The 57,671-nt window shown below is 39.2% G+C and carries 62 protein-coding genes, 2 tRNA genes and 1 rRNA gene (2 of these 65 only partly in view); 18 read left to right on the forward strand and 47 right to left on the reverse strand.

The annotated features are described in order from the left end of the window. From CSP5_RS07065 to CSP5_RS07085, 5 genes are all read right to left on the reverse strand, one after another. Nucleotides 1-358, reverse strand: partial view of a ubiquinone/menaquinone biosynthesis methyltransferase gene (locus tag CSP5_RS07065; RefSeq protein ID WP_021790089.1) — the 5' portion only. It extends 296 nt beyond the left edge of the window; 358 of the gene's 654 nt are visible here — the first part of the coding sequence; the start codon lies at nt 356-358; its stop codon lies beyond the left edge, outside the window. Between the two features lie 19 nt (nt 359-377). Next, nucleotides 378-683 (reverse strand): DUF424 domain-containing protein, encoded by a 306-nt coding sequence (locus CSP5_RS07070; protein WP_021790090.1) that lies wholly within the window; start codon nt 681-683, stop codon nt 378-380. 4 nt (nt 684-687) lie between these two features. Continuing rightward, entirely contained in the window at nt 688-2,844 is a 2,157-nt protein-coding gene (locus CSP5_RS07075) for a minichromosome maintenance protein MCM (protein ID WP_021790091.1), read from the reverse strand. Between the two features lie 121 nt (nt 2,845-2,965). Further along, complete coding sequence (locus tag CSP5_RS07080; protein WP_021790092.1) at nt 2,966-3,253, reverse strand: MTH1187 family thiamine-binding protein; 288 nt, start codon at nt 3,251-3,253, stop codon at nt 2,966-2,968. Between the two features lie 39 nt (nt 3,254-3,292). Continuing rightward, complete coding sequence (locus CSP5_RS07085; protein WP_077076514.1) at nt 3,293-4,249, reverse strand: 2-hydroxyacid dehydrogenase; 957 nt, start codon at nt 4,247-4,249, stop codon at nt 3,293-3,295. Nucleotides 4,250-4,654: 405 nt separating this feature from the next. Between CSP5_RS07085 and CSP5_RS07090 the strand changes: the two genes are divergently transcribed. The 4 genes from CSP5_RS07090 to CSP5_RS07105 all read left to right on the forward strand — a co-directional run bounded on the left by CSP5_RS07090 (nt 4,655) and on the right by CSP5_RS07105 (nt 9,665). After that, nucleotides 4,655-5,926: a DEAD/DEAH box helicase gene (locus CSP5_RS07090; RefSeq protein ID WP_021790094.1), complete on the forward strand. Its 1,272-nt coding sequence runs from the start codon at nt 4,655-4,657 to the stop codon at nt 5,924-5,926. Between the two features lie 296 nt (nt 5,927-6,222). Further along, the gene (locus CSP5_RS07095; RefSeq protein ID WP_021790095.1) at nt 6,223-7,548 is read left to right on the forward strand and encodes an MmgE/PrpD family protein; all 1,326 of its coding nucleotides are present in this window, start codon (nt 6,223-6,225) and stop codon (nt 7,546-7,548) included. Then, on the forward strand, nt 7,535-8,428 hold the full coding sequence (gene prpB / locus CSP5_RS07100) for a methylisocitrate lyase (protein ID WP_148689987.1): 894 nt from the start codon (nt 7,535-7,537) through the stop codon (nt 8,426-8,428). The genes CSP5_RS07095 and prpB overlap by 14 nt, the downstream gene beginning before the upstream one ends. A gap of 64 nt (nt 8,429-8,492) precedes the next feature. Further along, on the forward strand, nt 8,493-9,665 hold the full coding sequence (locus CSP5_RS07105) for a uroporphyrinogen decarboxylase/cobalamine-independent methonine synthase family protein (protein WP_148689988.1): 1,173 nt from the start codon (nt 8,493-8,495) through the stop codon (nt 9,663-9,665). A gap of 62 nt (nt 9,666-9,727) precedes the next feature. Here the strand turns inward: CSP5_RS07105 and CSP5_RS07110 are convergent, their stop codons facing one another. From CSP5_RS07110 to CSP5_RS07155, 10 genes are all read right to left on the reverse strand, one after another. After that, the gene (locus tag CSP5_RS07110; protein WP_241869805.1) at nt 9,728-10,078 is read right to left on the reverse strand and encodes a Mov34/MPN/PAD-1 family protein; all 351 of its coding nucleotides are present in this window, start codon (nt 10,076-10,078) and stop codon (nt 9,728-9,730) included. A 16-nt stretch (nt 10,079-10,094) separates the two neighbouring features. Continuing rightward, entirely contained in the window at nt 10,095-10,916 is an 822-nt protein-coding gene (locus CSP5_RS07115; protein ID WP_021790099.1) for an NAD(+) kinase, read from the reverse strand. Then, nucleotides 10,913-11,689, reverse strand: a complete 777-nt coding sequence (locus CSP5_RS07120) for an inositol monophosphatase family protein (RefSeq protein WP_148689989.1) — start codon at nt 11,687-11,689, stop codon at nt 10,913-10,915. Before CSP5_RS07120 ends, CSP5_RS07115 begins: the two co-directional genes overlap by 4 nt. A gap of 28 nt (nt 11,690-11,717) precedes the next feature. Then, entirely contained in the window at nt 11,718-12,590 is an 873-nt protein-coding gene (locus CSP5_RS07125; RefSeq protein ID WP_148689990.1) for a DNA-directed RNA polymerase subunit D, read from the reverse strand. Further along, a complete protein-coding gene (locus tag CSP5_RS07130) occupies nt 12,590-12,973 on the reverse strand; it encodes a 30S ribosomal protein S11 (protein ID WP_077076518.1) in 384 nt (127 codons plus the stop codon). Before CSP5_RS07130 ends, CSP5_RS07125 begins: the two co-directional genes overlap by 1 nt. Continuing rightward, entirely contained in the window at nt 12,966-13,568 is a 603-nt protein-coding gene (locus CSP5_RS07135) for a 30S ribosomal protein S4 (RefSeq protein ID WP_021790103.1), read from the reverse strand. Before CSP5_RS07135 ends, CSP5_RS07130 begins: the two co-directional genes overlap by 8 nt. A gap of 6 nt (nt 13,569-13,574) precedes the next feature. Then, complete coding sequence (locus tag CSP5_RS07140) at nt 13,575-14,039, reverse strand: 30S ribosomal protein S13 (RefSeq protein ID WP_021790104.1); 465 nt, start codon at nt 14,037-14,039, stop codon at nt 13,575-13,577. 90 nt (nt 14,040-14,129) lie between these two features. Beyond that, a complete protein-coding gene (locus CSP5_RS07145; protein WP_148689991.1) occupies nt 14,130-14,447 on the reverse strand; it encodes a DUF357 domain-containing protein in 318 nt (105 codons plus the stop codon). Further along, nucleotides 14,425-14,778 carry a hypothetical protein gene (locus CSP5_RS09910; protein ID WP_241810747.1) on the reverse strand — a complete coding sequence of 118 codons (354 nt, stop codon included), beginning with the start codon at nt 14,776-14,778 and terminating at the stop codon, nt 14,425-14,427. The genes CSP5_RS07145 and CSP5_RS09910 overlap by 23 nt, the downstream gene beginning before the upstream one ends. A gap of 115 nt (nt 14,779-14,893) precedes the next feature. Beyond that, nucleotides 14,894-15,877, reverse strand: coding sequence for a class I SAM-dependent methyltransferase (locus CSP5_RS07155; protein ID WP_148689992.1), 984 nt, complete (start codon nt 15,875-15,877; stop codon nt 14,894-14,896). An 81-nt stretch (nt 15,878-15,958) separates the two neighbouring features. Here CSP5_RS07155 and CSP5_RS07160 point away from each other — a divergent pair, with 81 nt between their 5' ends. The 3 genes from CSP5_RS07160 to CSP5_RS07170 are packed head-to-tail and all read left to right on the forward strand — an operon-like array spanning nt 15,959 to nt 18,720. Then, entirely contained in the window at nt 15,959-17,260 is a 1,302-nt protein-coding gene (locus CSP5_RS07160) for an aspartate aminotransferase family protein (protein ID WP_021790108.1), read from the forward strand. Then, complete coding sequence (gene hemC / locus CSP5_RS07165; RefSeq protein WP_021790109.1) at nt 17,214-18,059, forward strand: hydroxymethylbilane synthase; 846 nt, start codon at nt 17,214-17,216, stop codon at nt 18,057-18,059. Before CSP5_RS07160 ends, hemC begins: the two co-directional genes overlap by 47 nt. Continuing rightward, the gene (locus tag CSP5_RS07170) at nt 18,046-18,720 is read left to right on the forward strand and encodes a uroporphyrinogen-III synthase (RefSeq protein ID WP_021790110.1); all 675 of its coding nucleotides are present in this window, start codon (nt 18,046-18,048) and stop codon (nt 18,718-18,720) included. The genes hemC and CSP5_RS07170 overlap by 14 nt, the downstream gene beginning before the upstream one ends. Here CSP5_RS07170 and CSP5_RS07175 read toward each other — a convergent pair. The 10 genes from CSP5_RS07175 to CSP5_RS07220 form a co-directional block, all read right to left on the reverse strand. Continuing rightward, nucleotides 18,718-18,792: transfer RNA gene (locus tag CSP5_RS07175), tRNA-Met, on the reverse strand. The two genes, CSP5_RS07170 and CSP5_RS07175, sit on opposite strands and share 3 nt — an antisense overlap. Before the next feature lie 113 nt (nt 18,793-18,905). Continuing rightward, a complete protein-coding gene (locus CSP5_RS07180; RefSeq protein WP_021790111.1) occupies nt 18,906-19,484 on the reverse strand; it encodes a KH domain-containing protein in 579 nt (192 codons plus the stop codon). Further along, the gene (locus CSP5_RS07185; RefSeq protein WP_148689993.1) at nt 19,477-20,235 is read right to left on the reverse strand and encodes a serine protein kinase RIO; all 759 of its coding nucleotides are present in this window, start codon (nt 20,233-20,235) and stop codon (nt 19,477-19,479) included. The genes CSP5_RS07180 and CSP5_RS07185 overlap by 8 nt, the downstream gene beginning before the upstream one ends. Nucleotides 20,236-20,243: 8 nt before the next feature. After that, nucleotides 20,244-20,573: a translation initiation factor eIF-1A gene (eif1A, locus tag CSP5_RS07190; protein WP_021790113.1), complete on the reverse strand. Its 330-nt coding sequence runs from the start codon at nt 20,571-20,573 to the stop codon at nt 20,244-20,246. A gap of 97 nt (nt 20,574-20,670) precedes the next feature. Then, entirely contained in the window at nt 20,671-21,114 is a 444-nt protein-coding gene (locus CSP5_RS07195; RefSeq protein WP_021790114.1) for a transcription elongation factor NusA-like protein, read from the reverse strand. Nucleotides 21,115-21,116: 2 nt separating this feature from the next. After that, nucleotides 21,117-22,703, reverse strand: coding sequence for a DNA-directed RNA polymerase subunit A'' (gene rpoA2, locus CSP5_RS07200; RefSeq protein WP_021790115.1), 1,587 nt, complete (start codon nt 22,701-22,703; stop codon nt 21,117-21,119). Then, nucleotides 22,703-25,405, reverse strand: a complete 2,703-nt coding sequence (gene rpoA1 / locus CSP5_RS07205) for a DNA-directed RNA polymerase subunit A' (RefSeq protein WP_148689994.1) — start codon at nt 25,403-25,405, stop codon at nt 22,703-22,705. Before rpoA1 ends, rpoA2 begins: the two co-directional genes overlap by 1 nt. Next, the gene (locus tag CSP5_RS07210; protein WP_148689995.1) at nt 25,402-29,004 is read right to left on the reverse strand and encodes a DNA-directed RNA polymerase subunit B; all 3,603 of its coding nucleotides are present in this window, start codon (nt 29,002-29,004) and stop codon (nt 25,402-25,404) included. Before CSP5_RS07210 ends, rpoA1 begins: the two co-directional genes overlap by 4 nt. Continuing rightward, nucleotides 29,001-29,264: a DNA-directed RNA polymerase subunit H gene (locus CSP5_RS07215; protein WP_077076524.1), complete on the reverse strand. Its 264-nt coding sequence runs from the start codon at nt 29,262-29,264 to the stop codon at nt 29,001-29,003. Before CSP5_RS07215 ends, CSP5_RS07210 begins: the two co-directional genes overlap by 4 nt. Before the next feature lie 15 nt (nt 29,265-29,279). Then, nucleotides 29,280-29,353: transfer RNA gene (locus CSP5_RS07220), tRNA-Lys, on the reverse strand. Between the two features lie 325 nt (nt 29,354-29,678). On the opposite strand from CSP5_RS07220, the gene CSP5_RS07225 reads away from it, so the two are divergent. Continuing rightward, a complete protein-coding gene (locus tag CSP5_RS07225) occupies nt 29,679-31,688 on the forward strand; it encodes a M13 family metallopeptidase (RefSeq protein ID WP_021790119.1) in 2,010 nt (669 codons plus the stop codon). A 64-nt stretch (nt 31,689-31,752) separates the two neighbouring features. Next, nucleotides 31,753-32,787: an S-methyl-5-thioribose-1-phosphate isomerase gene (gene mtnA, locus CSP5_RS07230; protein ID WP_021790120.1), complete on the forward strand. Its 1,035-nt coding sequence runs from the start codon at nt 31,753-31,755 to the stop codon at nt 32,785-32,787. 28 nt (nt 32,788-32,815) lie between these two features. Here the strand turns inward: mtnA and CSP5_RS07235 are convergent, their stop codons facing one another. From CSP5_RS07235 to rrf, 3 genes are all read right to left on the reverse strand, one after another. Continuing rightward, the gene (locus tag CSP5_RS07235; protein WP_021790121.1) at nt 32,816-34,351 is read right to left on the reverse strand and encodes a sodium:solute symporter family protein; all 1,536 of its coding nucleotides are present in this window, start codon (nt 34,349-34,351) and stop codon (nt 32,816-32,818) included. Next, nucleotides 34,351-34,536: a DUF3311 domain-containing protein gene (locus CSP5_RS07240; RefSeq protein WP_241869806.1), complete on the reverse strand. Its 186-nt coding sequence runs from the start codon at nt 34,534-34,536 to the stop codon at nt 34,351-34,353. The genes CSP5_RS07235 and CSP5_RS07240 overlap by 1 nt, the downstream gene beginning before the upstream one ends. Nucleotides 34,537-34,659: 123 nt before the next feature. Next, nucleotides 34,660-34,781: ribosomal RNA gene (gene rrf, locus CSP5_RS07245) — 5S ribosomal RNA — on the reverse strand. Nucleotides 34,782-34,942: 161 nt separating this feature from the next. Between rrf and CSP5_RS07250 the strand changes: the two genes are divergently transcribed. Both CSP5_RS07250 and otsB read left to right on the forward strand, forming a co-directional pair. Beyond that, nucleotides 34,943-36,262 carry an alpha,alpha-trehalose-phosphate synthase (UDP-forming) gene (locus tag CSP5_RS07250; RefSeq protein ID WP_148689996.1) on the forward strand — a complete coding sequence of 440 codons (1,320 nt, stop codon included), beginning with the start codon at nt 34,943-34,945 and terminating at the stop codon, nt 36,260-36,262. Then, nucleotides 36,263-36,994, forward strand: coding sequence for a trehalose-phosphatase (otsB, locus tag CSP5_RS07255; protein WP_148689997.1), 732 nt, complete (start codon nt 36,263-36,265; stop codon nt 36,992-36,994). Here the strand turns inward: otsB and CSP5_RS07260 are convergent. From CSP5_RS07260 to CSP5_RS07310, 11 genes are all read right to left on the reverse strand, one after another. Continuing rightward, the gene (locus tag CSP5_RS07260) at nt 36,973-37,800 is read right to left on the reverse strand and encodes a nitrilase-related carbon-nitrogen hydrolase (protein WP_148689998.1); all 828 of its coding nucleotides are present in this window, start codon (nt 37,798-37,800) and stop codon (nt 36,973-36,975) included. The two genes, otsB and CSP5_RS07260, sit on opposite strands and share 22 nt — an antisense overlap. Nucleotides 37,801-37,852: 52 nt before the next feature. After that, nucleotides 37,853-38,935 carry a DNA topoisomerase IV subunit A gene (locus CSP5_RS07265; RefSeq protein ID WP_148689999.1) on the reverse strand — a complete coding sequence of 361 codons (1,083 nt, stop codon included), beginning with the start codon at nt 38,933-38,935 and terminating at the stop codon, nt 37,853-37,855. Next, nucleotides 38,922-40,766, reverse strand: coding sequence for a DNA topoisomerase VI subunit B (locus tag CSP5_RS07270; protein WP_148690000.1), 1,845 nt, complete (start codon nt 40,764-40,766; stop codon nt 38,922-38,924). The genes CSP5_RS07265 and CSP5_RS07270 overlap by 14 nt, the downstream gene beginning before the upstream one ends. 128 nt (nt 40,767-40,894) lie before the next feature. Further along, nucleotides 40,895-41,653, reverse strand: a complete 759-nt coding sequence (locus CSP5_RS07275; protein ID WP_148690001.1) for a proteasome assembly chaperone family protein — start codon at nt 41,651-41,653, stop codon at nt 40,895-40,897. Beyond that, nucleotides 41,640-41,777 (reverse strand): nucleolar RNA-binding Nop10p family protein, encoded by a 138-nt coding sequence (locus tag CSP5_RS07280; RefSeq protein ID WP_241869807.1) that lies wholly within the window; start codon nt 41,775-41,777, stop codon nt 41,640-41,642. Before CSP5_RS07280 ends, CSP5_RS07275 begins: the two co-directional genes overlap by 14 nt. Nucleotides 41,778-41,809: 32 nt before the next feature. Beyond that, nucleotides 41,810-42,589, reverse strand: coding sequence for a translation initiation factor IF-2 subunit alpha (locus CSP5_RS07285; RefSeq protein ID WP_241869808.1), 780 nt, complete (start codon nt 42,587-42,589; stop codon nt 41,810-41,812). A gap of 2 nt (nt 42,590-42,591) precedes the next feature. Beyond that, nucleotides 42,592-42,789, reverse strand: coding sequence for a 30S ribosomal protein S27e (locus CSP5_RS07290; protein ID WP_197685801.1), 198 nt, complete (start codon nt 42,787-42,789; stop codon nt 42,592-42,594). Then, on the reverse strand, nt 42,789-43,073 hold the full coding sequence (locus CSP5_RS07295; RefSeq protein ID WP_021790132.1) for a 50S ribosomal protein L44e: 285 nt from the start codon (nt 43,071-43,073) through the stop codon (nt 42,789-42,791). The genes CSP5_RS07290 and CSP5_RS07295 overlap by 1 nt, the downstream gene beginning before the upstream one ends. Nucleotides 43,074-43,343: 270 nt before the next feature. Beyond that, nucleotides 43,344-44,309, reverse strand: coding sequence for an energy-coupling factor transporter transmembrane component T family protein (locus tag CSP5_RS07300; RefSeq protein ID WP_148690003.1), 966 nt, complete (start codon nt 44,307-44,309; stop codon nt 43,344-43,346). Continuing rightward, nucleotides 44,310-45,914, reverse strand: coding sequence for an ABC transporter ATP-binding protein (locus tag CSP5_RS07305; RefSeq protein ID WP_148690004.1), 1,605 nt, complete (start codon nt 45,912-45,914; stop codon nt 44,310-44,312). It abuts the gene before it with no gap. Next, on the reverse strand, nt 45,911-46,651 hold the full coding sequence (locus CSP5_RS07310) for a hypothetical protein (protein ID WP_148690005.1): 741 nt from the start codon (nt 46,649-46,651) through the stop codon (nt 45,911-45,913). Before CSP5_RS07310 ends, CSP5_RS07305 begins: the two co-directional genes overlap by 4 nt. A gap of 204 nt (nt 46,652-46,855) precedes the next feature. Here CSP5_RS07310 and CSP5_RS07315 point away from each other — a divergent pair, with 204 nt between their 5' ends. Beyond that, the gene (locus CSP5_RS07315; RefSeq protein ID WP_148690006.1) at nt 46,856-47,614 is read left to right on the forward strand and encodes an HAD family hydrolase; all 759 of its coding nucleotides are present in this window, start codon (nt 46,856-46,858) and stop codon (nt 47,612-47,614) included. Between the two features lie 110 nt (nt 47,615-47,724). Here CSP5_RS07315 and CSP5_RS07320 read toward each other — a convergent pair whose 3' ends face one another. Beyond that, nucleotides 47,725-48,219, reverse strand: coding sequence for a hypothetical protein (locus CSP5_RS07320; protein ID WP_148690007.1), 495 nt, complete (start codon nt 48,217-48,219; stop codon nt 47,725-47,727). A 315-nt stretch (nt 48,220-48,534) separates the two neighbouring features. Here CSP5_RS07320 and CSP5_RS07325 point away from each other — a divergent pair, with 315 nt between their 5' ends. The 6 genes from CSP5_RS07325 to purF all read left to right on the forward strand — a co-directional run bounded on the left by CSP5_RS07325 (nt 48,535) and on the right by purF (nt 52,175). Continuing rightward, entirely contained in the window at nt 48,535-49,659 is a 1,125-nt protein-coding gene (locus tag CSP5_RS07325) for an alkaline phosphatase family protein (protein WP_148690008.1), read from the forward strand. A gap of 77 nt (nt 49,660-49,736) precedes the next feature. Continuing rightward, the gene (locus tag CSP5_RS09810) at nt 49,737-49,913 is read left to right on the forward strand and encodes a hypothetical protein (RefSeq protein WP_172399436.1); all 177 of its coding nucleotides are present in this window, start codon (nt 49,737-49,739) and stop codon (nt 49,911-49,913) included. Beyond that, the gene (locus CSP5_RS07330; RefSeq protein WP_021790134.1) at nt 49,894-50,244 is read left to right on the forward strand and encodes a hypothetical protein; all 351 of its coding nucleotides are present in this window, start codon (nt 49,894-49,896) and stop codon (nt 50,242-50,244) included. The genes CSP5_RS09810 and CSP5_RS07330 overlap by 20 nt, the downstream gene beginning before the upstream one ends. Before the next feature lie 128 nt (nt 50,245-50,372). Further along, entirely contained in the window at nt 50,373-50,621 is a 249-nt protein-coding gene (locus CSP5_RS07335; protein ID WP_021790135.1) for an LSM domain-containing protein, read from the forward strand. A gap of 2 nt (nt 50,622-50,623) precedes the next feature. Continuing rightward, nucleotides 50,624-50,788, forward strand: coding sequence for a 50S ribosomal protein L37e (locus CSP5_RS09915; RefSeq protein WP_077076882.1), 165 nt, complete (start codon nt 50,624-50,626; stop codon nt 50,786-50,788). Next, the gene (gene purF / locus CSP5_RS07345; RefSeq protein ID WP_172399359.1) at nt 50,736-52,175 is read left to right on the forward strand and encodes an amidophosphoribosyltransferase; all 1,440 of its coding nucleotides are present in this window, start codon (nt 50,736-50,738) and stop codon (nt 52,173-52,175) included. Before CSP5_RS09915 ends, purF begins: the two co-directional genes overlap by 53 nt. Before the next feature lies 1 nt (nt 52,176). Here the strand turns inward: purF and CSP5_RS07350 are convergent, their stop codons facing one another. The 7 genes in view from CSP5_RS07350 to CSP5_RS07380 are tightly spaced (at most 1 nt apart) and all read right to left on the reverse strand, a layout consistent with a single transcriptional unit that may run on beyond the window. Next, the gene (locus tag CSP5_RS07350; RefSeq protein WP_077076531.1) at nt 52,177-52,968 is read right to left on the reverse strand and encodes an NOP5/NOP56 family protein; all 792 of its coding nucleotides are present in this window, start codon (nt 52,966-52,968) and stop codon (nt 52,177-52,179) included. Next, on the reverse strand, nt 52,952-54,091 hold the full coding sequence (locus CSP5_RS07355) for an RNA-guided pseudouridylation complex pseudouridine synthase subunit Cbf5 (RefSeq protein ID WP_148690011.1): 1,140 nt from the start codon (nt 54,089-54,091) through the stop codon (nt 52,952-52,954). The genes CSP5_RS07350 and CSP5_RS07355 overlap by 17 nt, the downstream gene beginning before the upstream one ends. Continuing rightward, nucleotides 54,045-54,572: a (d)CMP kinase gene (gene cmk, locus CSP5_RS07360; protein ID WP_148690012.1), complete on the reverse strand. Its 528-nt coding sequence runs from the start codon at nt 54,570-54,572 to the stop codon at nt 54,045-54,047. The genes CSP5_RS07355 and cmk overlap by 47 nt, the downstream gene beginning before the upstream one ends. After that, the gene (locus CSP5_RS07365; protein ID WP_021790140.1) at nt 54,569-55,279 is read right to left on the reverse strand and encodes a DUF106 domain-containing protein; all 711 of its coding nucleotides are present in this window, start codon (nt 55,277-55,279) and stop codon (nt 54,569-54,571) included. The genes cmk and CSP5_RS07365 overlap by 4 nt, the downstream gene beginning before the upstream one ends. After that, complete coding sequence (locus CSP5_RS07370; RefSeq protein WP_148690013.1) at nt 55,276-55,824, reverse strand: adenylate kinase; 549 nt, start codon at nt 55,822-55,824, stop codon at nt 55,276-55,278. Before CSP5_RS07370 ends, CSP5_RS07365 begins: the two co-directional genes overlap by 4 nt. 1 nt (nt 55,825) lies before the next feature. Continuing rightward, nucleotides 55,826-57,613, reverse strand: coding sequence for a preprotein translocase subunit SecY (secY, locus tag CSP5_RS07375; protein ID WP_021790142.1), 1,788 nt, complete (start codon nt 57,611-57,613; stop codon nt 55,826-55,828). Next, nucleotides 57,588-57,671 carry the end of an uL15 family ribosomal protein gene (locus CSP5_RS07380; RefSeq protein ID WP_021790143.1) on the reverse strand. The gene runs 360 nt beyond the window's last position, so 84 of the gene's 444 nt are visible here — the last part of the coding sequence; its start codon lies beyond the right edge, outside the window; it ends in the stop codon at nt 57,588-57,590. The genes secY and CSP5_RS07380 overlap by 26 nt, the downstream gene beginning before the upstream one ends.

Genomic DNA, 57,671 nt, shown 5'->3' on the forward strand with positions numbered 1-57,671 from the left:
GATAATTCTGCAGGGTTGGAATATTTCTTGTAAGAAAACATGAAACACACCTATCAAACTTTTCATCCTCAAATGGTAATTTCTCTGCTGATGCAACAGTGAAATTTACATTTCTTTTTGGACCTGGAAACATTTCCTTTGTTAGGTCTACTGCATCTATCATAAGATCAGGTATTCTGCTCAGCATCTCCTCCGTGACCTTCCCCGATCCTGCACCGATATCCTCCACATGCATTCCAGGCCTGATGTCCAGAAGATCTATCACGAATTTTCTCCATCGCCTGTCCATACCAAAACTCATCAAAGAGTCGATAAAATCATATTTCGTACTGATCGATTTGAATATCTCCCTGACCATGACCTCCTTTTCCAGATCATCACCTTATCATTTTAGCGAACTGTGCATGTGGTACTCCTGAAATTGTGATTATGTTTCCCCTTTCAACAATCCTGCATTTTATTGCAAGTTCCACCGTGTTTTTACCCACAAAGTTTCCTATTGTGCACATGTTCATGCTTTCGGCCAGAAATTTTTCTGTTACCTTTGTAGAACCGTAGAATGATTCCTTCACGTCAATGTGAAGAATGCCTTCCCTTAGCTCCTTTCCTATGAGATCCTCATCCGCTGCACTTAAAAGTATTTCATCCCTTATCTGTGTTAGTTTCGCCCTGTAAGCCTTCAATTTATCACACCCTGTCTATATATCCAGGTCCTGGGCTGTAGAGATAGCCTGTTTCTCTTGCCCTCTCCAGTGATTTTGCAAACTTTTCCCTTGGGATACCTCTTTCCATTGCTGATCTCAGAATATCCTGTTCCTTTACAAGGCTTCCATCAGAACCCTTCAAATCAGCTATTATCTCATAAATTATTTCAAGATCTGATCTCTGCCTTGCACTGGTACCAGTCATCAGAAGATCTATGTCTACTCCTTCATCATCGCTTGCCACATCCTTGAGGTATGAATCCACTATTCTCTTCGCAAGCATAGCATCGTCGATTGAAACAAATTCGGATAATCTTGCCTTTGCTGCCGCCTCAGCGAGCCTTATGGTTGACTCCAGCTGTCTTGCAGTTATAGGAACGGACTTGTATTTACCTATCTGGTGACCTGTGTTTCTTGTAAGAACATACTCCTGACTCAGATATTCCATTGCCTCGTCTGTAAGTCTTGGGATTATATGTCCCTTTGCGTAAGCGACATATTTTCTCAGCATCTCCCTTGGAATTGGTGGTTCATATTTTCTTTCGTTATCACCAATGCTACCGTCCTCAACATTATTCATTTCCATACTCTTGAAAATTTCTCCAAGTCTGTGAACCTCCAGAACGTGATCTGCAAGGTTCTTGTCCCTTTCCTGATCAGGATTGTCTATAAGCTTGAAGATAACATCGAACCTTGAAATGAGTGGGAGTGGGAAATCTAACTGCTTCATGAAATCCTCCTCAGCATCAAATCTTCCATTTTTTGGATTTGCTGCTGCCAGAACAGAACACCTTGATTTAAGTGTTGCCATGATTCCTGCTTTTGAGATAGTTACAGTTTGCTGTTCCATTGCTTCATGCATGGCGGAAGTATCTCTTTCATCCATCTTATCAAGTTCATCTATGGACACGAATCCGTTATCAGCCAGAACAAGTGCTCCTGCCTCCAGTGTCCATCTACCTTCGCCAAATTCATCCCTCACTGCGGCGGCAGTCAGTCCGGCTGCACTGGAACCCTTTCCAATTGCCATAACACCTCTTGGTGATATTTCAGACATATACCTTAAAAGCTGTGATTTTGCAGTTCCTGGATCACCGACCATCAGTATGTGTATATCACCTCTTATTATTGTGCCGTCCTTCATGAATTTCCTGACCCCCCCAAACATCTGCAGAACTAGAGTTTTCTTAATATTATCAAGACCATAGATTGTTGGTGCTATGGAGTCCGCGAGCTTGTCTATGATTTTAGGATCCCTTGAGAGCTCCCTTATGCTCTCTTCCTCCGCATCACTGATTTTAATTTCCTCCAGTTCTTTTGTGGTTTTTCTAAAGTTTATTGCGTAAAGAAATATATTGAACTCAGTCAGAAGGTTACCTGAATAGATTTTTTGCTCTGCTCTTAATATCCCATCCATTGTAACTCTATCCCCAGGGAATAGTTTACCTGAAAGATCATCTTCAACTATAACGGTAAGTCTCAGTGGTTGAGCACCTCCATTTATTGTTTCTGGATTTTCCTGAAGTTCTATCTTTTCCGTATCAATGAACTGGGAATCTTCGATTATTAATGAAAACCTCGCCTTTGGTTTCTCTCCGTGGCATTCCTCATTGGAGCACCTTTCAGGTTCCTCAAGCTTTCCCCTGTTTTGCAGTACAAAAGTTCTTGATCCACACAGAGAACATTGAAATGCTGCGTTGTAAAGTCTTGGAATAACTTCTGTATTTTTTCTTATAATTCCAGTGATACTCAGAAGCTTTCCAACATTCATGCTTCGTATGTTCCTAATATCTATCCCAAGGTGCTCAGGCAGATTATACAATCTTATGTTTATGATTATAGAATTTGAATCCTTAATGAGATAGTTCCAGCCTGAATTGGAGATGAATTTCCTGACCCTTGATATGGCTATCTCAATTGCCTCCTCAGAATTCTGTAGAACATAGGTTGCGAAATCGACATCGAATTCATCTATATCCTCGTAGGATATGAAAAGACTGCGCTGTTCGGGATAATGGGAGCTCAACTCTGTTATTTTGTCATAATAATGGTATTCCTGAAAAAATGCGTCCCAAAGGCCTTCCTTCTGATCCCTATCTAGCCTTATTTTTTCCGTTGACTGGACATGATCGCTGAACATTATTTACCATATGTCAGTATGTATTAATGAATTTTGTTTTGATTTTTCGTATAAACAAAGTCAGACATAAATATGATATATTTTAGTTCCCGATTTGATTAAAATAGTTACGGAGCACCGTTCAGGAAATTTCTCTGAGTTTCTTTTCTGCTGAGTTTTCACTGTCAAGCCTGTGATCTATTTTTATTATTGTTTCAACCCTTTTAATACCCATTGAGATTATTTTTTCCTCACCTTTCTCTATGGCACTAAAGAGTTCATCCAGAGTATTTCCTTCTATGACAGTTGACATGCTACCTGGAATGACGTTCAAGCCAGTTTCCTTAAGCGCATTTACTGCTGCTTTGACGTATTTAGCTGCCGATGTTCCATCCCCAACGGGGTAGTAAGTTACTTCCAGTAGGATCATGAGACAAAATAACTGATTAAGACTTAAGGTTTATCAATCTTATGTGTAATCCTCTCTTCTAACGACATTATGGGGTTTTCCGGTCTTCATCCATAATTCTACGTTCTTGAGTGCACTCATAAACGCATTGATGTCAATATCCGGAACTATTCCTGAGTTATGAGGTGAACCAATGACATTAGGCAGGTCTAGAAATGGATATTTCATTTCGTATTCTCCTGTTGTTATTGGCTCCTGCCACCATACGTCAATACCAGCCTTAAATTCTGGATTTTCCCTGAGGTGATTATATAGGTCTTGTTCGTTTATTATGGCAGCTCTTGCGACGTTTACAAGAATAGCGTCTTTTTTCATTTTTTTGAGTTTATCACTGGTTATAAGATTTTTCGTGTATCTGTTCAGTGGAAGGCTTATGAATACAAAGTCTGAGCTTTGAAGCACCCTGTCAAGCGAATCCAGATTGCCCGAAAAAGAGACATTTTCACTTACAAGTTTTCTTGAGATTACCTGTAGTTCCATTCCAATTCCTCTACATAGTCTTCCAATCTCTCTTCCTATTCCACCATAACCCAGTACTCCAGCCATTTTTCCCTCCAGTTTAATGCTCGGTGATCTCTGATTAAACACTCCATTCTTCATTTTCATGTGATTTGATAAAAGATTTTTTGATAGCGCCATAGCCATGGAAACTGCATGTTCTGCAACGGGCAATGCAAAGGCACCAGCATTGCTACATACTGTGATATTATCTGGAATCTGATTGAAATCAAGCAGATCTACACCTGCTGAAAGGGTTTGAATGAGTTTGAGTTTTGGTAGTTTTGAAATATATGAATTCATCGTCCTTAGTTTTGGGATAAAGGAAAGAAGAGCTTCAACATCACTCCAGTCATTCCCGTCTTCTTCAAAGATTGCCTGCATCCCTATTGATTCTGCCATTTTTCTTGCAACTTCCTTCATGTCATCGGGAACCTTTGCCAGTATCAGTAATTTCATATATTGACATGAATGTATTGATTATTTAATTTACTGAGATTGGTCGGTATTCTGTAAATTTAAAAATTTCAAAGCTTATAAGATTGATATGAGGTTATGGGTGTTTTTAGCGTAATCTGTGTTTATTATTCATGTTTTTGAAATTGTATTCTACTTATTGCCAGAATATCAAGGGAAAGAGTGATTCTTAGAATGGTTAAAACTTGAGAATATTCTTTTTTGCCGGTCTCTTGTTAGATATAGACTCCACTTGGAAATCTTTCGCTCTCACACTATGGGCTTTTTAATGTATATACAGTGTACCATCTTATTTTTCCTGAAGGAAGACTGCTAATCTAAATATAACACCAAGTGATATGGTATAAAAAGACAGAAAAATATCTGTATTAAAAGAAGAGTGCACAAATGAATACGTTTGAAGAGTTAGAATTGAAAAAACCTTTGCTTGAATCATTAAAGAAGATAAATTTTATTGAACCAACTGAAATTCAGGCAATGACAATACCGGTTGCCCTGAATGATAAATCCATCATGGTAAAATCCAAAACTGGAAGTGGAAAAACAGCAGCTTATCTGATACCTTTGATACAGCTCACTGAACCAAAGGGAAAACTGATGAATCTAGTACTGGTTCCAACAAGGGAACTTGCCATCCAGGTCTTTGGAGTGTTTAAATCTCTGGGATCAGGATGTAAATTAAAAGGAGCATTAGTTTATGGAGGAGCATCAATATCAAGACAGGCGGAAGAAATAAGGAACAGGCCAGAATTTATAATTGGTACTCCTGGAAGAATCAAAGATATGAGAGATAGAGGATACCTGAACCTCTCTAGCATTGAAAGAGTAGTACTAGATGAGGCTGATCTAATGCTGGATATGGGGTTCTATGATGATGTTGAGGATATAATAAGCTCAACGAAGAAAGACAGAAGAATGTTCCTATTTTCCGCAACGATGACTGGAGACGTAAAGGGTCTAGCATCAAAGTTCATGAAGGAATCAGAATACATAAATGGAGAAGACGAGGATATGACTCCCTCTACAATTAAGCATGATTACATTATTTCTGAAAGTCACGATAAACTTGATTTTCTTGTGAGATATATTCAGGATTACAACCCGGAAAAGGCAATAATCTTCTCCAACACAAAACATGGGGCATCATTCCTCAGCGACAAGCTCAGAAGGGAAGGTTTCAAGGCAGTTCAGATTCACGGAGACCTATCACAGAAACAGAGAGAAGATTCCATTTCAAAGTTTAGGAGGAGGGAAAGATTTCTTGTAGCAACCGATGTTGCAGCAAGGGGAGTTGACATTCCTGAGATTACACACATCATAAATTATGATCTACCAAGAGAAGATAAAACATATATACACAGAGTTGGAAGGACTGCAAGATTTGGCAAAGACGGTACCGCGATGAGTATAATACTGCCAGATGAAATGTACCTAATAAACAGAATAAAGAGAACAGCAGGCGTCGAAATATCAAAACTCCCCATGGAGGGACAGGCAGAAGAGGCAAAGCCAAGACGTGACCAGAGAAGAAGGCCATCCTACGGGTACGGCAGTCAGGGGAATAGAAATAGTGGTAGAAGATATGACTCGGGAAATAACAAACGCCAGAGTACGAGAAGGAGAGAGAGCACATCAAGAAGAAGACCCAGAAGAGACTGAGCTTACAATAAATGAAATTATTACCTTAATCTGAGATTTATAAGAAATTTTAAAGAGTTTTCTTAAAAGTCTCGATTTTGGTGTATCAGTTTTCCATGATACACACCCATGTAAAATTATCACGATCCTTTAAATCAAATCTTATTTTCAAAGACGATTATATCTGTTTAAAACAACCGACATAAATTATACAAAAAAAGTTGCGAGCTATAGTAATAGTTCCCGTCCTTCCTTGACTGAATCAGATGGCATATAACAATAGCAATATTTTATCTAATCTCAGGCAATTTACATTTATGGATAAAATCGTTTCAGAAATATGGAATATGGCCCAGGGAAAGTCAGCTCCTTCAGGACCTTCAGAAATGGATGAGTTGAAAAAGCGGGTTGCAGATATTGCCTTCACTTCGTATGGTGCACTTAAGGCCGAGCCTGTGAAAATAATGAAGAAAAGTCTCCTTCCATCATCCGGAAAGAAGAATGCAACAATCTTCTTCACGAGAGATAGGGCCTCAGTAGAGATTGCCACAATGATCAACGGTACAACCACAAGATACCTGGATTTTAATGACACATACCTTTCAAAAGAAGCCCTGCATCCCTCTGATAATATTCCACCATTGATTGCCATGGCCGAAAGTGAGGAACTGGATGGAAAGAAGGTGCTTGATGCTGCAAGAGTTTCATATGAGACTGTGTGTGCATTATCTGATGCAGTTTCAATTAGGGATAGGGGTTGGGATCACGTAACATATATAAGTATTTCATCTGGAGCAGGGCTTGCACACCTTCTGGATCTCAGTGAGGAAGGATTTGCCCATACTATTAATCTAGCTCTGAACAACAACATAAGCATGAGGCAGACAAGGGCAGGAGAACTGAGCATGTGGAAAGGAGCAACTGCAGCAAATGCCTGCAGGAACAGTGTTTTTGCAGCCAATCTTGCCCAGGAAGGTTTTACGGGACCAGCACCAATATTTGAGGGCGAAATGGGTTTTATCAAACAGGTTTCAGGAAATTTGAATATGGATTTTTCCAAAAGCAGGATACTTAAGACCATGATAAAGAATTATCCCGTTGAATACCACGCCATGAGCGCCGCTGAAGTTGCATCTAATTTGAGAAAAAAGATGAAAGGAAAGATAAGGAAGGTTGAAGTTGAAACATTTACAGTTGCGCATACAATTATAATTAAGGACCCGGAAAAATTAAGACCAAAAACAAGGGAAACTGCAGATCACAGTATGCCATATATAATAGCATTGACACTTGTAAAGGGAGACCCAACCCCTCAGTCTTACGAAAATGATCTGCTGATGGATAAAGAAATCCTATCTGTTATTGACAAAATGAAGTTCAAGATCACGGATAGGTTCGACAAAATGTACCCTGAATTCCTGCCTGTGAAAATAAAAGTGGAGACTGATGAGGGTGTTTTCGAAGAAGAGATGGATGCACCAAAGGGTCATAATAAGAAGCCCTACACATGGGATGACTTGAAGAAAAAAGGGACAAGAGTGATGAGCGAAGACAGTTCATCTTCTATAATTGAGTTTGCAAGAAGTTTTGAAAATAGAAGCATGAAGGAATTCATGGAGGTCTTGAGAAATGTCAAGGCTTAGAGACAATATTAATGGTTCTTCAAAGAATTTTAGAAAAATGCTTGGAAATAGTTTCATTACTATCCCAGGCGTATACAGTGGGATTTCAGCACTGATTGCGGAGAGAGTGGGCTTCAGATCTATATATCTGTCGGGTTCAGGTATAGCAGGCATGATGGGTCTGCCAGATCTCTCAATAACGACTCTGGATGAGGTTGTAAGGGAAGCTGGGAATATTACATCCATAAGCAGATTGCCACTTATTGTTGATTGTGATACAGGATTTGGCGAACCACTCAATGTTATGAGAACTGTAAGGCTAATGGAAAGGGCTGGCGTTGCAGCAATTCACATTGAAGATCAGGAACTCCCAAAGAAATGCGGCCATCTCAATGGAAAGAAAATTGTTCCTGCTGAAGATTTTATTGCAAAGATCAGGGCAGCGAAAGAGGCATCAAAAGACCCAAATTTTTCTCTGATTGCAAGGACAGATGCAAGATCAGTGGGAGGACTTGATGATGCCATAGAAAGATCAAGGGAATATTTGAAGGCAGGTGCGGATATTATATTCACCGAGGCTCTGGAGAATCCAGAGGAATTCAGGGAAATGAGAAAGAAGGTAAACGGATATTTAATGGCAAACATGACAGAATTTGGAAAAAGTCCACTTCTCTCAGTTGATGAATTAAAAGAGATAGGATATGACATGGTAATTTTTCCCCTAACAGCATTCAGGAGTATCCTAAAGAATACGGAACAAATTTATAGTGATCTTCATAAGCAGGGAACACAGAGGAATTTTATAGATAAGCTTATGACCAGATCGCAGTATTACGAACTGATAGGTTATTCAGAATACGAGGATGAGGATTATCTTCTCGCATCAAGGAAGAATAAGTAGATGTAATTAACAGGGGTAATAATTAATTAACAAAAATTTTTGAAACATATATACCTTCTACCTCATGAAGACAGAGAAGACCATGACTGGTAGCTGGTTCAGATCAGAAAAAATAAAGAGTATTCTACTGGAGACTGGTGCCGGTGAAGTCCCGGAAGAGTTCAGGGAACTTGTTCTTAAGGAAGAAGAGAGTGTTGTAAGGAAACAGGTAAACCCACTTGGAAATGAAAGAGGTCTTACTCTTGTAAGTAACGGTGAACAGAGAAAGTCGGGATATACAACTTTTGTCAAATCTAGATTTGAAGGTTTTGACAGGGAAAAGATTGTTTCACCAATGGTTTCAAATGCAATGCTTGAAGAACTAAAAATTGCAAAAAATCCACTTTATGATATATTTAAAAATAACCCTGAACGGTTGCTGGGGCATCCACAGCTGAATAGCAGGATATGGTATAATGGTCAGAAGAAGGCAATGATGGAGGCAAAGGATCTTAAGAAGATCGGAAAGGATAATGGTGTTTCTAAGGTCTTTATAAATTCTCCATCTCCAGGGGTACTGGCACAATTCTTAACTCCTGGAACATATTACAGAGATTATTTTGATTTCATAGAAGACCTCTCAAGAGAAATGTCAAAAGAATATGAGGCCATATTATCAGTAGATGGTGTCCAGTTACAGATAGATGCTCCCGATCTAACTCATGAAAGACATTACCAGAAATCAGAGGAAACAGAGAGAAAATCAGCCCTGAGGGCCAAGATAGATTCTATTAATATGGCAATATCAGGAAAAGATCCGGAGAGAATACGAGTTCATTACTGCTATGGAAACTATAATGCTCCGCACAAAATAGATCCTCCTCTGGAGAATTTCCTTAATGAACTGCTTTCCTTAAATTCTAATGTAATAGTTGCTGAACTTGCGAATCCACGACATGAGGGTGATGCTATGATTTTAAGAAAGTATGCCCATGAATTTGGATGGCCAAAGCAGAAAAAGATTGCAGTTGGTGTAATTGATGTGAAAACTCCTTTCGTGGAAACACCTGAAACTGTTGCTCTAAGACTGGCAAGGATTGCAGAGATAGATGAAATAGGTCCTGAAAGAGTAATGGCAGGGACAGATTGTGGTTTTGAAACATTCTCAAGTCTGGATAATGTTTCAGAAGAAGTTGCATTAATGAAACTTGACGCACTGGCAGAAGGCTCAGCCCTTTTTGATAATATGTATAGATGAAAGAAACTTTCCCTTAAATTAAATTTTGAATTATTAAACTGTATAGCCTGGAATTTGATTTCTTATTCTATCTGATTTCCACCGATTATTCCTATTTTTATCTCTTCACCCTTTCTGTTGAAAAATTTATAATCTGTATCTCTGTATGGATAACCAACTATCATGTGGATTGGGCCTGTGTTTTGAAACATATGCAGATCTGCATCAGAAGGTCTTATTACCCCAGATGGATGGGAATGTACTGAACCGATTATGGTAAAATCTACTGGTTTGCTACCCATCCACATTATGGTGTGATGGTCTCCCTGAATTGTACCGGGCATTATGGCAATTTCATATATGACGTCGTGCTCACCCTTTAAAAGCGCCCCAAATTCCATTGGATATGTGTCCTTGGATGCCTCCATTATCATTCTAATTAATCTGAATCTAATTGACCACATCTTTTAACAGTTTCTCCCTGAGCTTTGCATAGAAATCCCTTCTCAGTGTTATAAACTTATAGGATTTTGATGCTCTTGTGATTGTTACCTTATCTGATGAAGTGAAATTGACCTCCTTTTGTCCATCCAGGATTATTAGGCAGTCCTGATCAATACCTGACACAAGTATATCAAGCACTGATGTAGATGGCGCCACCATTGGCCTGATCCTCAGTGTTACTGGAGCAAGGTATGATATCACCATTGCCTGAGTTGCGGGCATTACAATAGGTCCTCCAGCGCTCAGTGAATAGGATGTTGATCCAATAGGTGTGGCAACAATTATGCCATCTGCCTTCGTCCTTTCAACGAATGAGCCATCAAGATAAAGCTTGAAATTCCTTACCTTTGCAATTCTGTTGCTGTGCACTACAACCTCATTCAGTGCGTATCCTACGATTTCTCCATTTACCATTACCTCGAGACGCATGAATTCTACAAACCTATGTTCGCCTCTGATTATTCTGTATACTGTCTCCTCTACCTTTCCAACTTCAACCTCGCTCAGAAATCCGAGAGACCCCATATTAATTCCAAGAATTGCCCCTTTTGCCTTCTGAGCAGCAAGCAGTACAGTTCCGTCGCCTCCAATTGTAAAAAGGATATCTGCTTCAATTTCATCCAGTGGTCTGTATTCCTTTTCCTTAATGAAAGGCCTCAGTTCTTCTTCGTATATTCTTTCCCATTCCTGGGGGAGAATATCATCTATTCGTTTCACAATTTTAGCACATCTGGGACAGTTCTTCTTTATTATGAAAGCAATCTTCATCTGTTCTCAAGCTCCTCTATCTCACCTTTGTAAAAGGAAGACAGTGCAATCATGTTCTTTCTTTCTCTCACATCCTTGCCCATATTCATCTTCTTCAAATTGCCATCAAAAACAAATCCGCCCATTTCCTCCACCAGCAGGACACCTGCGGCAATATCTACATTACGCAACTTCTTTTCCCTTCCAAGATATGCGACGTTGTCAAGAGCGCCGTTGGCGAGGAGTGCCAGTTCCATAGAAGCACAACCCAGAATTCTCTTTCTTGTTATGTCATTCTTTAAGAATTCAGGGACTTCTGTCTCTTCCAGGTTATATACAACTGAGGCGTGACTCCTCCTCTCTGCCTTCTCTATCTTGTATCCATTCCGGTATGCACCATTTCCTTTTGTTGCCCAGAAGTAGTTTCCTGTTGCCAGATTCATTACAAATGCCTCCTGAAGCGATGTAAAGTCGTCCTTCATAACCGCTAGAGACATGGAATAAAGAGGAATCTGATTTTCAGCGTTATATGTTCCGTCCAGTGGGTCCATAATTATGTTGCTGTCATATCCCCTGTCCACAAAGCCTATTTCCTCACTTATAATGTTGAATGGAAGATCTATATCATTTATTCTCTCTATGATCTTGTCCTCTGCGAGTTTGTCCAGTCTCGATGTGAGAGTCCCATCGGCACCCATTCCAGTGTACCCGATCCTCTGCTCCTTGTTCTCTAAAGTTGAAATATGCTCCCTTATCTCTGATCCGGTTTCAATAAAATTTTTGAGGAATGTCATATACTGTATAGGTTAGAATTGTATATAACTAATCCGGAGTTACGATACTCTCGTGTAAAAAGTTTAGCCTTTTTGGTAATCTTTCAAGTGCAATTTTCAATGTTTCCCTGGCGGTTAGCGAACCATCTGTTTCAAATTTGAATACATACCTTGTTCTGTCCTCAGAGACTTTTACAGGCTTTGACTGGTTTATTTCTGTCCTGTGATTTACAGTGTTAATATAATTCATTACAGCTCTTTGCTGGTAATCATCGGTAATAGTTATCGTTTCCTTTGTTTCCTTAACAACTGAAACAGGAAACTTTTCTTTGATTTTTTCCCATCCTTCATTATCTGCCTTGTTAATTTCAAACTCCCTGTGATACTTAAAAGAGACTGCCGAAGTTACCTGCCACTTTGCATGCTCTTTGGCTGTTCCCATAGTTGCCTCAGCTGTTACAAGCAAGGCCTGCTTTGGTCCAAGTTTAACAATGGGTATTAGGGGGTCTACAGGTTTAAGTTCAACATTACCTGTGAATGGGACAAGGTCTCCGCTATAAACCTCACCTGGTCCTGTTTTGTCTATGTTATATGATACAGTGCACAGTGAACATCCCTTACCCTCACATGAGCATTCATTCCTGAAGTTCATCCTGGAGTCTGTTTTTATTGGCACCAGTCCAATCCTGTGTGCAACAATCTCATCAAATAATGGCAGTGAGGAGTCAAATACGTTTCCCATAGAATCCCTGATCTGACCATGCCTGAAAATTACCTTATCAATTGCCAGTTTTGGAATGTCATTTATCAGAGTTCTTCTTAAGGCATTTGCAGTACCTTCTGTAATGTTTGTTATCTCAAATCTGGCAAAGTTATCTCTGAGTTCTAATATTGATATTTTTTGCTCGATTGAAGATGGCATTAAACCCTCCTTCCTCTTTTTCCACCCTTTTTCTTGGTGCCGTCGTGTGGCACAGGTGTCACTTCCTCAATTCTAACAATCTTAAACCCGGCTCTGGATAGTGCCCTTATGGCTGATTGCGCCCCTGGACCAGGAATTTTGGATCTATTTCCGCCAGGTGCCCTTACTTTTATTATAAGATCTGTAACCTCCTTTTCCTTCAACTTTTCTGATATCAGATCTGCAGCTTTCATTGCAGCATATGGACTTGACTCATCTCTGTCATTCTTGACTACCATTCCACCTGTTGCCTTTGCAAGTGTTTCAGCTCCAGTTTGATCTGTCACAAGTATGATTGTATTATTCTGCGAGGAATAAATGTGCGCTATTCCAGTTTTATTCAACTTTTTCTACCTCCTCTGAATTTTCAGGTTCTGCTGACTCTTGTGGTTCATCTTCTACCTTTTGATCGCCTGCTATCACAAGCCTTACCGGATGTTTATCATCTATGAATGGTGAAAATTCGCTGTATTCTATGGAATCTTCTACACTTGCCTCAACGAGAAGCCCGGGTACAGTTACTCGTCTTCCATTCATTAATATATGACCGTGGGTTATCATTTGCCTTGCCTGTTTTACGGTCTTTGCAAGGTTCTTCCTGAATACTATTGTTTGAAGTCTTCTTTCAAGAACGCTCTCTATGGTCAAAGACAGAATATCATCAAGAGATGCATTTCCAGTGGATATTTTGTACCTGTTCAATCGTGCTAGTAGAAGGTTCAACTGCTTTATGGCAAGAGGATCATTTCTTCTTGTCCTTGCCTGCAACTCCCTTGCCTGGGCTCGTATGGAATCAAGACTTGCCTGACTTCTCCATAACTCCTTCTTGTTCTTCAGACCATATAAATTTATAGTCTTTCTCTCTTCGTCTATTCTATCTTTTTCCCAAGGATGCCTTGGTGTTGAATATAATTTTTTCTGAAACTTTGGATCTCCCAATCAAAATCACTCCTTTTTCCTTTGTACGCCCACTGTCAGTCCCTTCCTGCCGTTACTTCTGGTTCTCTGACCCCTCACCTTGTGATGGGTTTCATGTCTTATCCCTCTGTATGATCTTATCTTTTTCATTGTGTTGATATTATCCTGAATCTGCACATTGAGGTCATTCCCAACCAGATTCATATTTTTTCCAGTTACAGGATCTGAACGGTTGTTCATCATCCACGCGGGAATATCTTCATACTCTTCAGATTCGATATAATCCCTTATCTCCTCTATTTTTTCCTCGCTGAGGTCTCCCAGTCTCATACTTTCATCAATCTCTAGCTTTTTCGTTAGGGTTTCAGCCAATCTTATGCCGATACCTTTGAGATCTGCCAGAGCCAGAACCACATCTCTTTCTCCGTTAAGATCCATGCTTGCAATTCTTACAATGTATTGGAAATCAGTTTTTTCTTTTTCGTCAGGCATTAATTCACCAGTCCTTTAACATGCTTAAATGTTATCCCTTGCGGTTGCTCCTTATCTTTAAAATATATATATTCTTTTTGTAAAGTTTGGTTATTTGTAAAAAGTAAATTTCCTATAATCCCCATCAGTTTTGAATATGCCAAGTCTTACCCCACTATCCAGCCATCCATATGAATAGTTGAGGCATGATAGTGCATTTATTAAGTCGCCAACTTCCTGAAAATGTTTCGCGTCGGAGAAATATGAATATACCATCTCTAATGAGCTCTTGGCAAATTCATATAGAAGTGAATTTTCTGGAACACTTATGGAAAGTACTTCAAGAGCCCTGTTTTCTATTTCAGTATATTTTAGCACTTTTTCCTCCAGCGCTGCGGAGAAGTCCTTATCTGTATGTTGAGTAGTCATTCAGTAAATTCCATATCTGTTTCTGGGTTCCCTCATCAAGAACACCTTCTTCCTTTTTCTTTATAACAAAATCCCTGGCCTCGCTGATTCCCTGTCTGGATGCAATGGCATATATTCCACCAGTTATTGACCCCCTTATGCTATCGGGTAGGGATTCTACTGCCTTTGATAGCATGAAATTGAATTCCTCGCTTTTCCTCATATCCAGTTTTTTAATCCGTTTTGGCCTGGGTGTTTCATTTCTATCATTATATCCGTAATACCTTCCCCTCTTGTTCTGACCTGGTTTTTTAGGGGTATACTTTCTTCTTGCCGCCATATTTTTATTCAATGCAATATGTTAAGGGTGGTTTTAAACCTTGTTGTGTTCTATCTGAATTCGAGAATAAACTATTTCTGGAAAAAAATGCCTTAAATCTAACGTTTGTTCTAATAGAACCTGATAACTAGATCACCTGAAATAGTGAACTTATATGCCATACATGTGGGGAATAGGATTTCACAATGTGACTGTCCAATGGCATTAATAAATACCCAAGGTATCTGGCAGATTTCATAATATCGTACACACTATTTTTGATATTACCTGTCAGTTCCAGGTGATGAAGTAAAATGAACCCATTCTTTGAAACATGAGATAGACCTGCAGGAAGATAAATTTTTGACTTGAAATTTCCCATGACTACTAGATCATACTTTTCTTCCGTAATAAAAAGCCTGCAGTCCATGTTGCGAGTTATAATCCTATCCTTTACCCCATTATAAGCTGCACTTTTTTCCAGATATTCAAGAGCCTCTTTATTGAGATCTATTGCCGTTACATTTTCAACACTTTCAAGTTTTGCAATTGGTAAGGAGAAATAACCAATACCGGCAAACATATCAAGCACAGCTCTGGGGTTTATCTTCCTGATTGATGGGAGACCTCTTTCAACTATATTTCCCTTGCTCATCATCAATCTAGCTGGGCTTGTGATAAAGGTAACACCATTTTCCAGATACATTGTATCGCCTGGTTTTCCGGCAATAAGCCTGAGTTTTGGTTTTCTGATTTCACCCTCAATTTTTCCATCCCTTACGTACACCTGCGTTGCTATAGACTTCTCTACCAGTACTCTTGAGATCGTTTCCAATTTGTCATAATCCCTGCTGAATACAACTGTAGTTCCCATTCTCTGCCATCTGATCCTTTGACTTCCATCTTCAATGATACTGCTGATCACATCAGGTATTGTGAAATCCTCTTTTCTGGAGAAATCTCTTTCACATAATATTGCATTTTGAAATTGCACCCTTTCTCTAACTGGAATGATAACCTTTCCATTTTCCTTCAGAGATCTCAGGTTCCTGATTAATTTTCCTTCTCTTTTGGCTTTCTTTATGAAGGATTCTGCATCCTTTTCCTCAACTTCCATTGCAAGATTTTTCAAATCTCTCAGTAATTGGATTAATCGATAAATTCTATTGCCTTAAAATGAAAAACATAAATTGATAGGAAAAAATATACCTTCATGCTTTCCGATGATCTATTTAAAAGAGCATCCAGGCTTTTCCCTGGTGGAGTTAATTCACCTGTTAGGTTCTATGAGCCATATCCAACATATTTTTCACGTGCTTCTGGTTCCAGAATTTTTGATGTGGAAGGAAAGGAATATCTGGATTTCTGCATGGGTTTTGGTGTAAATTTCGCTGGATATTCTAATACCACCATAGCTGAAGAAATAATGTATTTGCTGGATAATACGATCCCTGAAGGAGTTCCCACTGAAAATGAGATAGAACTGGGAGAGATCATCCAAAAAGCTGTTCCGTCTATTGAAAAGATGAGATTCACAAATTCAGGAACTGAGGCAACCATGCATGCAATCCGGCTGGCGAGGGCCTTTACAGGCAGAAAACTGATACTTAAGATGAATGCGGGATTTCATGGAGCCCATGACTACGTACTGGTAAGTGCTGGAAGTGGTGCATTGAATTTCGGTACACCTTCAAGCCCAGGTATCCCGGAGGAAGTTGCAAAAACTGTTCTTGTGGGAGATTTCAACAATGAGGAATCCATAAGGGAATTATTTAAACTACATGGAAAGGATATAGCAGCGGTTATTACGGAGCCGGTTCTTGGCAATCTTGGCGTAATTGGACCTGAGAAAGGATTCCTGAAATTTCTCAGGGAGATCACGGAAGAATATGGCGCATTGTTGATTTTTGATGAGGTTATTACAGGATTTAGATTCAGATACGGAGCCTATCAGGACATAATAGGTGTTAAGCCAGATTTAACAACTATGGGCAAAATAATTGGTGGTGGAATGCCTGTTGGTCTCTTTGGTGGAAGAGCAGATATAATGAATAGGATCAGCCCAGAAGGAAATGTGTATCAATCTGGAACATTCAGCGCAAATCCATTTACTGTTGCATCTGGGCTGGCAACCCTGAATTTCCTTAAAGACAAAGATTATGAATATACAATAAGTCTGGCAACGTGGGTTGAGGATAAATTGAAGAGTTTCTCTGATCTGGGCGTTCAGGTAAACAGGGTCTATAACATGTTTACCATATTCTTTAATGAAGAAAGGGTTTGGAACTACGAAACGGCTCTGAAATCAGACAGAAAAAAGTTCATGAAATTTTTTAATTTTTCCAAAAAGCACGGAATCTATTTTTCACCCGGTCAGTTTGAGGCGTCTTTTGTTGGTATGGCACATACACCAGAGGAGGTTGAAATGGCTGTTTTTAAGATGGTGTACACCCTGGAGTTTGATATGAATGAAGATAGGAACGAGAGAGAGCAGGTTAGCATTAATTCAAACTGAGATGTTTACCAATATTCTTGGTGGAAACCATGAAATTGTTAAGATCAGAAGTAAGGGAGACATGGATAGGGAGAGACCGCTAAAGGAGATTGGTGGACAGGGTCTTTTTGTTAACGAAATAAACAGGATGGTGCTAAATGGGGATCTGGACTGTGCGGTGCACAGTGGAAAGGATTTGCCAACAATTTTGAACAAAGAGCTTGAAGTTGTTTCTGTTTTTGACTGGAAAAACTACCATGACGTGATAGTTTTTAGGGGAGATTTGGAAGGGACTGGAAGGATGAAAATTGGAACCTCGTCACCCAGAAGAGAAGAACAGATTCGAAAACATGCTAAGAACTGGGATGTATTCGGACTTAGGGGTAACATTGATACAAGGTTAAATAAGCTGGATAATGGGAATTACGATGGGATAGTATTATCAGAGGCCGCAATGGTAAGAATGTATCCCAGTAGAGATTATGAGATTCTTGATGAGAGTATTTTTGTTCCTGCTCCAGGTCAGGGCATAATAGCTGTAATAGCAAGGAAGGATTCCCCTAATTATGATGATATAAAGATCACAGAAGATCCAACTGCCAGAAAGAGATGGGATGTTGAACGAAGGATATCGGGCATTTTTAACATGGGCTGCTCAGTGCCAAATGGAATTCTGTATAATCCTGAGACTGAATTTCTCTATATGGATATAAATATCAGGGAAAATGTGATTTCCATCAGGATTAAGGTCAGAACTTTACAGGAGGCTGAAATGGTCGCCAGAAATGTAAAAGAGATAATGAATTATGGTGATTATTAGCTTTAGACCAGAAGAAAAATTCAAAGATGTTGAAATAAGGGGAAAAGATGTTCTGAATATACCTTTAGTAAGGATCTTAAAACTTGATAATGTAAAATCTCCGGATCTTGAAATGTTTGATGGTATTGCCTTCACCAGTTCCACAGGAGTCAGATATTTTTTCAGTATATACAGTGGAATCGATGAAAAGATTATGATATTCTCCATTGGTGATTCCACTGCAAGAGAATTGAGAAAATATGTCAACAAGCCACTGGTATGCAGTGATTCCTATTCTGGAGGCTTTGCATCTTTTATAGCGGATTATAAGCCAAAAAGGGTACTGATTCCTAGAGGCATGACCCATTCCAGTGTGCTCAATGAAGATCTAAGGAAGGCAGGAATTTACAGTGAAAACTTCTATCTTTACAAATATGAGAATATCGATCAGAGAGATAACATAGCCAGGGCAGTAAAGAATAAACAAATAGCCCTGATATTCACTTCACCGCTCGAGGTCAAATTATTCAATCAGTATACTGGTGGTAGATATTTAGATAATCCTGCCTATCCTATTGGAAAGACAACTTTTTCAACCCTAAAAGAAGCAGGCTTCGTGAATATAAGATTTGATGGAAAGAAATCATTCAGTGAACTTATAGATTTCATAAATTCGCAATAGCGGGGAATGGATTTGAACCATCGATCTACGGGTTATGAGCCCGTCGGGATTTCCTAACTACCCCACCCCGCTGTTATACCGTATTTGTTATTTGGATATATATGTTATTAATGTGATCCTGCCTATTTTATGCTGTATTCAATGAGTACACCAAAAATCATGATTTGAAATTTGTAAAAATGAGATTATCTGAAAGATTCTGCGATCCTTTCTGCCTTAAGTTCCTTTGCCTTGGATTCAAGGTAGGTGTAAACTGTTCTCTGCTTCTTTCCCTCGATTATCATCTGAAGTGCCTGCAGTGCATATCTCATTGAAATGTAATCTCCTATGAGAGATACAGTATCACCATAAACGCACACGAAGCAGTCTGTGATATCTTCAACTATTTGCCTTGTTTTCCCCTGCCTGCCTATAATTCTTCCCTTTATTTCATTGATCCTGTTTGATCCTTTTCTTGCAAATTCCCTGAGAGAAATTACCACAAGCTGAAATCCATCGCTATAAAGATAGAACGCCCTTTCGGGACTGAAACCTCTTCCTATGGCCTTCACTACCTCAGCTGTTGCGTTTACCTTCAGTGGATCTGTACTTTCCTTTGCAGTTACCAGAATATCTCCATCCGTAGAGTCTATGTCAAGAATGCATCCCGACATTTCCTCTATATCTTTCTTCGTTTTTCCTTCCCTACCAACCAGAGCACCTATCCTGTCTCTTGGTATTCTTATACTGATTGAATTTTCTATGTGATCGCTTTCCTCACTCATCTATTTCACCTGGAAATACTGGCTCATCTAAATTAAATTCCAAGCCATTTCTCTTTGCAAATGCCTTCATATTATTCATATCCCTCACAAGAAAGTCCTTTGCCTTTGGATGCTTATATGAAACAGCCTGACCCATATCAATAATATAGGATTTCTTTCGGTAACAGAGTACATTGTATTCACTGAAATCAGCATGGATAATTTTTGCCTTTTCTACCATCTTCGTGTATTCGTTCATTGATGCGTTAAAATATAACTGCATATCCTGCTCGTTCACATCCTTTAACTTCTTTGCCGGAGACCTCCTGTCACCGATGTAACTCATGAGGATTATGTTCTTTTCCACTGCCATGGGTTCTGGTGTTCGTATACCAAATTTTCTGCACTCCAGAAGATTGGCATATTCCTTCCTTGCCCAGACGAATATAAGTGATCCCCTTGATTTTCTCTGCTTTGCAAATCTTGGGTCTCCATCTATATAGTCATTTATATGCTGAAATCTCAGTGTTGATGTTTTAAATATCTTCATCACAATACCCTTCTTCTCTCCTTCAACCTTGAATACCAGAGATTCCTTCCCCGATGATATGGGATAGTCAACATATTTTATATTGAACTGCTTGAAGAGGGTATATATGTTGTCAAGGGTTCTTTTGTCAAAAACAAGACCTTCGGTCTTTTCGTCTATGAACTCATTGAAATTGAATTCGTCCCTGTCAATGAGCTGTTTCAGTGCGCTTTTATCTTCCATCTCTTGCTCTATTTGAATATGTTAATAAGTTCTGGCAGTGCAGAATTTCTGCTCAGATAATTTGCCTGTGTTTGAGTATACCTGTAAACAATATCAGCCTTCTCTGTCTGGAACTGCCATGGCTTTACGATTACCAGATCGTTTTCCCTTATCCACATCCTCTTCTTCATCTTGCCGGGTATCCTGGCCGTTCTTGTGTAGCCATCCTCACACATAACTGAAAGATGGGACCCACCTGATAGCTTTTCAACTATACCATAGAGTTCACCCTTTCTCTTGTTTGGAACTATTACTCTCGTAAAATTTTCTTCATTATCGTCATTATTCTTATACGGCATTATAACCTCTCATGTTGTAGTATGTCATACGATTTCCGTATATTTACTTTTATAACCGAAGTTTTTCTTCTAAAACTAAAAATATGGGTAAAAAGGATCAGGCAGGCTGCTTAATCCCAAAATTCCTTATTTCGTAAAACCTTGATGCAACTTCCTTCATGAGTTTTACGTTTCTACCCTCTTTGCCAATGGCCTTTCCAACCTCAGATAATTCCACACCGACCTGAACGTCAACCTGACCCTGTTTCCATGAAATGTCGATCTCCTTAACCCCGTATCTGAAATACAGATTCTTGATAAATGTGAGAAGGTCTTTGGAATACTCGGCAACCAGAATGTGTTTGTTTATCTTTTCCCTGAGGTTTTGAATGACATTTTGATTTCTTTTGAACATTTCTGCCATTCTTCTTTCCCCCACGATAAACACCACCATGTCTTCGTTCTCCATGCATTCTTCTGGCTGTACTCCTCTGGCAACCTTTTCAAAAAGTGCCCTGTATTCCATTATCCTGTTGTCAATAACTATTCCTTTCGAAGCCAAGTTTATTCACCCTTATCAGGTCCATTCCCCCTGTAAACCAGATCTACTGCCCCTGTACCTAGAGTTATGGGCTGTCCAACGATAATATTTTCTGCAACTCCTGTAAGCGGATCGGTTTCTCCTACTATTCCAGCTCTCATCAGGTGTTTCACGGTGATTTCAAAGGCGGCCCTTGCCAGAACACTGCTTTTCTTACCAGAAATTCCCTGCCTGCCCACGGCCCTGACCTGACCTTCAAAGGTCATCATGTCAGCCACTACCATCAGATGTCTTTCATCAACATCAAGAGATTGTTCTTTTAGTGTGTCACGGGATTCTTTCAGAATAGCATTTCTTGCAGCTTCTATGCCCAGTACATTTGCAATTTCCACTATATCATTTGTTGTGGTCCTGACTGCATCTACTTCCTCTATTTCGAGGACCTGCTTCAGGTTTGATCCCTGTGTCTGTAACTTATAGGTTCCATCTCTTTCTTTTACTGCCACGGCCCTCTTAATTCCTGGCAAACCTTTTATGTTCACTACCTTTATCTGTTCCTGTAGCTGGTACAGTCTCTTGTATGATTCCTGCTGTGCCTTTATTTCAATATCTCCATTTTCCTTCTGAATGACCGTTATAAGTTTTATACCTGATACTGCGTCCATGATATCCTGAAGCCTTATTCTTCTCCTGTCCATCAGTTTCTTATTTGCCCTTATGATTACTGTCATTTCATCTGTGTCTGTAATAACATCTGCAACATCAATGATGCTGGTGTTTTCAATATCCTTTATAACCCTGCTGACCGCATCCTCATCCTTGGCATATTCAGGTTTAAGAAATATATCCATTGAAGGTGTTGATGGAGTTCTTCTTGCGTCAACTATTTCAATAAGTCTCGGCAGACCCAGTGTAACATCCACTTCTTTGACACCAGCATAGTGGAATGTTCTCATTGTCATCTGTGTTCCTGGTTCCCCAATGCTCTGCGCTGCAATAATTCCAACTGCCTCAAATGGATCTATCTGCCTTGCCTCCAGATCATTTTCAACTCTTTTCAGAATCTTCTTGAAGAATTCCTCACCCTTTTCCTTCTTTAGTGATATAAGTTTCTCGGCGATACTCAGTGGTAATACTGTTCCCTTATCCAGTTCTTTCTCTATAAGCTGTTTTACAGAACTATCAACATCTGAATAGTATTTTTCCTTCTGTGTTATCACTATTCTTTCCAGATCTGCTTCATAGTAAGAATCAACTGAATTTATCTTGTTCCTTCCCATATTAAAATCTGAAGATGGAATTGGAGGTGTTAATTCTTCCAGTGACTCAAGAAGAATTATTGTTTTGAGACCTGTTTTCTTCTTTAGTATGACTTCTCCAGTTTCTTTCCCCTTTTTGCCCCTTGCATTTGACTTCTTTTCTGGCTGCTGTTCATAGGAACTGATTGATGCTATTTTTGCCCTGTATGTGACTCTTTTCTTGTCAACGCTTATGTATGCTTCCTCAATGCCCTCAGAAACTGGGAAATCGACTGCATATGCCACATTCCCAGACTTTTCAAGAAGCACATCAATGTTCTTTTTAGTATCCTTCCAAAGAATTACCTTCATTACTGACCACCGTTTTCCTCGTCGAACAGGATGTAGTTTATATCCAGTGCCTCTCCATTTTCACTCTTTGTGGGATCTATACCATCATCCCCGTACTTGAACTGTATAATCTCACCTACTGTGTCTGTTACCTGTCTTTTTTCATTCACCTTAAGATCCTCGAATGCATTGATCAATCTTCTCTGCATGTAACCACTTCTTGAAGTTCTTACTGCTGTATCAACAAGACCTTCCCTTCCTCCAATACTGTGCAGGAAATATTCCAGTGGATTCAGTCCAACCTTATACGAAGACTTCACGAATCCCCTTGAATCTGCACCTAGATCATCCTTTTTGAAGTGTGGCAGTGTTCTTCTGTCATAGCCCCTGTTAAGTCTCTGTCCTCTTACAGACTGCTGTCCGACCATTCCTGCTACTTCTGATATATTAAGCATTTTTGCCCTGGCACCAGATCTTGCCATTATAACTGATGGATTGGTCAGACCCAGGTACTGAGATGCTATCTTCCCTGATTGATCTCTGGCCTCTCCTGTAACCTTCATGATTTCCTCTTCCAGTGTTTCTTCAATAGATTTTCCTTCCCTGGGGTTCATTCTTTCCTCCTTGAAGTCAGTTACATAATTATCTACTTCTTTCTCTGCCTTTAAGGCTATTTCCCTTATTTCACTGATTGCATTTTCTGGAATATCATAGTCCCCAATGCCTGTTGAGAATCCCCTGAAACTGATGAACGCAACCGCAAGTCTGGTCATCTTATCAATAAAGTCTGCAGCGGCAGGGGAGCCAAATTTCCTGTATATTTTATCAATAATTTTACCTGCAAATGGAGATATGGCTGTTTCATCAATTGTCCCATGAATCATCTTTCCATCAATTATAACCACATCTATATCTTCCTGGTTTTCCTCGTATTCACAGTAGAGGCTACCATCGTCTGTTCTTCTTGCTCCTGAACAGAGTTTGCTTCTGAATCTCAGGTTAAAATCATCAGGTAGAATGACCGAAAATATATCCCTTCCAGAGTAGTATTTTATCCCATTCTCTTCCTTTACAGGTTTTAGCTCCTTATCCATTGGCAGATAACTCATGATGTGCATCGTCTCTTTTTCTGTGAAAAGGGGATTGCCATGAGTAAGAAGGAATAATGCTGTTACGTGATCATGGATACCACCAATGATAGGTCCACCAAATCTTGGTGACATTATCTGTTCCTGTACCTTCATTATTATTCTTGCTTCAGCTCTTCCCTCTTCTTTTTGAAGGACATGAAGATTCATTTCATCCCCGTCAAAGTCTGCATTGTATGGGGTACATACTGCAAGATTAAACCTGAACGTCTGTCCCTTAAGAATTCTTACTGTATGCCCCATCATGGACATTCTGTGAAGGGACGGCTGCCTGTTGAACAGTACAATATCACCCTCACTTAACTGTCTTTCAACTACCCAGCCTATATCTATTTTCTGGCTGTTGTCTTCTGCATTCATGTCTGTGATCTTTACCCTTCTTCCATCTGGCCTGAGAATGTAGTTCACACCAGATTCGTAATTACCGTTTTCCTTTGTTGGTGCTGGACCTCTCTTAACCCATTCCCTCATTATATCAATGTTGAACTGGTTTATCGTAACTGGCACCGTAAGTTCTCTTGCTGCCTTCTCAGGTACTCCAACCTCGTTTATGGATAGAAATGGCTCAGGAGATATCACAGTTCTTGCTGAAAAATTTACCCTTTTACCGGATAGATTAGACCTGAACCTTCCCTCCTTACCCTTCATCCTCTGTACAAGTGTTTTGAGCGGCCTTCCGGATCTGTGTCTTGCAGGTGGTATACCCGCGGTCTGGTTGTCAAAATATGTTGTAACATGGAACTGCAAAAGGTCCCACAGATCCTCAATGATAAGCTGTGGGGATCCATTGTCCCTGCTTTCCCTTAATCTCTGGGAGATTCTTATAATATCAACCAGTTTATGGGTTAGATCATCTTCACTCCTTTCTCCAGTTTCCAGTGTTATGGATGGTCTTACGTTTATGGGTGGAACAGGAAGAGCAGTAAGGATCATCCATTCAGGTCTAACAAAATCCTTGTTGAGTCCGAAATATATTAGATCGTCATCAGGAATCTTTTCCAGTCTTTCCCTGATTTCCTTTGGTGTGATTTTCTTCTCTGCTGCACCACCTGATTTGGCCCCTTCTCTGAATGTTGTGGGTTTATCCAGTATTACACTAAGATTTTTGAAGCCGCAGTGTGGGCAAACTTCTCTCTTTATTGCCTGATCAAGATTCTTCTTGATTATTAGAGTGAGGAGTTCAGGATCAAATTCCTCAAGTTTCTTTTCGGAAAGTCTTCTTCCATATGCTTCCATTTCATCGTTGGTCAGTTTTACCCTGCTACAGTTCTTGCATGTTCCATCCAGGAACATTTTAATCTCCTTTACAAATCCAACCTGAACAACAGGCATCGCAAGATCTATGTGTCCGAAGTGTCCAGGGCATTCATCAACTTTCCCTGAACATGTTGCACACTTTAGTCCCGGCTCTATTACACCCATATGGAGATCCATCAGACCCCTCTCTATTGGATATCCGTCATCATCATATGTATCAGCAGTTATGACTCTGACCTGCGACATCTTTCTTATCTCATCTGGTGATAGTATGGCGAATTGAATATTGTTTATTCTCTTTGAAATAAAACTATTCATTTCAGATCACCCAGTATTAATCTCATCATTACACCCATTGACATCAGTTCATCTCTCATCAACTTGAATGCATAGCTTGTTTCAACTGGATGTATATTTCCAGTATTTCCACAAACCGGGCATCTCAAAGTACCTTTTCTCCTATCCATAATTGCAATATGACCGCATGACTGGTTACCGCACACATACAGTATTGTGCCATCACTCTGATCAAGAAGTCTGTCCTTTATAACCATGGCAGCTCCGTGTGCGATTAAGGTATCTCTCTCCATTTCACCAAATCTCAGTCCTCCCTGTCTTGACCTACCTTCTGTTGGCTGCCTGGTGAGTATCTGAACCGGTCCCCTTGATCTTGCATGGAATTTACCTGCAACCATATGATGAAGTTTCTGGTAATATATTACTCCAGTGAATATCTGTGCTTCCAGTCTCTTTCCAGTTATTCCGTCATACATTGTTTCAGTACAGTCATAGGTAAGACCATATTTCAGAAGCTCTTCTCTTAGGGACTGTTCCGGTTCCCCCTTGAATATTGTACCATCTACAGTACTTCCCCTCATTGAGGCAACCTTTCCCCCAATCATTTCCAGTATATGACCAATGGTCATTCTTGAAGGAATTGCATGTGGATTTATGAGAATATCAGGGATAATTCCTGATTCTGTGAATGGCATATCCTCCTGGGCAATAAGTGCCCCGATTACACCCTTTTGCCCGTGCCTGGATGCAAATTTGTCTCCAAGCTCTGGAATCCTGTCACTTCTCACCTTAATCTTAACGATTTTACTGTTGCTTTCTGATACAGTTAGTATAACATTATCCACATATCCGTTTTCGTTTGGCCTCATTGTTATGGATGATTCTCTCCTCTTTTGTGGACCCAGCCTCTCATTTCCCTCTTCAAGGAATCTTGGTGGTGATGTCTTTCCAACAAGTACATCAGAACCTTCAACATAGGCTTCAGGATTTATAATACCATCCTGATCAAGATTCATGTAGAAGTTTTCCATTCTAGCTCCCATTACGTCATGTGTTGGAATTTCAAATCGATCCTCCTGTCCTCCAGGGTATCTTCTTTCTTCGGCAGTATATGTTCTGAAGAAGTTACTTCTTCCAAGACCCCTCTCTACAGCAGATTTATTGAAAACAATAGCATCCTGGATATTGTATCCCTGGTATGATACTATGGCAACCACAAAATTCTGTCCTGCTGGTCTTTTATCATAATGCACATAATCCATTACCTGTGTCTTCACCATTGGGATTTGAGGATAATGCATGAAATGTCCTCTTGTATCTGTTCTTGTCCTGAAGTTTGTTGCTGATAAGCCGATACTCTGTTTAGTCATCGCAGATGCCATGGTGACTCTTGGTGATGAATTGTGCTCAGGATATGGTATCATTGATGCGGTGACTCCAAGAATCATTGATGGATCAATTTCAAGATGGGTGTGTTCCTTTGACAGTAAGGTTTTTCCATCAAATTCCTTACCACATTTCTGGCACATCAATTTTATCTTTGACTCTCCCTGATTGACCCATTCTACAATACCTCTGTAAAGAAGAGTGTCGCATCTTGGACATCTTTCCGGGAAGTCATAGGCATATAATGAAATATAAAGATTTTCTTCCTCTTCAGCATCAATCCATTCAATAGCCCCTATGGATGTAAGGTCCTTTAGTTCCATATCACCCAATCTTAACTTTTCAAGAGTTTCTCTTGATATGTTCGGTTTACCATCTTCAACTACAATTAATGGCCTTCTAATTCTTCCCCTATCACAGTTTATAATTACCTCGTTTGTAGAATCATCATATCTTACATTAACCTCTGATGATAGTTCCCCCTTTCTTCTGGTCTTCCTGATGGTATTTGTTAGTCCAATTGGATCTTCATGGTACCCAACCAGATCGCCGTTGATATATACTCTCCCCATGCTTCCTTCTTCCTTTGTTGGTTCCCTGATTCCGTTAGCATTCAGGAATTCCACTATGTCAAGGGGTTCTGCTCCTTCTGATATATTCATCAAAAGGGCACCATTTTTCACCAGACCACAATTCTGTCCTTCAGGTGTTTCGTTAGGACATATTCTACCCCATTGAGTTGGGTGAAGATCTCTTGCTTCAAAATGTGGCTGTGATCTCGTTAATGGAGAAATAATCCTTCTCAGATGACTCAGCGTGCTAACATTTGAAACACGATCTAAAAGCTGGGATACACCGGTTTTTCCACCTATCCAGTTTCCTGTAGACATGGCGTGGAGTATTTTTTGTGTTAAAAGATCCTGCCTTATGGCTGGTTTGATTCTCAAACCTTTCTTTCTGTTATATGTCTTTTCAAGCTGATATTTCAAATCTTTAACAACGGACTGAAAAGCGTTTCTGAAAAGTTCGTCCATAAGGTCCCCTGCCAGTTTTACCCTCTTGTTTGATAAATGATCCTTGTCATCCTCTTTCCTAATTCCAAGATTAAGTTCTAGCAATGATCTTGCCATTCTACCTAGGTAAAGCGCTTTTTTGAATCTATCCTCAATCTTGTCACCAAGATGTGGGAGGAGTGATTTGTCTATAATCTGTGAAATTTTCTTCTCCCTGAAGTCTTTTGCCTGACCTGCAGCAAATCTCTTTTCCAAATAGTTAATAGCATCTTCTGTAAAAACAACACCATTTGGTGGGTGAATCTTTGGGTCTCTGGCGGCTTCAAGATTATAATAAATAATTGGGTTCATTCCACTTATTGAAAATATTGCATCATGAATTTCGTTATCCTTTTCCATACCCAGAGCCTTCATCAGAATAACAAGAGGTATTGAACCAGGTACGCTTGGTATAGAAACATTGATATCACCGTCTCTACTCTTTTCCAGAGCAGTCATGGCTCTGTATCCTCCAGCCTGAGAGAATACCTTGGCAATCTCAACCTGTGTTTCATACTTCTCTTCCTTTTCAACGAGAATCTTATTTGGTGCAAGATCCTCCAGTGATACAATGACTCTTTCACTTCCGCCTATAATAAAATATCCCCCTGAATCAGTTGGATCTTCACCCACATACTGTAATTTCTGTTTTCTGGTTCCATTGATTGGGGCATTATTTTTCTCCCCATTTGTTTTTTCAATGTACCTGTCTAGATTTGATCCGTACAGTGTGCATACTTTAGTTCTAACCATCACTGGCATTTCGCCGATCTTAATGGTTTCGGGTTCTCTTTCTATGCCGTCTTCGGATACCCTGAGTTTAAGACTAATAGGTGCAGTATAATTTAAATCTCTTATCCTTGCTTCCTGGGGCGTTATTTGATTTATTGCACCAGATGCTTCCTTAATTTCTGGCATATCAACCCTTATGGTTGTATCTCCTACGAACCTGCCTCTCTCCTTCTGTCTTCCAAAGTATATTTTTATTTCTTTTCCTGCTGTTTTTGTCTTGTCGAGTGTAATAACTCCAGGTTCATCATCATCTGACAGCTTAGTTTCGTCCACTATTTTCTGCATTAAACTGTCTGGATTATCTGGGGTTGCAACAAATGCATTCATTGAGTCAATCTGGTGATTTACAATACTTTCATTCTTAAAAAACGATTCAACAATTTCTTTCATTTTAAAACCTCACTGGTTGTGACCCTGTAGTATTCTGTAATTCCTACATTAGGGTTCTTTCTAACAATCTTAATTATTCTATTAGGTCCAATATCCCCATGAATCTCCATTAGTGCTTTAATAGCAGGGTCTGTGACGTTAATATGGGGCAACATTCCTTTCTCTGTATGTAGCTTCTTTAAAATAGCAGCCTCATCCTTTTCCTCTACCAAATAATGTTCTGGGACCAATTCGTGGTGCAACACGTTAAATTTACTCATTTTTATCCCTCTTAACGGGCCCAAGGGGGTTCGAACCCCTGACCCTCTGGTTAAAAGCCAGATGCTCTACCTAGCTGAGCTATGGGCCCTTAATTTTGCCGGCGATGTGAATAACTTTTTCCAATATAAACATTCTTTATAATTGGCAATATTCTGCACGTGAAAACCCATAGAATCCCTAAAGTACTGCATGCTGACTTTAAACCTTTTTAGATACAGAGTATCATTACCTTTTAGCATAAAAGCTTAACTAATAAGCCTGCTCTTCTGGGAGAAAAGTGATTGATCTACCATTTTATTCCGTTCGCAGGAATCATGACAAACCAGTAAATTGATGAATATAGGCTTATGCAAACTCTATTGCCCTGAATCTAAGATTAGTAAATTTATTTTACCATTTCCTTATGCCAGATAGTGAAAACCGAAGACCTTTTTGAAAGAATAAAACCCATAAGCGATGATGAAAGACCTGAAAAACCAGTCTTCTCCACTTCATTTTTAGATAAGAGCGTGGATCCCATAGATGATTTTTTTACATATTCCTGTGGAAAGTGGGTTGATACCCATCCCATACCTGAAGATAAATTTATGTGGGGGGCAACCTGGGAACTTATAGAGTGGAACAGATTTATACTTGGTAAGATACTTGAAGAATGCGCCAAAAAAAGTTGCCATGAAGATAAGGCCCTTGAAGCGCAGCTGGGGAAATATTATATTTCAGCCATGGATTTGAAATTAATAAATAGTTTGAGATTTAAACCACTGGAAGAAATACTATATAAAATAAATGAAATGAAAGATAAGGAGGATATTCCAGAAATAATAGCCTTTTTACACAGATCAGGAATAAGAGCGCTTTTTAGATTGGAAGTGGATAATGACGAGAAGCAGAGCAACAAATACGCAGTGTATCTTAATCAGGGAGGATTGGCACTTCCCAACAGGGATTATTATCTTGAAGATAATTTTAAACAAATAAGAATTGAGTACAAAGCACATTTAAAAAAAATGTTTGAACTTAACGGGGTTGAAAAAGAAAAGGCAGAAAAAATATCAGAAACTGTAATGAATATAGAAACAGAAATGGCAAGGGCAAGCAGAAGACCTGTTGAACTGAGGGATCCTGAAAGGAATTACAACAGGGTAGAAATGAAAGATGCTGACAAAATTTTCGGTAATATCAACATGCGAAGATATTTACGGGATACTGAACTTGATAAAATGGATTACTTGATAGTAGGGCAACCTGAATTTTTCAAAGGACTTTCATTGCTGAAAGAACAATATTCTCTGGAAGAATGGAAAGAATATCTTACGTGGAAAGTTCTTCATTTTGCCGCTCCATACCTTCATGAAGAGGTAGAAAAAGAGGATTTTGACTTTTTCCGCAAGAAACTTCTAGGACAGAATGAGATGGAGAAGAGATGGAAGAAGGTTGTTTTCATAGTAGACGAAACAATGGGTGAAGCCCTCGGGAAACTCTATGTGGACAGAGAATTTGGAGAAGAATCCAGAAAAAGAATGCACGATATGGTAGAGGACCTAAGGGAAGTATTTGTTGAAAGGATTAAGAGTCTTCCCTGGATGGGAGAACAAACAAAGGAGAAAGCCCTGGAAAAATTTAGTAAATTCAGAGCTAAAATAGGTTACCCTTCTAAATTCATTGATTACTCTTCAATAAAAATAACAAACGATGACTTTTTAGGAAATGTTTTGAGATGCAACCAGTTTGAATTCAACAGAAAAACATCAAGGGCTGGAAAGGATGTGGATCGGGAACTTTGGGGGATGACACCACCAACAGTAAACGCCTATTTCTCACCAACGGACAATGAGATAGTATTTCCGGCAGGTATTCTCCAGCCACCCTTCTTCGATCCAGATATGGATGACGCCGTTAATTATGGAGCTACTGGAGGTACAATTGCTCACGAGATTTCCCATGGTTTTGACGATGAGGGTAGAAAGTTTGATCTTGATGGAAACCTGAAGGAATGGTGGTCAGAAGACGATGACAGGGCATTCATGGATAGGGCAAAGGAAGTCGTCGACATTTACAGCAGTTTGGAGGTGTTACCAGGTCTGAAGGTTAATGGAGAACTTACGCTTGGTGAGAATATTGCAGATCTTGGAGGAGTAAGTATTGCGTTCGAAGCACTCCAGAGAAGATTGAGTAAAAACCCTGAAATGAGAAAGAACATAGATGGACTGACCCCTGAGCAGAGATTCTTTCTTGGATGGGCTCAGAGCTGGAGAGAATCTGTAAAGGAAGATGCATTGAGATATCAAATATCAAATGATCCTCACTCGCCTGCAAAGATAAGAGCGGAAATTCCAGCGAAGGTTCATGAGGATTTTGAGAACGTGTTCAGTAATCTAAGTTCAAAGAAAAACTCAAGATTCAGGAAGATTAAGATCTGGTAATGAATTAGATAGTGAAATATGGACAATGTGTTTAATAGGAAAATGAAATATTAGGTTGATTTCAATGAAGATTAACGTTGATGGTGAAGAGAGAAAATTCAGGTCAGTCTGGTTTGAGAAAGATGAAGTTGTACTGATAGAGCAGAGGAACCTTCCTGAAAAGATCGAATTTTACAGGGCTAAAAATTCAGATGATATTGCATATGCAATTAAACACATGGTTGTAAGGGGTGCCCCGGCTATTGGTGTTACTGCTGCCTATGGTCTCGCCCTTGCAAAGATCAAGGGAGAAAATATGGAAGAGGCAGTTGAAAAGATAAGAAAGACGAGACCAACTGCTTATGACCTGTTCAAGGCCATAGATTTCATGAAGAGCAATGGATTTGATATTCACGCAGCTGAGAGATACAGTCAAGAGGTAAGTGGAAGGTGCAAGAAGATAGGAGAATATGGTAACGTATTGATAGCAGATGGGTCAAAGATTCTAACACACTGCAACGCAGGAGCCCTTGCAGTTGTAGACTGGGGGACTGCCCTTGCTCCTATGAGATACGCAAAGGAAAGTGGCAAAAACATATTCGTTTTTGTAGATGAAACAAGACCAAGGCTTCAGGGGGCAAAGCTGACCGCATGGGAACTGGAGCAGGAAGGAATCGATCATGCCATAATTGCAGACAATGCAGCTGGATATTTCATGAAGAAGGGCGATGTGAATCTGGCAATTGTTGGTGCGGACAGGATCTGTGCAAACGGGGATTTTGCAAACAAGATAGGCACCTATGAGAAAGCAGTTCTTGCAAAGGAGAATGGTATTCCATTTTACGTTGCAGCACCAGGGACAACATTCGACTTCAATCTAAAAACTGGGGATGAAATTCCCATAGAGGAGAGAGATCAGGAAGAGGTGCTTGTTGTAAATGGTAAAAAAATTGGACCGGAAAACAGCAAGGCAAGGAATCCCGCCTTTGATGTAACGCCTAACAGGTATGTCTCAGGATATATTACTGAATACGGAATTTTTAGACCTGACCAGCTTGGAGACTTAAAAAGGAAAGTACAGAGTGATCTTTTCATGAGAACTACCACTCCAACAGCTTAAATTAAAAAATGTTAAAAAATTTTTAAAATTAGTAGTCTGGAACTAATTCTGAATTTTCAATGATTCCCTCGTCCTTTTCTTTGCCCAGAAGCCTGAAAATGAACTGGACAACAAAAACCGTAAGCAGATTCAGTAAGAGTGCAGCTATTCCAACATACATGTAGTCAAATGTTTTGTACAGAGACCCTGCAAAATTCAGGGAGAATAGCAGGTAAAGAGTTGTGGATAGACCAACTATCCATCCCAGACCAATAGACCATTTGTTAAATCTCCTTGTATATAGGGCGATATAAACTGCTGGCAGTGTTTGAAGGATGAATGCTCCACCAAAGGTTTGCAGGTAAACGATGTTCGCTGAGGCAGCAGGGACTATGGAGAATGCTATTGATGCAATGATTACAACAAGTACAAGAACTCTCGAGAGCCATGCCTGAGTTCTGGAAGATGCTTTAGGATTTATATATTCAAGATACACATTCCTTGTGAGCAGGTTTGCCGAAGCTATGGCCATTATAGATGCTGGTACCACACTTCCAATGACAATTGCTGCGTATGCAAATGATGTAAATAGTGATGGAAACATGTCTTTTATGAGGTCTGGTATGGCAAAAGATGAGTTAGCCGATGAGAATACGCCATTGTTTGCAACAACTGCAGCTATTCCCATTACAGCAACAATCAATAAAAGCACATTATAAAGTGGTAAAAGAGAAGAGTTCCTTTTTATGGTTTTTACATCCTTTGATGCGAGAGTTCCGGTGACTCCGTGAGGATACAGGAATAAAGCCAGTGCAGATCCTAATGCAAGAGTTGTATATCCCAGAGCCAGGGTAGGACTTTCAAAGAGAGGTGCATTAGCATTTGGGTGTGGGTTTGCTACAGTTTTTGTCCCGAATAAGATGGAAGCCTGATGGAAAATGTTTCCAAAGCCTCCAAGCCTGTAAGGAACATAGATTATTACCGTTAGAACCACGACCCATATGATTGCATCCTTCAGAATTGCAGTAAGTGCTGGCCCCCTTAAACCACTTAGGAAAGTGAACAGTCCAACAAGGACGTAGGCTATAATTAAAGTGTAGGTAACAGGCAGACTCATTACAGTAAGAACTGCTTTTATACTCACAATTTGAAGTGCTATATATGGAAGTTCAGCGACCACACCTGTTAGACCGATCAACATTGCAAGCATTCGGGAGTTGAATCTATCCTTGACGAAGTCGGATGAAGTTATATAACCTCTCTTTTTGGATACAGAGTAGAGCCTTGGCATTGTAGCATATACTATTGGGTATATCATTATACCATATGTAATTGCAAACATTGCAAGTGCACCACTGTCAGATGCGACTCCAGGAACAGCTATCAATGTATAGGCAGTGTAAAGATCACCACCTAGGAGGAACCATATTACAATGGTTCCAAACTTGCTTCCTCCTAGACCCCACTCACTCATATCTGACATTGTTTTTGGCTTTCTCCAAAAATATGCCATGAATCCTGCAAAGAGCACTACAGCAACCATCACAAAGAACAAAACATAATCAATAGTATTGAAGTACGCCATTAGGCAGCACCTCTTGCTTTGTGCTCACGAGTTTCGATTGTATAGACCGAGAAAGTGAATATGGCCGCTATAAAAATCCACATCAGTTGATACCAGTAGAAAAATGGCCATCCACCAATTTCAGGCTGAACCCTATCATATATAGTGAAACCCACAGTCATGAAAACATATGGGATCACCAGCATAATGAACTAAGCAATGTTATTCATTAACACAAACTAATGTAGAGTAGTATTAAAATATTTTGTTTTGGAACCTATAAAGTTACAAAGACTTATATCTAAATATAAAATCCTTGAAAAACAAAAAAGTGACAGCGAACCACGCTTTCCATGCCCTCGCGGAACATAGTACGCACGTGATACGTAACGGGCTTTACCATCGGGTTCGGAATGAGACCGGGTGTTACCCCGTCACTATGACCGTCACACTCAGATATATATCAGGTCTATTTTAAGGTTTTTGTATATGTCCTTCCTTCATAGTATGTCCTATTTTCTCAACGTAATCTCATCTTCTTCATATTTATCATTCCACTAAGGATTTCATAATTAGCCGAAGATTTTTATACTCTCAAACCCTTTTAACTCTGTGTCCGTGATAATGGTTACAAGCAGGGGTCCCTATTCCTATGAGAAAAAAAATAACCGCATAATTAAGCAGGAAAATGTAGGGGGTGTAGCCACAGGACTGAAGAAAATTATAGAGAGAGATAGGGGAACCTGGATATGCTGGGGTGATGGAAACGCTGACCATCTGTATCAGGATGAAAATAATGGTCTCTATCGAATTAAAAGAATACTGCTAAATCCCAGAGAAAAAAAAGGATTTTATGATGACTATTCAAACAGTACACTCTGGCCACTGTTTCACTATTTCAGGGAAAAGATAGAACACGATTCAATTGCTTACGGTTATTACAGACATGTAAATAGAAAGTTTGCAGAGGTTATCAAAGATACTGCTTCTTCTGAAGATGTAATATGGGTTCACGATTATCAGCTATCACTTGTACCGAAGTACCTGAGAGATATGGGTGTGAAGAATAAACTTCTCTTTACATGGCATATCCCCTGGGTCTCAAGTGAATTCTACACCATCCTCCCTGAAAGGGAAGATATAGTTAAAAGCATATCAATGTGCAATAGCATCACTTTTCATACGCAAAAATACAGAACAAATTTCAGACATTCCTACGAAAGAGTGGTGGGTTATGACAAAGAACTTGAAAGAAGAACGTTTACCTTTCCACTTGGAATAGATTATCAATCATTTTCTCATGAACAGATTGAATCTGGTAAGAGACCTTTTGAAGATAAAAAGATTATATTCTCCATAGACCGGCTTGATTATACAAAGGGACTCGTAGAAAGGGTCAATGCCATTGAGATGTTTATAAAGAAATATCCTGAATTCAAGGAAAAATTTGTTTATCTTATGATGGTAACGCCAAGCAGGATTGGTGTGGAAGAATATGAAAAGCTAAAGGAAAAACTTGAAATGAATGTAGGAAGAATAAACGGTCTTTATGGAAACCTTAACTGGGTTCCAATTGTTTACATGTATAGAAAGATAAATTCGGACATTCTTAAAACCTATTATAGCTGGGGTGATATAGCATTAATAACACCTATGAAGGATGGGCTGAACCTGGTCTCAATGGAGTACGTGGCAGTTTCAAAGAAAGGAGTTCTAATCCTTTCTGAGTTTGCTGGTATTTCGGAATATCTAAGAGGGGCAATAAAGACAAATCCCAACTCAGATGATGATGTATCAGAAAAGATTGCTATGGCCATGAGAATGCCAGATAGTGAAATTCTTAGAAGATTGCGAAGCATGAAAGATTTTTTGAGAAAACATGATGATAAATGGTGGGCCAACAGGATTCTTGGAACGCTGGTGAAAAACTGATTGATTACAGAAGACATTGAAAAGTACCTTACGGGAATTGAAAAAGGCTCACAGATATTTCTGGATTATGATGGTACTCTTGTTCCCATAATCATGGATCCAGAACTCTGCTTTGCGGATAACGAATTAAGAGAAATCCTTAAAGAAATAGATAGGCTGTATGAGCTTTATATAATTTCAGGTAGAACCCTTGAAGATCTAAAGAAATTCATAAATCTGAACCTTAACTATGTTTATCTTCATGGAATGTTCGCAGATCTTAAGGGAAAAACCATCGAGTTTGTTGAAAATTCTTCAAAATATTTTGATACTTTCAGGAAACTTGAGAATGAAGTTCGCTTCCCAGATGGAAGTGGTGTGAGAACATACAGGAAGCCATATGGGTTCGTGATTCACCTTGGACTGGTGCCAGATAGCCTAAAACCTGAATATATAAAACAGGCAGAAATCCTTGGAAAGGAGTATGGGCTGGAGATATATTATGGGATAAACCTAATAGAACTTAAGGTACCCGGAGTGAATAAGGGAAGGGCAATAAGAGCCCTGCGGAATGATAGAAAGTGCCTGATTGCCGGTGATGAAGCTACTGATGAATATGGCTTTGTGGAATGTCCGGAATGCCTTACCATACATATAGGCAATGGAAAAACTGCTGCAATATTATCTGTGAGAAATATAGATGAATTTAGGAAAATACTTAAGGCACTTATTCAGAAACCGGATATATCGTAAAAATCTCTTCTTCTTGCAGTGAGAACCTTTACGTTTTCTCTGTATGAAGTCACTTCTGACATATCAATTTTCACAGTAATATCTTCCTCATCTTCGCCCAGCTCTTCTATTACCTTTCCTGCCGGTGAAATCACTGTTGAATGCCCTATGAATTCTGGTCCAGATTGCCCAGAAGCCACAACAAAAACCCCATTTGTCATTGCGATACTTTTCAGCAGTGCAGTCCATGTCTCAAGCTTGTATTCTCCCTTAAAGAATCCAGCCTGAATGGTTATCATCTGTGCACCCTTTAGCGCATATAATCTGGACAGTTCCGGAAACCTTATATCATAACAGATTTCCATACCAAGTGGAATGCCATTAAGGGAAATGACTTCTGGTCTTCTGAGACCCTCATTGTAAACCTTCGATTCCATATATCCGTAGGAGTCAAATAGATGGAGTTTCTGATATTTTCCAAATAGAATACCCATATTGTCTATGGCAAATGATGTGTTGAATGGTTTCTCAGTTTGACCCCTGCTCTCCACAAAATTTCCAATTACAGCTATTTCTCTTTTCATAGTCATACTTCTGATTTCCTCAACGAATTGTCCAGTGATAGATTCAGAGACATCAATCATAAAGTTTCTGTCATTGAAATCTGGCTTGATCATAGAGTATTCAGGAAATATAACCAGATCCTGTTTTCCAGAATATTTGTCAATTTTTCCCTTTATAAAGTCCAGGTTTTCTTCCTTGCTTTTTCCGGAATTGAATTGCACAACTGCAATTCTCATTTGATTGCTTACTGAAGAACCGTTCATCCTTTCACTAACTCATTATGTTTTGAGTGTATAATATTTTTGTTAAAAATGATCATCTCTTCAGATTAAGTTTCTCTGGAAGATATGTATCAGTTACAAAATTCAGGCCATATTTGGCCAGAGCCTGTTGTTCAGCTTTCTGATTTATTTTAAGCATCGTCTCAATTTCTGATTTCCAGAATTCGTTTTGGAATCTTGGGTCCTGAAGTTCAGAATTTAATGCTGATATATCCTTGTCATTCAATTTATCTGTTGGAAGATCATAATTGAGTATATCTGAAGCACTAATTCCCACAAATTCAGCTGTTGGAACTGCAAGCCAGTGTGAAATGTGTGCAGTCTTTATTGCCCCATATGCCACTGATGCATATATCCTGAACGACCATGGATCCCCATCTGTGAAGATATATACGGGAAGACCCATCTCCTCATTCATCCTCTTGAGCATCCTTCTTGTGCTTCTAGCTGGCTGCCCCTTAAGATGGACAAGTATTGCCCTGAAATCCTCGTCAAACTTGTTTTCCACAAGTCTGTCAAACATTCCTCCCGTTTCCAGAGCTACAATCATATCTGCATCGTGTGATATGAGCCTGACCTTTTCCTCCTCTACATTATATGGTATATTATATCCCGCATCTCCAACATCATCACGACAGTTGATTCTCTTAAATTCATTCTTCCTGTTCTTTTCCTCTATGGTAATATCGCCAATAATACTTGCACCATTCTCCTCCGGCCTCAGATGAAAATCCTCTCTCATCAATTCTGTCATTACTTCCATGTCCTCTGCGAGCACATTTGACTCGTCCTGTGTCGCAAACTTGTAATCCTTCCAGCCCTCAGATATGTAATACATCTCCCTGAGAGTTGATGACTTTGACTCTTTCAACATATCAAGAATGAAGTTGATTGTGTAAAGTGATTTGGCAATGAACTCTGCTCCATCTATCTTTCTGGCTGTTCTCCTAACCTCCTGGTCCCCGTATTTCCATACACCGTATAGTGCGTCAAGAACTATGTTATCCCGTGTTCGTGACTTAATCTTTATCTCAGGGATATCCTCATTCTTTATGGCCTCATAAATTGTATTTACAAAGTTCTTCAGCTGTTCTTCTGTATTTTCACTCCTGCTCATTTACTTCCACCCCCTTTAAATCCCAGTCTGCTGGCAGCTCCTCAGCTCCTTGTACCAGAACTGGATTTATTCCTGTAACAAAATATTCCGCACCAGTATAGTTTCCCTTTACCTGATCTAGACCTTCTTCGTAACTGTATGTTTCTGCTGATTCAAGGTTTTCAATTTTTATGTCAACTTCCCTGAAGGGAAAAACGATCTTCAGATTGAATGAAACTGTATCATCTGTATAATTTATGACAGATGTAATTGATTTCTTTTTATCTCCGTTCTCAACTTCTTCCCTTACAAAAACAACGTTTGCAATTTTACTCATTGTCCTCCTGTAATCGGGCACTTCGAGCTTTAGAATTTCTGAACTCTTTTTTGCAATCTCAGGAATTATCTTGCTCACGAGTCTGAATTTCTCCCCCATCTTCTTGTTTCTCTCTATCCTGTTGTTGAATCTTCTCAGCTGCCTCATTTCTGCTTTCAGGACATTCTTAATTTCCTCAACTATTTCGCTAACAGGTGCTATTGCTTCCTTTGACTCTGACACATATGGAATCTTTGGCCCATATACATGGACAAGAATTATAGCGGGGCCGTAAGGAACCCCCTTTCCCTGTTTCTGCTCCATTCCATACTGCCTCCAGTCCGTTTCTGATATTGCCTCTGTGATAGCACAGGAACCAGCCTGAAATAGAAGAGGGACCTTATTTGCATATCTTATTATTCGTGCTGGCTGGTCTGAAGGGAGTTCTCCACCATATACCATTCCTATTTCAACTGAAAACGGGTTACCCTTATGAATTCTGACTGAACCTGAAATGGGTCTGCCATAAAAACCTGGCCGCTCATCACCATATACGGAAAGCATACCTACCCTGATGAACTGCTCCGAAATTGGTGATAGGGATTCAGCTGAGGGAGGCATAAGCTTCACCTCAGATATGGTCGATATTATCCTTTCTGCCTCAGCCCTCTCAAGCGCTGCTGGCCTCATTTCTGGATCAACTCCAGATTTTTCCAGTATTTCAGATGCCGTGTTTAAACTTATTCTTGAAAAGTTTTCTACGAATAACTCCTTCATGTTTCTGTTAGAGCTTTCGGAAGCAAGGGATAAAAGCTCTCCCACCTCAAGTCCATAGGGATGGGGTTTGACCGGTTTTGACTGCCTTGAAGGTTCTTCGATGGATCTTTCAAAAGTAATTGCTGTCCCATCGGGATCTGTGAATCTAATTCTTGCATTTGGATTTACCACTGCCACTTCCTTCAGATATTCATGTATGGATTGCCTTCCGGTTATGTATTTCCCCTTTGCCCTTATCCTTACCTCTGTTCCATGTTCTGCCTTCCATATAACCGGCTCTTCTGTCTTTATATTTGCCACATTATTTTTGATATCTATACCCATTTCGAAGTGGTATGCAACATCGTCAGCTGGCCTCTTTGTAGTGATATGAGAGAATTCACCTGTTGTTATCTGACCATAGAGGATTGCTGCCGTTATTCCAAGTCCTTGCTGTCCCCTTGTCTGCCTCATCACATGAAATCTTGAACCATAGAGTAGTTGTCCGAAGGCCTTTGGGACCTGCGTTCTCTCTATTCCAGGTCCATTATCCAGAACCACCATCTCATAAATGTCCCCTGATATCCTTGAAATCTTCACGTCTAAATCTGGAAGTATTCCATGTTCCTCACATGCATCAAGTGAATTATCCACCGCCTCTTTTACCATAATAAATAAAGCTCTTTGCAATGAATCAAAACCAAGTATGTGCCTATTTTTCTCAAAAAATTCCGATATAGAAACCTGCTTGAATTCCTGTGGCTTTTTCTTTTCCTGCATCCTTAAGCCATATGAAACTGATTATATTTACCTTATTCTAAATGAACAAGTTACAAAAACATTACCCTGGGTTGGTATATAATGAAAAATAATATTAAATCAGAACTTTTCTATGATTTATTCCGGAATTACTGGAAATAACCCAGATCATCCTTCTTTTCCTTGTCGATCATATCTGACTGCATTTTTTCAGTTAATTCTGAAAGATTTTTACACCTTTCCTCAAGATCCATGAGAGAAACCCTGAAGCCCACAAGTTTTGTGAGTGTTTTCAATATTTCAAGTGCTGCCTTAGGGTCAGGGAAATACCCAGATGTTTCACCCATAAGACATGCAGCCTGTATTCTAAAGAACTTATAAGCAAGTCCTACTATCAGACCGTTTGATCCGACTATTCCTCCACCCGGTTCACCTTCAGGGAACTTCACACCATTCTTTATGAGGTTTTGTTTTAGACTTGAATCGGTAAAGGCACCAAGAATTCTTGGAGTCTCAACAAGTTTGCCTACACCATATCCACCAAGTGTGTATATGATATTCACGTTCATTTCCCTTGCAATTTCCAGTAACCTCCACGAAAGTTCATACTGACCCTCTGGTGTGTTTCCCTGAAAATCTCCTGTGAACACGAATAGTGATTTAGACTTTGAAATTTGCTTGTAAAACAGAGTATTTCTATTTAAATGAGCCTTGCCTTCTCTGTCCACAAATACCTGAGCCGGGAAATGAGAGGAATAAATTTCGAGAACCTTCTCCATCTTCAACTTGTCGATCATGTAATCTACTGTAATTCTTCCAACATTACCTATGCCAGGAAGCCCACATACCAGTGTACTTGTTCCTTCTGGTATTACGTCTATCATTTTCTTAATCTTAATTGTCTCCATCTTCATTCTCCTCCATTTCTTCCAGCCTGTACTTCTGGAATTTATCAGTTGTAGAATATTTCATTGGTCCGGCCAATTTTGTTGCCCCGGAACATTTTGGACAATTCAATTCCATTGTGTACATTCCACACACACTACACTTTCTTATTGTTCCCTTCATTTGTCCTTACTATCCCTGATAAACTCAAAGGATACCCCACTCTTTTTGCAGTTGTCTGAAATATTCTGAATAATAGTTTTAAGTTTATCCTCAGCGCTCTTATATTCCCTGTCTCTAACTTTCAATAAATATCTTGGTGCTCCTGCATACCTTATGGTAGCATCTGCAATCTCACCTATATCTAGGCAGTTCTTAATCTTCTCAATACCCTTGGATTCAAGCGAATACATCTCTATTGTGCCACCAATTTTAACGAATGGGGACTGTACATTCTGTGTTGCTATCTTCAGAAAAGCATTTCTCCACTTTGCTTTTGTTCCTTTGTAAAAATCTTCTTCTTCTGTAGCAGCCTCTTCAAACGCTGAATACAGACTTCCATACTTTTCGACTAATTCGTTTCCAAATTCAGTCATACATTCTTCAGGAGATTTCTTCAGAGATGCTGAGACCAATTCCATTAACTTCTCGGCCTTCTGATCATTCTTCCATTCTGAAATTTTTTCTCTCTTCTGATGTTCATTTACCCTCTTAAGTGATAGATCAACACTTTTTCTTCTCGAATCAATTTGAAGTACCTTACATACTGTTTTCTGTCCTTCCCTGAGATGATCCCTTATATACCTGACCCAACCATTGGCTACCTCTGCGATATGGATAAACCCGTTAAGGTCTTTGTATTCATCAAGCTTCACCTCAGCCCCAAATTTTTCAACCTTTGTTACGGTTACTACCACAAGGTCTCCAATTTCAGGGATATCATTCATTTTTTCCATCATTATCAGAATTCTTCTGTGATCTCACAGTTAGTCATAATGGTACCGCCCGTGGGTTTTGCAAGTTCAGATCCGCAGATATTGCAGTTTACTACACTTGAACCTTTGGTGTATGTAATCTGCTCACTACCGCACTCTGGGCACTTGATTTTTATGAACCTATTTCCCTTTCCCTTCAGTTTTTTCATTTCCTTATCAGTCATTATCTTACCTCCACAATTTCAAGTTTCTTGGCTCTCTGTGATGGGGGAGTGCTTGCTTTCTTGCATTTTGTGCATCTGTATCTTAAATTAACTCTTTTAGTTGGTTTTTCTCTGCCCTCAGGCTTTGGCCTCGGGAAACCTCCAAAACCAGATGTTGCTCTCCTGAATCTCCTTTGACCCAGATTAAGTTCACTAGCCTTCTTTTTTCTTACTCTTTCCACTTCATGTTTGGTATGTTCCTTGCAGAATTTGCAGTACATTTTAACTGTTTTTGGTATTTTCAAATTGATCACCTAAACTACCCGACACCATTCAGATATCAGAATATGAGTCAGGATAGCTCTATGACATATAAGTATTTATTTACAAATTTAACTTTTGATGTAACAGGAATATTTATTAAACGATTCCAATGCAATTAACAAGAATAATCTGAGCGCAATTTATCATAGAGTAGATTGCAAGAAAAATCTGCATTCTGAGTGATTGATTTAAAAATAGCTGATGGATTATAAGTGCGATTACGTAACTCGCAAATGCCAAAGAAATTTTCTTCAGGTTAGGTAAGGAATTGCCCTTCCAAAACCCATTAATATAGCAATTATTGTTCCTACAACTATAATTACAAGAAATGCTGAAAAAATATAATCTTCTCTCCTGAATGGCATTGAAATCAGATAGGATCTTGTGGGATAAGCCCTGAAAGCCCTTGTATCAGCCGAAATCCCAATATCTTTTGCCCCCCTTAAAAGGTGTACTATAGTTGGAACGATAGAATATATGGCTGCTGCCAGAGTTATAAATGGCCTTAGTGTCTTACCTCTGTTACCACCGTATCCTCTCATAAGGGATATCTTTATAGAAGTATCGAAGGAATCAAAAACAGAGGGAATAGTTTTCATAGCAACTACAAGGGAAAATATAATCGGACTTGGAATTTTAAGCTTACTTAGTGTTTTTACGATCTGTGCAGGTGTATTCGTCATCACTAGTAGAAGACTTGCTACAATTGCGGCAGTGAACCTGAATGAAATTTGGAAACTGTAGTACAGGGACTGTAAGGTCAGTGTATGCTCATAACCAAGTATACTAAAATATGATGGCCATGTCCATATGGTAGTAAAATGATTTATGGGTGTGTGTAGTGCCATAGAAACTATGTAGAAAGGCTCATAGGGAGCATAGCCCCAGACGGTGCCTATGATTACCGAAAGAACCAAAAAGCCTGCTAGATACAATTTTCTCCATCCGTTCTTCAGAGTAACATAACTGCCGAGAAACCCAAAAGTTATGATTGCACCGATCCACCATATAGAAAATGTGGCAACCATTACTATAATTACTGATAGAACTATTTTTACTGCTGCATTAACTCTGTAATAGAATGTGTGGTAGTTTTCATACGAAGTAATCTCTTTGAACCCTGAAATACCAATGGCACCCAGAATAAGATAGAATGGTATGCTTATTCCAAATATGAACAATAGCCAGCTGATCACCGAATCCAAAATACTATACATCTAATTTTTCACCTCTTCTTCATATCTCAAAATAAAATCCGACGGGGCAATGACCCCATACTTATGTGAGAGCTTAAATATTTCCTCAGGTACGCCTTCGTGGATTATACTTCCGTTGCTCATTATTCCTATATAATCAGAGTATCTATATGCAAATCTTGAATCGTGTGTAACGATGATGAATGAGTATCCCATGTCACATAATTTCCTGATCTCTTCCCCCAGAACCTTCTTATTCATGAAATCCTGTCCAGATGTTGGTTCATCCATAAGCATTATATGAGCAGATGATGCAAGGGCTGCAGACATACAGACCCTTCTCCTCTGCCCGGTACTGAGCATCAATGGATCTGCGTCCCTCTTGTCATCCAGGAAGAACATATGGATTAGTGCATCTCCCATCGTCTCGAAATCCTTTACTTTCCTGTGTTTTGCCGAATAATATACTTCATCCTGAACAGTCTTGCTTACCAGCATGAGATCAAAACTTTGAGGTAAATATGCAAGCCCCCTTCCTCTTATTACATAGTCTGATTTCGTTAGATCCATATTTTCCATAACAAGTTCACTGGAAACCTGGAAGTTTTTTCTGTTAAGGAAGTCCATTAAACCCTTTACCAGTGTAGTTTTACCGGCTCCATTTTTACCCATTATGCAGTACACCTGTCCTTTCTTCAAGCTGATCGTTGAATTCACTATCTCTTTCTGTTCTACACCCTTAACAGAAACTTCAACATGGGCTTTCAATATAATTTCTCCATCATTTTTTCTCTTCCTGTGAGATAGTTCCATTCCCGTTTCTCTTATTTTTTCCCTGACTATATTTGGGTCAACAGAATCTATTCCAAGTTTTTTTGCATAGATATATTCCTCTGGTATCTCTATACCTGCTGTAAGAAGAACGTCTGCACTCCTCATCAGATGCTCCTTCGACACATTCAATATTATCCTGCCGTTGTCTATAACCACGATTCTATCAACAAATGGCAGAGCCCTTTCGACCTTGTGTTCCACTATAATTTGTGTCATATTTTTCTTGTTTTCCCTAAGAAACTCGAAGATCTGCTCTGTTCCTTCTGGATCAATGTTTGAAGTTGGCTCATCAAGGATCAGGATTGATGGTTCCATTGCTATAACTGAAGCCAGTGCCACTCTCTGCAGTTCTCCGCCGGATAACTTTGATGTTTCTCGATCAAGGAACTTCTCCAGATCTACAACCCTTACGGCTTTATCCACTCTTCTTTGAATTTCTTCTCTGGGGAGTTTAAGATTTTCAGGACCGAATGCGATTTCATCGACAATACCATAATTCATAACCTGTCTCTCGGGATCCTGAAAAAGTGTCCCAACTACCTTTGCTATTTCAGGAAGCTTCATATCGCTTACATCTTTTCCATATAGGCATACGGTTCCAGAAATTTCACCGTTGATGACATTCGGGATTATACCATTTATGCAATTTACGAGAGTGCTTTTACCTGAACCAGACTTCCCAGTTAGAAGAATGCTTTCTCCTTCATTAATGTAAAAATTATCAATTGACAAGGCAGGCTCCTCTTCACCCTGATAATAAAATTTTAGGTTTCTTATTTCTATGGCTTTCATTGCCCCAGAACCCTTGCCACCCTCAATGCGATTAAGCCAGCTATTCCCCCGAAGATCACATTTCCTGGTATGGATTCAGCAAAGCCGATGAGTATTGCCTGCCAGTTCACTATTGAACCATATAAAAATGGCCCAAAGAACCCGTTGTAAAAGAATGATCCGGGGAACGCCCATGTAAAGCCTATAATTCCACCGGTTATGGCCGCAAATAGTCTCTGTCTCGACATACTCTGAGCTTTTATACCTTCTTTTGCTTTCTTTGAGAAGTTGCCGAAAAGATTTCCTTTTTTTATTGTTATAGCAAGATCGATAAAAAGCCCATACGTTAAAGATTCATAGACTACAAACATCGGCTCTCCACTAAAACCATAATGGAAGATGTCTCCAAGTATATCAAAGATCGCCATACTCATCATACCAACACCTGGTTTCTTCACCAAACCAGCTATAATGAATATGATGATTATTCGTCCAAAAAATCCAAAACCGATGAATGCCGTTAGTCCTGGTGGAACTATTTTATCCATTAACGGCCCGATGAAGAACTCCCAAACAACTGTGAACGCTGCGCCTATACCAATATATACAAAATCAACAGTCTTGAATCCATTCAAACCGTCGGTTTTATGACTGTAATACAAAACAAAACCCAATGCAATTACAAAATATGCAAGTACTATTTCCCAGGGAATCATCCCAGCAATGTTCAAATTGCCCTGTATTCCATTTAAACTCATATTTTTTCAATTTTTCATGTTCTTAATCTAGTTAATCATTTTCTCCATACTATAGATATAAATATATACGTTAAAATGAAATTGTTGTTTCTATAATATGGAATATAGAATAAGTAGAAAAATTCTAAACCAGGTTAATTATAACTAAGATAAAGGAAAAAGGTAGATAGATGGTTTTATTTTGTTTCGATAAGGGGATCTGTCATGAGTGAACTTAAGACGGTATTAGTTGATTTTGATAACACGATTTATGATGATTTAGGTGCCATGAGAAGGACGTTTGTTTTGCTGAAAAGGGAGTATAGATTTTTCAAATCTGTACCACTCGATGAACTTCTTTCAAGATTTTATTTCACCGATTATAAAATGCAGGACCTGTTAAGGACAGGTGGGATGACTCCTGAGGAGGTCAATTTGAAGAGAACGGACATGTTTCTTCAAAATATAGGACTTCCACTTAAGGATGATATGGTAAAGGAGATACATGACAGAATAAGAGAGGTTCATATAAGAACAGGAAAACCATTTTCTGGAGTGCATGAGGTTTTGGGCGAATTGAAAAAGAAATATGTAATAGGTGTGGTAACTAACCATATGGGAAACTATCAGAGACAGAAAATAGCTAAATCAAAACTTGATAAGTATATTGATTTTATGATTCCAGCATATGATTATAATGTTTTCAAGCCTGAGGAAGAGATATTCAAAATTGCCCTGAAAGGTGCAAACTCGTCCCCGGATGAAACTGTAATGTTGGGGGATAACTGGAAAGCAGATATTAAGGGTGCCTTAAATGCAGGAATAGTGCCAATATGGGTGAATTTTAAGAATCAGCCTGCTCCCAATCCCGAATTCAAAAATATTATAAGGTCCTTTTATCCGGCATCTGAGGTTGTATCTAAAATTGAAGAGTTTTATTCAAAGGGAATTGAAACTATGTCCTTAGAAGAAGGTGTTAATTGAAATAAAGATATTGAAATACTATTCTACTTGGTTTTATTTTTACTCTTTTAAAAAAAATTGTCGGTACTATAAGGTCAAGATTGTAAAAATTAAGCATTCAAAAACCCAGTCTATTTCTTCATTCTTCTATACATTGACTCGTATATACCCCCAAGGATTACTAGTAATCCACCAACAGAACTGGTTTCAGATATAACATCTCTGGCCTTATAATAGGCTATGTGTAGCAACCCTGCGCTACTAATATTCACTATGTAGAGATGCAGACTTTTATCCCATCCTGTATCATAGAAATGAGAGTACATTATGGCTGTTATAAATCCAGATATGATAATCACAAGAGGAAAATATTTCGCTAATACATCTACAGACTTTCTTATGTTTAGATATTCAACTATTCCAATTCCAATCAGGTATAAACTAAATATTGTATTAATAATAAGTACATAGTTATTTACTGCAGATCCTTTCATTGTCATTCCATAGGGAACTACAAAAAGCAACAAACCCCCCACTAAAATGTAAATGTATGTTACATATTTTTGATCAATCCACTTAAGTTCTTCCTCATTTTTGGTAGAACCTATATTTTGACTCCTGTCCATAAGAAGACAAAACCAATTTATTCTTTAAATTAACTTATATACAATAAATATACAATTTATTACTATTTAGCCTATATTAGTTTGATGAAGTGCTTAATGATATTGCATGACCTCATTTTTATATTAATGAAATTTCAACAAGTACGAACGTAATGTAAACTTAACCTGACATGTACCAGGGTCAAACCTTGAGATCAATTTAATTACATCTATTAGACACGATAAAGAATTCTATACTTTATATTTCTTCGACGGACTATATTGGAAATATATTTTACTTAGGTTACATTAAAATTGTTAGTGATATGATCAAATATGGAATCTAACGATCTTGTTCTACCGAACTATGAAAATGGAAGTTTATATAATTTGGCACAAAGTGTAATGACAAGCCTAGAGCTTCGCCCACATAATAATTGTTTGAAAGTTTTACCAGTAGATGGAAAAAAGATGAGTGTTGTCCTAATAGATGGATTTGGTTATCTTGCTGGAGTAAAAGCTGGAATTATCGAAGATGGAGAGCCATACTTGACGAGTGTATTCCCGTCAATAACTACCACTGCACTTGTGACCCTAATGTCGGGCCAGCTTCCAGGAGATCACTGTGTTCTGGGTGGAACAACTTTTGTTAAAAAATTTGGGACCATTATTGATAATTTCCAGTTTTCTCCTGTGTATTCGAAAGGAAAAGACTCCTTAAAAGAATTTGGATCAATGAAAGATACATATAAAGTTGAAAATACAGTGGAAAAAGCAGTAATGATTGGGAAAAAGATTGCTATAATATCTCCAGAATTTATTAGAAAATCGGAATTGACTACAATAACTAACAGTACTAAAGGAGATCACTTTCATTATTATCACCTGTGGGATGCTTTATATTTCTACAGAAAGGCATTAGAAAACGGATATGATTTTGTTTATTTATATATTCCATTTGCTGATAAACTGTCGCATATCTATGGCCCATATTCAGAACAGAATCTTAGTGCTCTCAGAGAAATAGTAAACAGTGTAAAGAAAGAAATGGATCCTTATAAAAATGAATACAGATTCATAATAACTGCAGATCACGGTCATGTTGAGGCTAAAAGGGCGATACAGATGACTGATTACCCAGCAGTACCGGCTAACTTTTCCATGGCTCCATTTGGTTCTACCAGGTCTATATTTTTCTCTGGATCAAGTAATCTGCTTGAGTCTCTCAACAACTATCTACCAGGTTTAAAGATATACGATAATAACAAGAATAATCTGAAAATGCTCTTAGGATCATCAGAATGTAGCCGATTTTCAAGCTTTGACTATATAGGAATACCCATAAACGGAGATTCATTTTTTTATCCTGGCTCTTTAGATGAAGGCAACACTACATATTTTAAAGGTAGACATGGAGGGTTGTGCAGGGATGAAATGTTGATTCCCTTAATCATCATATGAACGAAATCCTGAAAAATTATGTTGGAAGTATTATTTAAATTGAAAACACTTAAATAAGTTGATACCTATGATCATTTATGGAAGAAGAATCTATAATAGAGAATTTCATAAAAGCACTTGAAGGGGCAAAAGGATCAATGGAATTTAATTTTAAGGAAATGAGTATTAAATTACCAGGAATGAACGCGAATGTTGTTATTAATGGAACCCTGGACGTAACAGCGATGCCCGTACATGAAAAAGCAAAACAATGAAATAGTATCTAATGTTGCTCAAAGTCTACTGAATTCAGGTAATGTTGAGATCAGAATTGATGGCAAACCATTTTCAACTGTGTCCATAAATAAAGGAACCGTTGATATTGAAATGGAAGATAGGAAACTATCGAAAAACATATTCAAAAAAATGCCTAAGATGAGTAAACGAAGAAAAATGTTAAGCCAGTTTTCAAGTTTCGTAGCATCCCTTGGAGTAATAATAGAAATAAGAGATCAAAAAGGATTGATACTGAAGATAGGTAAAGGGGCGCACTCTGTCCTTGGTAACTTTGAGGCAAAACTCGTAAAATTGGAAGAGTACTTTTAGTTACTGTTTTTGATATATAGTGCTAATATGGTCATCTAATTATGAATAACCTGTGAGTGTCTTTTCTTTTTTAAATGGAATAAATAGGATATTTTTTTATACAGTATTACCATAACAGCACAATTAACATGGCAACATATCCAAATACCGGACTCAAACCATTAGAGGCTCTTAGGGCTTCTACCGAAAAGAATGTATTAGTTGATGTTAAGGGAAGGAGAGGCTACTCCGGTACCCTTGAAGGATACGATGTATACATGAATCTAGTTTTAAGAAATGCAAATGAAATTATAAACGGAGAAGTTAAAGGCGTTCATAACAGAATACTCGTAAGAGGAGACAATGTTATTTTTGTTTCGCCATCATCAGGTGATTAAAAATGAGTAATGGAACAGCTGTAATGGGAAAAATGAACAGTAAGAAAGTTCATATCAGATGCAGAAGATGCGGTCATCATGCTTACCATATCAGGGAAAAGAGGTGTGCTCACTGTGGATTCCCAGCTCCAAGACTACGATCCTATAAATGGGCTAAAGCCAAGTGAGAACTGTGCCGTAATAGGGATATACGGTAACGATACAGTTTTTTTTAAAATCTATACTTCTCTGAGAACTCTACAACACAGGGGACAGGAAGCTTCAGGAGTTGCGATTTTTGATGGAGAAAAGATAAATGCTCTCAAGGTAGACGGGCTAGTATACGAGGGATTCAGGCCATATATTGAAAAAGAAATTGTGCCTAAGGGGAACATTGGAATAGGTCACAACAGGTATTCTACAGCGGGTATTAAGAATATAACCGGCGCAGGTCCCTTTCTAATATCAACGGCAATGGGTGATATGGCCATAAGCCACAATGGGGAAATAACTAATTATCAGTCCTTGAGAGATGAGTTAAAGGAGCAGGGAGTGCCTTTTGTCACGACCAATGACACAGAAGTTATGTTGAATCTTCTGGCTCGGACAATCCGTCAGAAGGGAATTAAAAATGGTATAAGAAGTTCTATGGAAATGCTTCAAGGATCATATTCAGCCGTTCTAATGATAGGAGAAAAGATGTACGCAATGAGGGATCCAAAGGGTTTCAGACCACTTATTCTTGGAAAGGCCGGAAACGACATAATTATATCGTCTGAAAGCGCGGCCATTGACGTACTTGGAGGTGCTATTGTCAGAGATGTTCAACCGGGAGAAGTTGTTGAGATATATAATGGAGACATAAACACTTTATTTATTATGAGGAGTCAGAGGATTTCTCACTGCATGTTTGAATATGTATACTTTGCAAGACCTGATAGCATAATAGATGGTGTTGAGGTGTATAATTCCAGGTACAGACTTGGAGTTAATCTCGCAAAAGAAGCGCCTGTGGAGGCTGATGTTGTGATTCCAGTACCTGACTCTGGCAGGACACAGGCCCTGAGTTATGCTGCTGAACTCAAGATGGAATATAGTGAGGGTCTTTTCAAGAACAGATACTCAGAAAGAACATTTATTATGCCTGGTAACAAGGAAAGGGACAGCGCAGTTAAGCTGAAACTTAATCCGATTAAATCTGTAGTACAGGGAAAGCGAATTGTTCTTGTCGATGACAGCATTGTCCGTGGAACAACCATGAAAAGGATTGTTGCTTTGCTAAGCAGTTTTGGCGCGAAAGAGATACATGTCAGAATAGCATCACCAAAGATTGTTGCACCATGTTACTTCGGCGTTGATATGAAGACCCGGGATCAGTTCATAGCTTTAAACAAGAGTGATGATCAGATTTCAAAAGAGGTTGGTGCAGATAGTCTTGCTTATCTCTCCATAGAGGGATTGGTAAATAGTATTGGAATGCCTAAGAAATCACTCTGCCTTGGATGTCTAACCGGAGAATATCCGGTAAAAATTGCTGGAGAAAAGGAAGATATCCAGACAACTCTGGAGTTATAATTTAATTCTTATTACTTATTTTTGAAAGGATATTATCTATTTCATCCTGACTCATTATCCTGCCTATACCATCAGCCTTAAGAGTTAAGGCAATTTTTGCCGAGAGTCTTCTTGAAATTTTTCCCCTATCTCTTGGACTGCTTCCCGAAATTAAATGAGACTTATAAAGAAAGCCATGTTTCGGATTTGGTATGTGCCTTGTTTTGCTGATAAAAAGTGATTTCTCTGCACCTGCCATCTGTATTGAGGATGATGGGGTATTAACAAGCCTTTCCAGTGATTGAAAATGCCCCAGCAGTTCAGCACATAATACTGGATTAATTATTCGTGAGGTGTTTGGAAAGATCTCCTTTGCCTTCTCATTCAGGGACTTTTCAAGTTCCTTTTTCCTCGATACCATTTCCGATCCAAGTTCCCCTATGGTTGATATTGCATGATCCTCGTTATTCTTCATATTCTGGAATAATTCTCCAGGATCCTCCGATTCGCCTACAATCAGGCCAAGAGCCATTGATTTTTCAAATAAGAGATTGATTATTTCGTCCATTGAGTTATACACATTGAAGATCTTCACCAGCTTCCAGTCCCTTCCGAGAGACTCTTTCAGTTTCGATCTTCCGTAATTTAGCATCAGTTCTCGAAGATCAGGAAGCGCCTTGCCCTCTTCCATTTCTAATCCATCCTTTCCTTCAGATAGTCTGTCAAATAGATCAGTCGGATTTGCAGAAAGAAGCTTATAGACTTTTAGAGTACCATCACTTCTGTAACCGTACCATTTAGTTCTTTCTGTCATTTCTTCCCTTCTTTCTGTTCCTGTTAACTGGTCTCCTGTCCTTAAAATTATCCCTGTATTCGTTTCTGTTTCTTTTCTCATTATTGCGTTCTGGCCATTGATTGGGTCTCTGTGTTCTTTTCTCCCGTGAAAATCTGTCATTCACAAATTTTCTTTCCTTTGATCCCTGCTTCACCTCACTCCTCAAATGAATCTCTCTTTCCTTTTGCTTGACTGGTATTTTTACCGAGTTTCCTGGTTCCGGGTCAATGAGAACTCTATCTAGATCCACTATCTTTGTGTCAGATATCTGATTGAATGATAATACCATTTTTCCGGTACCCACAAGCTGTCCCGACTCAGAAATGAGGGCAACTCTTTCACCTGCCAAAGGTTCACCTATTATTGCCTTGATCCCTCCAGGATACAGATCGGAACCATGGGCAATAGTCTTAAGTGTTGAAGCTTTTATTATTACCTTACTGAATGTTGAAAGGAGAAAGTTTGACTGGTACATAGCTGATTTAAGGAGATGATCCTTTCCTGCCTTTGCCATTTCAACACGATCACTTAACTCCTGAAGAGTTATGGCCATTTCTTCCCTGAAAGGACCAGTTCCCAATCTTCTCAGGTCTGTCATATTCCCCTTGGTTCCCAGATAATATCCTATATCCACACACAGTGTCCTTATGTATGTCCCAGATTGGCATTTCACCTTGAAAAGTACATCCCTGTTCCTAATTTCCATTATTTCAATATCATAGATCTCCCTTGTCCTGAGTTTTCGTGCTACAGCACTTTTTATAGGAGGTAGCTGGTATATTTCCCCCTTAAAATGATCAAATGCTTTTCGTATGGAAAGTTCGTCAGCATCAGCATGTAACTTCAATGTGGCTATATATTCCTTTGGATATTCATGGGCAATGTCCACAAGTCTTACACATTTTCCCAGTGCAATTACCAGTAGACCAGTAGCCTGCGGATCAAGAGTTCCTATGTGACCAACTCTTTCTACACCGGTAATCTGTCTTACCCAGTAGTCAATCTGGTGACTTGTTGGACCCTTTGGTTTATCTATACATATAAAACAGCCCTCTTCAGGCATTGGAAAAGACCATTCTATAGATTTCGTTTGCGATTTCATCAGCACTTCCTTTCTCTGTATCTATAACAACATCATATATGCTTTTATCTTCCATCAAGAAACCAAAATATTCTTTGAACCTGAAATTTTCAGATTCCTCCCGCATTACTACCTTTTCAGCCATGTTTCTGTCATTTTCTCTGATGCTTACCCTGGCAATCCTCACCTCTCTGGATGCATCAAGGAAGACCCTGAATGCAGGAATGCCTGCTGAATAGGATATCCAGCCTGCAAGTCTGGATTCAACTATTATATCGTCATGATCCCTCAGAAAATCCCTGATCATGTTATTTAGGGTAACATCAGTTCTGCTGTCTTTTTCTGCCATTAAATTCATTTCTTCCAGACTCACATGCATATCTTCAGACATTTGCCTGAAAAAATACCCACCTGAATAAACGTCATATGATGTGAGATCGGATAAAATTTTAGAAACGGTTGTCTTACCACTGCCTATATGACCACTGACCGTGATTCTCATTGTACTGTCAATCCTTCAGAGGGATTCATTCCTTCATATTTTCTTAGCTGGTATGAGAAATCTATGTATTTTATGATCATTGTAATCATATACCCAACAACCATATTGGAAATGAACGATATTATGATCCAGCTTGGGAAGAATCCTACAACTGAATTTAGATTTACATTGGATGCCCATGGGAATGATACATAGGGAAATGAAAGATGAGCCAGAAAGAAGTATAGCCAGACAAATATTAACAGTGTAAACATTGATAATATTATAAGTGGTGCAGTGCTGCTCATCTGGACCATTTGTTGATCCATCATGCTTTCCTGCTGCATCTTTCTTAATTTATTCATCTTGTCCCTGTCGTTTGCCCTGAATGCCTCATTCTGAGCCTTCCTGAATGCCTGTGCCCTGTTCTGTGCCTTTCCTATCTTGAGCCAGTCAGTGAAGAAATATCTTGGTATACCACTTACTATCCCGGTCAATATACCTGACAGCGCAATGGTTAATACCGGATAACTGTAATTGAATCCAATAAGCGGCCCAAGTGCAAACTGAAACACTCCTCCAATTGCATCTCTTATGGCAGTAACATAGATTATAACGATACTGAAAATGAACATAAGGAAATACATTCCCTGGAATTTTAGCATCTTCTTTTGCATCTCTTTCTGTCTGGCCATTCTCTCCATATTTGGATCCTTTACTTCTGTCATTTGGATAACCTCTCTACAATTTTTTCTGCGACCTGATCAGCTAAGCCTGGAAGATTATTAATAAAGGAAACTGTTGCGCCCGTATATACTGAATATGAAACTGCAAATGACCTGTTTACAGATTGATGTGTTGTTATATCCTCTATTGTCTCCTCATCCCTGGTTCTGCTTGGGTCGTTATTTCTCCTCTTCCTGATTTCTTCTGGCTCTGCTTCCAGAAGAAAGAACGCGCTTACCTTCAGTTCTCTTATAACCCATTCTGGCAAACCTGGTAAAAATCCTCTTGGACCCTTTATGGCCATATGGGTATCAATTATAACATCCTCAATTTTTCCAATTGCGGATGCTGCCTTTTTTTGAAGATTGATCTGGGTATCAACACTTAGCTTCCTGATCTCATCCCTTGATTCCACAAGTTTTATCTCCTTCGCCATTTCAAACATGAGTGTTCCGAAATTGATGATATCGTAGCTTGTTAGCTTCTCTACAGATTTCAGTACTGTAGACTTGCCAACACCCGCGACACCCGCAATTACAACTCTCATTTTACGCCCCCGAGAAGAACTGCCTGATCAGTGGATGCATTTCCATCATTTGTTCCCTTCCCATTGCCTCATAGAACTGTATCACTATACCAACAGCCAGCAACAGTCCTGTTCCGGACGTTTGCCCTACAGTTCCAATCAGGTCAGCTGATGCTGCAAGCAAACCGACAGCAGCTCCACTGAATACAGTAATTACAGGGATATATTTCTTAAGAACCCTTTCAAGAACCTTTGGATCCCGTCTGAAACCTGGAATCTGCATCCCAGAAGAAATAATCTGTTTGGCAACGGCAGACGGACCCATATTTGTGGTTTCTATCCAGAACTTTGCGAACAGTATACTTGCTCCAGTCATGAAACCCAGAAAGACTACGATATGTATAACCTCCTCCCATGCAGTGTGATTGAATAGCACGGTAGGACCGTATACCGCTGGCTGTAGTATGGGGAATAGCCAATCAGCAAGCCCATTTGGAGTATAAAGATAGAATGCCAGTCCTCCGGTTGGCTGGGATGACGACACGCTAAGGGCTGACGCCGCAGAGGGTGTTAGATATGACCCCAGCAACGGATTATGTCCTAACAGTGGAATATGAGACAAGGCGGGACTACTCCAGAACAGTAATGTCCACATTGATACATTTGCCAGCAGGGCCGTAGCCAGGATCACGGGTATGTTTGAAGCATAAAAGAGCTGAAGTGGATATCTTCCCCTGGCTCCCCTCACCCTTTCGTGTGCTATGGGAAGCTCTACCTTGCTACTCTGGAAGAAGGCAACAATGAAGAATATCAACAGCGTTCCTATCAGTGCTATTATTGGATTAGGTGGTGAGAATAAAAGTCTTGGAATACCAAGAGAACTCTGAAGATATGAAGCTGAACCAAATATTGATGTATATATTATATTTGGTATTGTTCCTACTGGTGGATTATTCAGGGCAGCGGTTGTAGAAAGAGCATAGGGCAGCGATGTATTAACAGGAGCCCAGTTAAAAGCCCCGGTAAATAGCTGTTGCGATACTCCTGCAGCAATGAAGAGTGATATACCAGATCCTATACCATATTTGGACACAAGTTCATCCATGAGGAATACAAGATAGGAACCAAAGAATAATTGAGCCACTATTATGGATTCTGAAAGGAAATATCCGTATCCCGGGGCCATGCTGTTAAGTGATGTTATAAGAGCCGGATCTGGAACAAGATATCCGAATGCCTGTGGAATTGCTTCCACAAATATCATCAGTATAACTATTAATTTCTGTACACCCTGATAAATTGCCTTGTCGTCAGAGTTTGTGAGATCTATGTTAAAAATCTTGGCACCTGCGAATAGCTGCATAACTATACTTGCGGTAACAATTGGACCTATTCCAAGATCCATAAGAGATCCTTCAGCGCCAGCGAAGATTGCCCTGAAAGATGCGAATACGTCCACAGTCTTACTCTGGTCAAGACCGTATATGTAAATGTTTGTTAAAACGAAATATAAAACTACGACAACGAAAGTCCACAGAAGCTTGTACTTGAACTGTACATGTCCCTTTGCTTTTTTGACCGCGGGTAGTTTAGCGGTCAAATTCTCCAGACCATATAACTTGGACTTTTTTGGTCCTTTATAACTCAAAACCAGATATAATATAGCAAATAACGGAGCTAACAGCACCGCAGCTATTAATAACTGGGGGAGGGGCAATTTACTGAAATACCAGAATCCGACAACAACCAGAGCATATAGGATTATTGTCGGGATACTGGATGCTTTATTCCGCTCTATCTGTTTGCTCATCTACTTCTACCGATACCCCTGTAACGATAAGCTTATTTATGCATCTTTCGGTTGTTTT

Origin of the sequence: Cuniculiplasma divulgatum (assembly GCF_900083515.1) — an archaeon.
Taxonomy (GTDB): domain Archaea; phylum Thermoplasmatota; class Thermoplasmata; order Thermoplasmatales; family Thermoplasmataceae; genus Cuniculiplasma; species Cuniculiplasma divulgatum.

Coding starts and splice junctions, on each gene's coding strand:
- CSP5_RS07075 (WP_021790091.1), bottom strand. CDS start 2,844: ATGTTCAGCGATCATGTCCAGTCAACGGAAAAAATAAGGCTAGATAGG.
- CSP5_RS07080 (WP_021790092.1), bottom strand. CDS start 3,253: ATGATCCTACTGGAAGTAACTTACTACCCCGTTGGGGATGGAACATCG.
- CSP5_RS07085 (WP_077076514.1), bottom strand. CDS start 4,249: ATGAAATTACTGATACTGGCAAAGGTTCCCGATGACATGAAGGAAGTT.
- CSP5_RS07090 (WP_021790094.1), top strand. CDS start 4,655: ATGAATACGTTTGAAGAGTTAGAATTGAAAAAACCTTTGCTTGAATCA.
- CSP5_RS07095 (WP_021790095.1), top strand. CDS start 6,223: ATGGATAAAATCGTTTCAGAAATATGGAATATGGCCCAGGGAAAGTCA.
- prpB (WP_148689987.1), top strand. CDS start 7,535: ATGTCAAGGCTTAGAGACAATATTAATGGTTCTTCAAAGAATTTTAGA.
- CSP5_RS07105 (WP_148689988.1), top strand. CDS start 8,493: ATGAAGACAGAGAAGACCATGACTGGTAGCTGGTTCAGATCAGAAAAA.
- CSP5_RS07110 (WP_241869805.1), bottom strand. CDS start 10,078: ATGATAATGGAGGCATCCAAGGACACATATCCAATGGAATTTGGGGCG.
- CSP5_RS07115 (WP_021790099.1), bottom strand. CDS start 10,916: ATGAAGATTGCTTTCATAATAAAGAAGAACTGTCCCAGATGTGCTAAA.
- CSP5_RS07120 (WP_148689989.1), bottom strand. CDS start 11,689: ATGACATTCCTCAAAAATTTTATTGAAACCGGATCAGAGATAAGGGAG.
- CSP5_RS07125 (WP_148689990.1), bottom strand. CDS start 12,590: ATGCCATCTTCAATCGAGCAAAAAATATCAATATTAGAACTCAGAGAT.
- CSP5_RS07140 (WP_021790104.1), bottom strand. CDS start 14,039: ATGCCTGACGAAAAAGAAAAAACTGATTTCCAATACATTGTAAGAATT.
- CSP5_RS07145 (WP_148689991.1), bottom strand. CDS start 14,447: ATGACTACTCAACATACAGATAAGGACTTCTCCGCAGCGCTGGAGGAA.
- CSP5_RS07160 (WP_021790108.1), top strand. CDS start 15,959: ATGCTTTCCGATGATCTATTTAAAAGAGCATCCAGGCTTTTCCCTGGT.
- hemC (WP_021790109.1), top strand. CDS start 17,214: ATGAAGATAGGAACGAGAGAGAGCAGGTTAGCATTAATTCAAACTGAG.
- CSP5_RS07170 (WP_021790110.1), top strand. CDS start 18,046: ATGGTGATTATTAGCTTTAGACCAGAAGAAAAATTCAAAGATGTTGAA.
- CSP5_RS07180 (WP_021790111.1), bottom strand. CDS start 19,484: ATGAGTGAGGAAAGCGATCACATAGAAAATTCAATCAGTATAAGAATA.
- CSP5_RS07185 (WP_148689993.1), bottom strand. CDS start 20,235: ATGGAAGATAAAAGCGCACTGAAACAGCTCATTGACAGGGACGAATTC.
- eif1A (WP_021790113.1), bottom strand. CDS start 20,573: ATGCCGTATAAGAATAATGACGATAATGAAGAAAATTTTACGAGAGTA.
- rpoA2 (WP_021790115.1), bottom strand. CDS start 22,703: ATGAAGGTAATTCTTTGGAAGGATACTAAAAAGAACATTGATGTGCTT.
- rpoA1 (WP_148689994.1), bottom strand. CDS start 25,405: ATGAATAGTTTTATTTCAAAGAGAATAAACAATATTCAATTCGCCATA.
- CSP5_RS07210 (WP_148689995.1), bottom strand. CDS start 29,004: ATGAAAGAAATTGTTGAATCGTTTTTTAAGAATGAAAGTATTGTAAAT.
- CSP5_RS07215 (WP_077076524.1), bottom strand. CDS start 29,264: ATGAGTAAATTTAACGTGTTGCACCACGAATTGGTCCCAGAACATTAT.
- mtnA (WP_021790120.1), top strand. CDS start 31,753: ATGAAGATTAACGTTGATGGTGAAGAGAGAAAATTCAGGTCAGTCTGG.
- CSP5_RS07235 (WP_021790121.1), bottom strand. CDS start 34,351: ATGGCGTACTTCAATACTATTGATTATGTTTTGTTCTTTGTGATGGTT.
- CSP5_RS07240 (WP_241869806.1), bottom strand. CDS start 34,536: ATGCTGGTGATCCCATATGTTTTCATGACTGTGGGTTTCACTATATAT.
- CSP5_RS07260 (WP_148689998.1), bottom strand. CDS start 37,800: ATGAACGGTTCTTCAGTAAGCAATCAAATGAGAATTGCAGTTGTGCAA.
- CSP5_RS07265 (WP_148689999.1), bottom strand. CDS start 38,935: ATGAGCAGGAGTGAAAATACAGAAGAACAGCTGAAGAACTTTGTAAAT.
- CSP5_RS07270 (WP_148690000.1), bottom strand. CDS start 40,766: ATGCAGGAAAAGAAAAAGCCACAGGAATTCAAGCAGGTTTCTATATCG.
- CSP5_RS07275 (WP_148690001.1), bottom strand. CDS start 41,653: ATGGAGACAATTAAGATTAAGAAAATGATAGACGTAATACCAGAAGGA.
- CSP5_RS07280 (WP_241869807.1), bottom strand. CDS start 41,777: ATGTACACAATGGAATTGAATTGTCCAAAATGTTCCGGGGCAACAAAA.
- CSP5_RS07285 (WP_241869808.1), bottom strand. CDS start 42,589: ATGATGGAAAAAATGAATGATATCCCTGAAATTGGAGACCTTGTGGTA.
- CSP5_RS07290 (WP_197685801.1), bottom strand. CDS start 42,789: ATGACTGATAAGGAAATGAAAAAACTGAAGGGAAAGGGAAATAGGTTC.
- CSP5_RS07300 (WP_148690003.1), bottom strand. CDS start 44,309: ATGTATAGTATTTTGGATTCGGTGATCAGCTGGCTATTGTTCATATTT.
- CSP5_RS07305 (WP_148690004.1), bottom strand. CDS start 45,914: ATGAAAGCCATAGAAATAAGAAACCTAAAATTTTATTATCAGGGTGAA.
- CSP5_RS07310 (WP_148690005.1), bottom strand. CDS start 46,651: ATGAGTTTAAATGGAATACAGGGCAATTTGAACATTGCTGGGATGATT.
- CSP5_RS07315 (WP_148690006.1), top strand. CDS start 46,856: ATGAGTGAACTTAAGACGGTATTAGTTGATTTTGATAACACGATTTAT.
- CSP5_RS07320 (WP_148690007.1), bottom strand. CDS start 48,219: ATGGACAGGAGTCAAAATATAGGTTCTACCAAAAATGAGGAAGAACTT.
- CSP5_RS07325 (WP_148690008.1), top strand. CDS start 48,535: ATGGAATCTAACGATCTTGTTCTACCGAACTATGAAAATGGAAGTTTA.
- CSP5_RS09810 (WP_172399436.1), top strand. CDS start 49,737: ATGGAAGAAGAATCTATAATAGAGAATTTCATAAAAGCACTTGAAGGG.
- CSP5_RS07330 (WP_021790134.1), top strand. CDS start 49,894: ATGAAAAAGCAAAACAATGAAATAGTATCTAATGTTGCTCAAAGTCTA.
- CSP5_RS07335 (WP_021790135.1), top strand. CDS start 50,373: ATGGCAACATATCCAAATACCGGACTCAAACCATTAGAGGCTCTTAGG.
- CSP5_RS09915 (WP_077076882.1), top strand. CDS start 50,624: ATGAGTAATGGAACAGCTGTAATGGGAAAAATGAACAGTAAGAAAGTT.
- CSP5_RS07350 (WP_077076531.1), bottom strand. CDS start 52,968: ATGACAGAAAGAACTAAATGGTACGGTTACAGAAGTGATGGTACTCTA.
- CSP5_RS07355 (WP_148690011.1), bottom strand. CDS start 54,091: ATGAAATCGCAAACGAAATCTATAGAATGGTCTTTTCCAATGCCTGAA.
- cmk (WP_148690012.1), bottom strand. CDS start 54,572: ATGAGAATCACGGTCAGTGGTCATATAGGCAGTGGTAAGACAACCGTT.
- CSP5_RS07365 (WP_021790140.1), bottom strand. CDS start 55,279: ATGACAGAAGTAAAGGATCCAAATATGGAGAGAATGGCCAGACAGAAA.
- CSP5_RS07370 (WP_148690013.1), bottom strand. CDS start 55,824: ATGAGAGTTGTAATTGCGGGTGTCGCGGGTGTTGGCAAGTCTACAGTA.
- secY (WP_021790142.1), bottom strand. CDS start 57,613: ATGAGCAAACAGATAGAGCGGAATAAAGCATCCAGTATCCCGACAATA.